The organism is Streptomyces sp. NPDC005774 (genome assembly GCF_042871645.1).
GTDB classification, from domain to species: Bacteria; Actinomycetota; Actinomycetes; order Streptomycetales; family Streptomycetaceae; genus Streptomyces; species Streptomyces pratens.
Map to the genome: position 1 here is coordinate 112,649 of NZ_JBIAIV010000016.1, position 47,724 is coordinate 160,372.

General features: G+C 71.8%; 56 protein-coding genes and 3 pseudogenes (1 of these 59 running past the window's edge). 11 read left to right on the forward strand and 48 right to left on the reverse strand.

The window, feature by feature from the left end:
• The 34 genes from ACFYQA_RS17300 to ACFYQA_RS17465 all read right to left on the reverse strand — a co-directional run.
• Positions 1-218, reverse strand: the 5' portion of a protein-coding gene (locus ACFYQA_RS17300) for a hypothetical protein (protein ID WP_388917919.1). The gene continues 112 nt to the left of window position 1, outside the view; the window shows 218 of its 330 coding nt (coding positions 1-218); it begins with the start codon at positions 216-218; its stop codon lies beyond the left edge, outside the window.
• 9 nt (positions 219-227) lie between these two features.
• Positions 228-680 carry a hypothetical protein gene (locus ACFYQA_RS17305; RefSeq protein ID WP_388917922.1) on the reverse strand — a complete coding sequence of 151 codons (453 nt, stop codon included), beginning with the start codon at positions 678-680 and terminating at the stop codon, positions 228-230.
• Positions 681-1,502 carry a hypothetical protein gene (locus ACFYQA_RS17310; RefSeq protein WP_388917925.1) on the reverse strand — a complete coding sequence of 274 codons (822 nt, stop codon included), beginning with the start codon at positions 1,500-1,502 and terminating at the stop codon, positions 681-683.
• 17 nt (positions 1,503-1,519) lie between these two features.
• A complete protein-coding gene (locus ACFYQA_RS17315) occupies positions 1,520-1,990 on the reverse strand; it encodes a hypothetical protein (RefSeq protein WP_388917928.1) in 471 nt (156 codons plus the stop codon).
• On the reverse strand, positions 1,990-2,397 hold the full coding sequence (locus tag ACFYQA_RS17320) for a hypothetical protein (protein WP_388917931.1): 408 nt from the start codon (positions 2,395-2,397) through the stop codon (positions 1,990-1,992). Before ACFYQA_RS17320 ends, ACFYQA_RS17315 begins: the two co-directional genes overlap by 1 nt.
• Before the next feature lie 67 nt (positions 2,398-2,464).
• A complete protein-coding gene (locus tag ACFYQA_RS17325) occupies positions 2,465-3,715 on the reverse strand; it encodes a phage major capsid protein (protein ID WP_388917934.1) in 1,251 nt (416 codons plus the stop codon).
• Between the two features lie 70 nt (positions 3,716-3,785).
• Positions 3,786-4,568 carry an HK97 family phage prohead protease gene (locus tag ACFYQA_RS17330; RefSeq protein ID WP_388917937.1) on the reverse strand — a complete coding sequence of 261 codons (783 nt, stop codon included), beginning with the start codon at positions 4,566-4,568 and terminating at the stop codon, positions 3,786-3,788.
• Entirely contained in the window at positions 4,543-5,943 is a 1,401-nt protein-coding gene (locus tag ACFYQA_RS17335; protein WP_388917940.1) for a phage portal protein, read from the reverse strand. Before ACFYQA_RS17335 ends, ACFYQA_RS17330 begins: the two co-directional genes overlap by 26 nt.
• On the reverse strand, positions 5,940-6,143 hold the full coding sequence (locus ACFYQA_RS17340) for a hypothetical protein (protein ID WP_388917943.1): 204 nt from the start codon (positions 6,141-6,143) through the stop codon (positions 5,940-5,942). The genes ACFYQA_RS17335 and ACFYQA_RS17340 overlap by 4 nt, the downstream gene beginning before the upstream one ends.
• Positions 6,137-7,693 (reverse strand): terminase, encoded by a 1,557-nt coding sequence (locus ACFYQA_RS17345; RefSeq protein ID WP_388917946.1) that lies wholly within the window; start codon positions 7,691-7,693, stop codon positions 6,137-6,139. Before ACFYQA_RS17345 ends, ACFYQA_RS17340 begins: the two co-directional genes overlap by 7 nt.
• Complete coding sequence (locus tag ACFYQA_RS17350) at positions 7,690-7,995, reverse strand: hypothetical protein (RefSeq protein WP_388917949.1); 306 nt, start codon at positions 7,993-7,995, stop codon at positions 7,690-7,692. Before ACFYQA_RS17350 ends, ACFYQA_RS17345 begins: the two co-directional genes overlap by 4 nt.
• Positions 7,996-8,303: 308 nt before the next feature.
• The gene (locus tag ACFYQA_RS17355; RefSeq protein ID WP_388917952.1) at positions 8,304-8,744 is read right to left on the reverse strand and encodes an AAA family ATPase; all 441 of its coding nucleotides are present in this window, start codon (positions 8,742-8,744) and stop codon (positions 8,304-8,306) included.
• A gap of 6 nt (positions 8,745-8,750) precedes the next feature.
• Complete coding sequence (locus ACFYQA_RS17360) at positions 8,751-9,140, reverse strand: hypothetical protein (protein WP_388917955.1); 390 nt, start codon at positions 9,138-9,140, stop codon at positions 8,751-8,753.
• A gap of 2 nt (positions 9,141-9,142) precedes the next feature.
• On the reverse strand, positions 9,143-9,427 hold the full coding sequence (locus ACFYQA_RS17365) for an HNH endonuclease (protein ID WP_388917958.1): 285 nt from the start codon (positions 9,425-9,427) through the stop codon (positions 9,143-9,145).
• A gap of 19 nt (positions 9,428-9,446) precedes the next feature.
• Positions 9,447-9,785 carry a hypothetical protein gene (locus ACFYQA_RS17370; protein ID WP_388917961.1) on the reverse strand — a complete coding sequence of 113 codons (339 nt, stop codon included), beginning with the start codon at positions 9,783-9,785 and terminating at the stop codon, positions 9,447-9,449.
• A gap of 640 nt (positions 9,786-10,425) precedes the next feature.
• Positions 10,426-10,818: a DUF6221 family protein gene (locus ACFYQA_RS17375; protein ID WP_388917964.1), complete on the reverse strand. Its 393-nt coding sequence runs from the start codon at positions 10,816-10,818 to the stop codon at positions 10,426-10,428.
• 5 nt (positions 10,819-10,823) lie between these two features.
• Positions 10,824-11,522, reverse strand: a complete 699-nt coding sequence (locus tag ACFYQA_RS17380; protein WP_388917967.1) for a hypothetical protein — start codon at positions 11,520-11,522, stop codon at positions 10,824-10,826.
• Positions 11,519-11,866, reverse strand: coding sequence for a hypothetical protein (locus tag ACFYQA_RS17385; RefSeq protein ID WP_388917970.1), 348 nt, complete (start codon positions 11,864-11,866; stop codon positions 11,519-11,521). Before ACFYQA_RS17385 ends, ACFYQA_RS17380 begins: the two co-directional genes overlap by 4 nt.
• A complete protein-coding gene (locus ACFYQA_RS17390) occupies positions 11,863-12,387 on the reverse strand; it encodes a hypothetical protein (protein WP_388917973.1) in 525 nt (174 codons plus the stop codon). Before ACFYQA_RS17390 ends, ACFYQA_RS17385 begins: the two co-directional genes overlap by 4 nt.
• A 119-nt stretch (positions 12,388-12,506) precedes the next feature.
• A complete protein-coding gene (locus tag ACFYQA_RS17395; RefSeq protein WP_388917976.1) occupies positions 12,507-12,755 on the reverse strand; it encodes a hypothetical protein in 249 nt (82 codons plus the stop codon).
• Complete coding sequence (locus tag ACFYQA_RS17400; RefSeq protein WP_388917978.1) at positions 12,752-13,246, reverse strand: hypothetical protein; 495 nt, start codon at positions 13,244-13,246, stop codon at positions 12,752-12,754. Before ACFYQA_RS17400 ends, ACFYQA_RS17395 begins: the two co-directional genes overlap by 4 nt.
• A complete protein-coding gene (locus ACFYQA_RS17405; protein WP_388917981.1) occupies positions 13,243-13,833 on the reverse strand; it encodes a hypothetical protein in 591 nt (196 codons plus the stop codon). The genes ACFYQA_RS17400 and ACFYQA_RS17405 overlap by 4 nt, the downstream gene beginning before the upstream one ends.
• A complete protein-coding gene (locus ACFYQA_RS17410) occupies positions 13,830-14,171 on the reverse strand; it encodes a hypothetical protein (RefSeq protein WP_388917984.1) in 342 nt (113 codons plus the stop codon). The genes ACFYQA_RS17405 and ACFYQA_RS17410 overlap by 4 nt, the downstream gene beginning before the upstream one ends.
• A 21-nt stretch (positions 14,172-14,192) precedes the next feature.
• The gene (locus ACFYQA_RS17415; protein ID WP_388917987.1) at positions 14,193-15,398 is read right to left on the reverse strand and encodes a hypothetical protein; all 1,206 of its coding nucleotides are present in this window, start codon (positions 15,396-15,398) and stop codon (positions 14,193-14,195) included.
• Positions 15,399-15,673: 275 nt separating this feature from the next.
• Positions 15,674-16,225: an HTH domain-containing protein gene (locus tag ACFYQA_RS17420; RefSeq protein ID WP_388917990.1), complete on the reverse strand. Its 552-nt coding sequence runs from the start codon at positions 16,223-16,225 to the stop codon at positions 15,674-15,676.
• Entirely contained in the window at positions 16,222-16,830 is a 609-nt protein-coding gene (locus ACFYQA_RS17425) for a hypothetical protein (protein WP_388917993.1), read from the reverse strand. Before ACFYQA_RS17425 ends, ACFYQA_RS17420 begins: the two co-directional genes overlap by 4 nt.
• A gap of 84 nt (positions 16,831-16,914) precedes the next feature.
• Complete coding sequence (locus tag ACFYQA_RS17430; RefSeq protein ID WP_388917996.1) at positions 16,915-17,121, reverse strand: hypothetical protein; 207 nt, start codon at positions 17,119-17,121, stop codon at positions 16,915-16,917.
• The gene (locus tag ACFYQA_RS17435) at positions 17,118-17,336 is read right to left on the reverse strand and encodes a hypothetical protein (protein WP_388917998.1); all 219 of its coding nucleotides are present in this window, start codon (positions 17,334-17,336) and stop codon (positions 17,118-17,120) included. The genes ACFYQA_RS17430 and ACFYQA_RS17435 overlap by 4 nt, the downstream gene beginning before the upstream one ends.
• Positions 17,333-17,809 (reverse strand): response regulator transcription factor, encoded by a 477-nt coding sequence (locus tag ACFYQA_RS17440; protein WP_388918000.1) that lies wholly within the window; start codon positions 17,807-17,809, stop codon positions 17,333-17,335. Before ACFYQA_RS17440 ends, ACFYQA_RS17435 begins: the two co-directional genes overlap by 4 nt.
• Positions 17,806-18,351, reverse strand: coding sequence for a hypothetical protein (locus ACFYQA_RS17445; protein WP_388918002.1), 546 nt, complete (start codon positions 18,349-18,351; stop codon positions 17,806-17,808). The genes ACFYQA_RS17440 and ACFYQA_RS17445 overlap by 4 nt, the downstream gene beginning before the upstream one ends.
• Positions 18,348-18,956, reverse strand: a complete 609-nt coding sequence (locus ACFYQA_RS17450; RefSeq protein ID WP_388918004.1) for a hypothetical protein — start codon at positions 18,954-18,956, stop codon at positions 18,348-18,350. The genes ACFYQA_RS17445 and ACFYQA_RS17450 overlap by 4 nt, the downstream gene beginning before the upstream one ends.
• Positions 18,953-19,933 carry a hypothetical protein gene (locus ACFYQA_RS17455; RefSeq protein ID WP_388918006.1) on the reverse strand — a complete coding sequence of 327 codons (981 nt, stop codon included), beginning with the start codon at positions 19,931-19,933 and terminating at the stop codon, positions 18,953-18,955. The genes ACFYQA_RS17450 and ACFYQA_RS17455 overlap by 4 nt, the downstream gene beginning before the upstream one ends.
• 91 nt (positions 19,934-20,024) lie before the next feature.
• Positions 20,025-20,210 (reverse strand): hypothetical protein, encoded by a 186-nt coding sequence (locus tag ACFYQA_RS17460; RefSeq protein WP_388918009.1) that lies wholly within the window; start codon positions 20,208-20,210, stop codon positions 20,025-20,027.
• Positions 20,207-20,719 (reverse strand): multiprotein-bridging factor 1 family protein, encoded by a 513-nt coding sequence (locus ACFYQA_RS17465; protein WP_388918012.1) that lies wholly within the window; start codon positions 20,717-20,719, stop codon positions 20,207-20,209. Before ACFYQA_RS17465 ends, ACFYQA_RS17460 begins: the two co-directional genes overlap by 4 nt.
• On the opposite strand from ACFYQA_RS17465, the gene ACFYQA_RS17470 reads away from it, so the two are divergent.
• Positions 20,604-21,068 (forward strand): hypothetical protein, encoded by a 465-nt coding sequence (locus ACFYQA_RS17470; protein WP_388918093.1) that lies wholly within the window; start codon positions 20,604-20,606, stop codon positions 21,066-21,068. The two genes, ACFYQA_RS17465 and ACFYQA_RS17470, sit on opposite strands and share 116 nt — an antisense overlap.
• Positions 21,069-21,466: 398 nt before the next feature.
• Here the strand turns inward: ACFYQA_RS17470 and ACFYQA_RS17475 are convergent, their stop codons facing one another.
• Positions 21,467-22,999, reverse strand: coding sequence for a recombinase family protein (locus ACFYQA_RS17475; RefSeq protein WP_388918015.1), 1,533 nt, complete (start codon positions 22,997-22,999; stop codon positions 21,467-21,469).
• Between the two features lie 41 nt (positions 23,000-23,040).
• Here ACFYQA_RS17475 and ACFYQA_RS17480 point away from each other — a divergent pair.
• Positions 23,041-23,553 (forward strand): annotated as a pseudogene (locus tag ACFYQA_RS17480) (phenylacetate--CoA ligase family protein); the annotation flags it as partial.
• Between the two features lie 34 nt (positions 23,554-23,587).
• Here the strand turns inward: ACFYQA_RS17480 and ACFYQA_RS17485 are convergent.
• From ACFYQA_RS17485 to ACFYQA_RS17500, 4 genes are all read right to left on the reverse strand, one after another.
• A complete protein-coding gene (locus ACFYQA_RS17485; RefSeq protein ID WP_388918018.1) occupies positions 23,588-25,084 on the reverse strand; it encodes an acyl-CoA synthetase in 1,497 nt (498 codons plus the stop codon).
• Between the two features lie 340 nt (positions 25,085-25,424).
• The gene (locus ACFYQA_RS17490; protein WP_388918021.1) at positions 25,425-26,987 is read right to left on the reverse strand and encodes a phytoene desaturase family protein; all 1,563 of its coding nucleotides are present in this window, start codon (positions 26,985-26,987) and stop codon (positions 25,425-25,427) included.
• 145 nt (positions 26,988-27,132) lie between these two features.
• On the reverse strand, positions 27,133-29,418 hold the full coding sequence (locus ACFYQA_RS17495; RefSeq protein WP_388918024.1) for a tetratricopeptide repeat protein: 2,286 nt from the start codon (positions 29,416-29,418) through the stop codon (positions 27,133-27,135).
• A gap of 332 nt (positions 29,419-29,750) precedes the next feature.
• A complete protein-coding gene (locus ACFYQA_RS17500) occupies positions 29,751-30,200 on the reverse strand; it encodes a ferredoxin (protein WP_388918027.1) in 450 nt (149 codons plus the stop codon).
• 61 nt (positions 30,201-30,261) lie between these two features.
• On the opposite strand from ACFYQA_RS17500, the gene ACFYQA_RS17505 reads away from it, so the two are divergent.
• The 5 genes from ACFYQA_RS17505 (at position 30,262) to ACFYQA_RS17525 (ending at position 34,741) form a co-directional block, all read left to right on the forward strand.
• Positions 30,262-30,657, forward strand: a complete 396-nt coding sequence (locus ACFYQA_RS17505) for a DUF6479 family protein (protein WP_388918030.1) — start codon at positions 30,262-30,264, stop codon at positions 30,655-30,657.
• Between the two features lie 222 nt (positions 30,658-30,879).
• Complete coding sequence (locus ACFYQA_RS17510) at positions 30,880-31,386, forward strand: SigE family RNA polymerase sigma factor (protein WP_388918033.1); 507 nt, start codon at positions 30,880-30,882, stop codon at positions 31,384-31,386.
• 11 nt (positions 31,387-31,397) lie between these two features.
• Entirely contained in the window at positions 31,398-31,922 is a 525-nt protein-coding gene (locus ACFYQA_RS17515) for a cellulase (protein ID WP_388918036.1), read from the forward strand.
• A gap of 162 nt (positions 31,923-32,084) precedes the next feature.
• On the forward strand, positions 32,085-33,413 hold the full coding sequence (locus ACFYQA_RS17520; RefSeq protein ID WP_388918039.1) for a glycosyltransferase: 1,329 nt from the start codon (positions 32,085-32,087) through the stop codon (positions 33,411-33,413).
• Positions 33,410-34,741 (forward strand): hypothetical protein, encoded by a 1,332-nt coding sequence (locus tag ACFYQA_RS17525; protein ID WP_388918043.1) that lies wholly within the window; start codon positions 33,410-33,412, stop codon positions 34,739-34,741. Before ACFYQA_RS17520 ends, ACFYQA_RS17525 begins: the two co-directional genes overlap by 4 nt.
• Positions 34,742-34,783: 42 nt before the next feature.
• On the opposite strand, the pseudogene ACFYQA_RS17530 reads toward ACFYQA_RS17525, so the two are convergent.
• Positions 34,784-36,031 (reverse strand): annotated as a pseudogene (locus ACFYQA_RS17530) (M20 family metallopeptidase); the annotation flags it as partial.
• Positions 36,032-36,160: 129 nt separating this feature from the next.
• The gene (locus tag ACFYQA_RS17535) at positions 36,161-36,940 is read right to left on the reverse strand and encodes an SDR family NAD(P)-dependent oxidoreductase (protein WP_388918046.1); all 780 of its coding nucleotides are present in this window, start codon (positions 36,938-36,940) and stop codon (positions 36,161-36,163) included.
• Positions 36,941-37,112: 172 nt separating this feature from the next.
• Between ACFYQA_RS17535 and ACFYQA_RS17540 the strand changes: the two genes are divergently transcribed.
• Both ACFYQA_RS17540 and ACFYQA_RS17545 read left to right on the forward strand, forming a co-directional pair.
• Positions 37,113-37,748, forward strand: coding sequence for a TetR/AcrR family transcriptional regulator (locus ACFYQA_RS17540; RefSeq protein WP_388918049.1), 636 nt, complete (start codon positions 37,113-37,115; stop codon positions 37,746-37,748).
• 178 nt (positions 37,749-37,926) lie between these two features.
• Positions 37,927-38,046, forward strand: a pseudogene (locus ACFYQA_RS17545) (transcriptional regulator); the annotation flags it as partial.
• Between the two features lie 48 nt (positions 38,047-38,094).
• Here ACFYQA_RS17545 and arsB read toward each other — a convergent pair.
• Both arsB and ACFYQA_RS17555 read right to left on the reverse strand, forming a co-directional pair.
• Entirely contained in the window at positions 38,095-39,204 is a 1,110-nt protein-coding gene (arsB, locus tag ACFYQA_RS17550; protein ID WP_388918052.1) for an ACR3 family arsenite efflux transporter, read from the reverse strand.
• Positions 39,201-39,509 (reverse strand): ArsR/SmtB family transcription factor, encoded by a 309-nt coding sequence (locus tag ACFYQA_RS17555; protein WP_388918055.1) that lies wholly within the window; start codon positions 39,507-39,509, stop codon positions 39,201-39,203. The genes arsB and ACFYQA_RS17555 overlap by 4 nt, the downstream gene beginning before the upstream one ends.
• 89 nt (positions 39,510-39,598) lie before the next feature.
• Here ACFYQA_RS17555 and ACFYQA_RS17560 point away from each other — a divergent pair, with 89 nt between their 5' ends.
• Positions 39,599-40,012, forward strand: coding sequence for an arsenate reductase ArsC (locus ACFYQA_RS17560; protein ID WP_388918058.1), 414 nt, complete (start codon positions 39,599-39,601; stop codon positions 40,010-40,012).
• 88 nt (positions 40,013-40,100) lie between these two features.
• Here the strand turns inward: ACFYQA_RS17560 and ACFYQA_RS17565 are convergent, their stop codons facing one another.
• Both ACFYQA_RS17565 and ACFYQA_RS17570 read right to left on the reverse strand, forming a co-directional pair.
• Positions 40,101-40,490: an ArsR/SmtB family transcription factor gene (locus ACFYQA_RS17565; protein ID WP_388918061.1), complete on the reverse strand. Its 390-nt coding sequence runs from the start codon at positions 40,488-40,490 to the stop codon at positions 40,101-40,103.
• A gap of 179 nt (positions 40,491-40,669) precedes the next feature.
• Positions 40,670-41,653: a PstS family phosphate ABC transporter substrate-binding protein gene (locus ACFYQA_RS17570; protein WP_388918064.1), complete on the reverse strand. Its 984-nt coding sequence runs from the start codon at positions 41,651-41,653 to the stop codon at positions 40,670-40,672.
• Between the two features lie 282 nt (positions 41,654-41,935).
• Between ACFYQA_RS17570 and ligA the strand changes: the two genes are divergently transcribed.
• Positions 41,936-44,050: an NAD-dependent DNA ligase LigA gene (ligA, locus tag ACFYQA_RS17575; RefSeq protein WP_388918067.1), complete on the forward strand. Its 2,115-nt coding sequence runs from the start codon at positions 41,936-41,938 to the stop codon at positions 44,048-44,050.
• Positions 44,051-44,331: 281 nt separating this feature from the next.
• On the opposite strand, the gene ACFYQA_RS17580 is transcribed toward ligA, so the two are convergent.
• The 3 genes from ACFYQA_RS17580 to ACFYQA_RS17590 form a co-directional block, all read right to left on the reverse strand.
• Positions 44,332-44,550: an EF-hand domain-containing protein gene (locus ACFYQA_RS17580; protein WP_386392021.1), complete on the reverse strand. Its 219-nt coding sequence runs from the start codon at positions 44,548-44,550 to the stop codon at positions 44,332-44,334.
• Positions 44,551-44,833: 283 nt separating this feature from the next.
• On the reverse strand, positions 44,834-45,703 hold the full coding sequence (locus ACFYQA_RS17585) for a universal stress protein (protein WP_388918070.1): 870 nt from the start codon (positions 45,701-45,703) through the stop codon (positions 44,834-44,836).
• A gap of 156 nt (positions 45,704-45,859) precedes the next feature.
• Positions 45,860-46,930 carry a zinc-dependent alcohol dehydrogenase family protein gene (locus tag ACFYQA_RS17590; RefSeq protein ID WP_388918073.1) on the reverse strand — a complete coding sequence of 357 codons (1,071 nt, stop codon included), beginning with the start codon at positions 46,928-46,930 and terminating at the stop codon, positions 45,860-45,862.
• Positions 46,931-47,724: the final 794 nt, after the last annotated feature.

The following is a 47,724-nucleotide window of genomic DNA, read 5'->3' on the forward strand; positions in this document are numbered from 1 at the left end:
ACGGCGCCGGCCGCCACCGGGATCGGCCGGTCGGCGATCGCCAGCCCGTTGACGGTGCCCGGCGTCACCATCGTCACCGTGTGCTCGCTGGCGTCGCCGTTCTTGACGAGCAGCAGCACACCGGCGCCGGTCTGGCAGGTGTCCCCGCCCCCCGCCGCCGCGGTGTATGCGATGGCGCCGCCCGTAAGCGGCATCACCGCGGTGGTCAATGCGGCCATGCTTCCTCCCTAAATGAATCCACGGCCGGCGACGGTCAGCAGCAGCCGAGCCGACGCGCCCTGGTCTGTCTGGTCCTGCACCAGCCGCGTCGCCCCGACGCTGGCCTCGAGCTCGGCCAGGCCCAGGCTCGGGCTGGCGTGCAGCCACGCCACGACGCGGCCGCCGATCTCGTACGCCCGCTTTCGTGCGGCGACGATGTCCGTGTCGCCGCGGTTGGAGATCGCCGCCACGGTGATCTGGAACTGCTCCTCCCGGCGGGTACCGAGGCCGACGTATTCGGCGACGGACTGCGCCGCTTCGAAATCGCCGGTCGGGTCGCCGTCGAATCCGACGACCAGCCAGTCCTCGGCTGCCGTGTCGGACACTTCCGGACCGTCCGCAACGGTCACGTCCACCAACTCGGGGTCCGTCTTGCCGAGCTGGACAAGGGTCTCGATGACCTCGGGAATGCGGGAGTCCATCTATGCCAGTCCTGGTCCTTGGTCGTCCGGGGCGAGCAGCTGCATGGCCCGGTTGGGGATCGCGTAGCCGAGACCGGGGATCGACTCGGTCACGCTGTAGTCGTCACCGCCGCCAGCGAGGGCGCCGCCACGGGACGGCCGCTGGGTGCGCCACAGGTGCTGCAGGATGATGCGTCCGGCGCCCGTGATGTTGTCGGGGATGACCGGCCGCCCTGCGGTGTACGTGGCGCGCAGCGGCCCGCGCAGCAGGCCGCCGTCCTTGCGGGTGACGATGCCGGCCACGCTGTCGACGTTGAGCCGGTCGGGGTCGTAGGTGGTGCCGCCGTCGAGGAGCGGCACCAGGGCGGTCACGGCCAGGACCGGCCGCTGCCGCAGGGCGAGGGACTGCGCCCCGCCCATGTGGTGGTCCTCGGTCACCGGCCGGACGACGACCGGGCCGGTGAAAATTTCGACGGCCCGGGTCGTGACGTTGATCCAGTAGCGGAGTTCGTCGTCCTCGCGCGTGTTCTTGAGGTTGACGTGCTCGCGGCCGTCGGCGAGGGAGAACAGCGCCGGCGACTGCTCGGGCCGCACGTCGAGGACGTCGGTGTAGGCGTGCGCCGGGCCGGTGAACTGCCAGCGGACGGTGTGCCGTCCGGGCTGCTCGGTGACGTAGTCGGCGCGGTAGGTGCCCGGGGTGGTGGTCTCCACCGCGGCCGGGGTGGCGGTGCTGCCGTCGGGCAGTGTCACCGTCACCACGGCGGTGGCCGCGGTGGTGGCCGTGCCGTCCGGGTCCCGGCACTGTGCGGTCATGCGCGCGGTGGCGCCGAGGTCGTACGGCACGGCTCACCCCCCTCCGGTCAGCGGGTCTCGACGACGTCGCCGCGGCCGCCGCCTCGGGAGGCCTCGGCCGCCCGCTCGGTGGCCTGGTCGTTGGCCTGGGCGCGTTCGAGGATCGAACCGCGCTGGCCGACGATGCCCTTACGCGGCTCCTCGGCGTTCTCTTCCAGCTGCAGCACGCGCATGGCCTCCTCCTCGCCCACGCCGTCGAGGTACGCGACGACGTCCTTGACGTTGTGGTCGGCGGGGTTGAACAGGTCGGGGTCGTCGTCCCCGTCGCCGGGGTCGTCGGGGTCGGCCGGCGGCGGGTCGTCGTCAGCCGGTGTCGGGGGGGCAGGGGTGACCGGGGTGGGCGGCGCCTGGTCGGCGAACTCGGCCCGGATGCCGTCGGCCCACTTGGCGGCCTCCTCGTCGGGCAGGTCGACCAGGTCGCCGGGCGCCCACGAGAAGTCCAGGCCGCCGATGGCCTGCAGTACGCGGATGGTGGCCATCAGCCTCGCTCCACCGGGCCACGGCGCGCGTTGGACAGCACGACGGCCGCCGAGTAAACACCGCCGGTCGTCGCGCCGGACACGGCCACGGCGACGCGCAGGTAGCGCGCGGCACCGGTGTAGCCGATCTCGTAGACGACGTCGTCGGTGCTGGACGTCACCGCGGGCTCGGCGCCCTGCAGGTCGGCATCCGCGGCCGCCGCCCAGCTGCTGCCGTCGGCCGACTCCTGCACGGTGAAGGTGTGCGTTCCGTCGGTGACGACACCGGTGTCGATGACGACCACGGCGTCCTGGTAGCGGGCGCCGCCGGCGGCACGGTCGACGGTCGTGCCGTTCGCCGCCGCGGTGCGCGCGGCCGGTGCGAGCGTCCGCCGCACCAGCGCGTTGTCGTACGGGTTCAGAGGCATGTCTGTCCCTTCTGGGGGTGAGCCGCCCGGGGCCACGGCGTGCGCGGCCCCGGGTGGGGAGGCGGGGTCAGGACGCGGCGTGCTGGTACGCGGCGATCGCGGAGGCGTCGTCGACCATGCCGTCGAGCTCGGCGTAGCCGAAGAAGCCACTCTGCAGGTAGTCGGCGTAGCGCTCGTTGAGGCGGATCGTGGTGACGTTCTGCACCTGGCGGACGATGTAGCCGGCCTGGAAGTCACCGAACACGATGCTCTTGGCGCCCGCGGCCGGGACCGGCATCTTGTTGTCGACCGTGTACCCGTAGCCGTTGAGCGTGGCGGTGAAGCCAGGGGCCGGGACCGGAACCCACAGGGGCCGCTGGTCGCCGTCCTTGAGCTTGCGCAGCACCTTGAGCGTGGCGTCGTTCATGAGCCACTGGCACTGGGGCCCGCGGTAGGCGGGGTCGATGGTGTGCTCGAGGTCGACCAGGTCGTCGAAGATGACCGAGGTGGTCTGACCGGCGGCGCCGGTCTTCCCGGTGCGGACCTGCGTGATCAGGCCTTCGGGCTGCTTCACGCCGGACCCGGTGATCAGGTAGCCCGCGGCCGAGCGGCCGATGCGCTCGCCGAGCTTCCGCGGCAGCCACGACTCGACGTCGAACGCGCTGTCGCGCATCAGCTTCCAGGACATCTTGACCAGCTTCGACGTGAACATGTAGGCGTCGAGCTCGCGCCTGCCCACGGTGATGTCCGTCTCGGGAACCGGCTGGTTCTCGGCGAGTAGGGCGCCTTCGTTGTTCGTGTCGTCGTTGGTCGGCCACCACAGGCCGCCGCCGTCCGCGGTGCTGATCACCTGGCAGATGTTGAGCAGACCGCCGTAGGCCTTCATCGTCTCGGTCATCGTGGCGCGGAAGGTGTCCGGCACCAGGTAGCCGCCCATGGTGTCCGGGGTGGTGCCCATGGCGCGCTGGCTCAGCTGGTTGAACCCACCCTGCAGCAGCTGCCGCTGCTCGGTCTGCAGGCCCTCCATGCCCCACCGCAGGTACAGGCCGAACGCCTCGGCGTACCGGGCGGCGTCGGCCTCCTCGTCGTCGCCGCGGTCCGTGGTCGTGACGATCTGGTTGCGGTCGACGCTGCCGAGCTGGGCCATCCGCTCGAGGCGCTCGAGGTCGTTGGACACCTCGGTCAGCCGCGTCTCGGCCTGGTCCCAGTTGGTCCGCTCCTCGGCGGACAGGTCGCGGCCTGCCTCCTCGGCACCGTTCATGATCTCCTGCATGCGGTGCCACAGGGTGTTCTGCTCGTCGACCAGGCGCTGGCGCTGGGTCAGGGTCTCAGTGGGCATGGGTTGTGCTCCCCTCTCAGGGCATGACGAACCTCCGGCGCACGGGCCAGGGTTCGCGGGTTCGGGTGGGTCAGCGGGCCAGCCGGAAGCGTGCGGCCAGGGCCTGCATCCTGCGGTCGACCGAGGTACGTGACAGCCGAGTGGCATCCGCCGGCTCGGTGTCGGTGTCGGTGCCGCGAGTGGACTCACCCGGCTCGCGGTCGATCGTCTGCAGCAGCTCGAGCAGCTCGGGCCGGTACTGCGCCCGCTGCTCGATCGCGGCGCTGTCGCCGCGGCGTACGAGGGCCGTGGCCACGGCCCGCAGGCCTGCCTCGGTGTCGTCGTACGCGGGGAACGTGACGGCGGAAACCTCGAACAGGCGGACCTCGCGCAGGATCCGCAGCTCGGCCTGCACCTTGTCGCCGTCCTTGGTCTCGACGTCGATCAGCTGCCAGTCGTCCTTGACGACCTGGAAGCCGAAACTCATGCCGGTGATGTTCCTGTTCCGGACGTTGGCCTTGAGGTCGTTGACGTACGACAGGCCGGTGTCGAGGGCCGAGTCGACGGCCAGGCCCTTGGTGTCCTCGGCCAGCTCGAGGCTGCCGGCCGACACCCGGGACACGACGTAGTAGGTGTCGTGGTCGATCAGCATCCGAGGGTCGCCCTCGCTGACCGTCTTGGCGAACGCGCCCGGGGCGACCTCCTCGTAGAAGCCCCAGCGCAACGGGTTGCCGATGCTGGTACGGGAGTTGAACACGCTGGCGTAGCCGTTGAACCGCTCGCCGCCGTCGTCGCCGTCCGCACGGATACTCAGGCCCGCCGTGGACAGCGGCAGACGGCGGCGCTCCTCAGTCGTCGTCCTCGTCAGGGTCATCAGGGCCTTCCTCCGGCTCGGTGGGATCGGTCGGGTCGGGCTCCTCGCCCACGGTGAGCAGCCGCTGCGCCTCGGCGAGCAGCTCAGCCGCACGCACAGCCGCCGGCAGCCGGCCATCGGCCGACAGCAGGCGGATCGTCTCCCGGGCGCGCGCCGCGGCCGGCTCCTCCCGGGCGAGGGGGTTGACGCCGAGCGGCGCCATGTAGGTGGGCTGCAGGTGGACGTCGCCACCCTTGCCCGCGGGCAGCGGCGGCAGCTCCTCGTACCCGCGGATGTCGTCCGCGGAGAAGGCGCCGACGTCGCGCATCGCCCGGTAGAACGTGGCCCTGGCGCTCGAGTCGCCGCGCAGCAGGCCTTGCACGCTGTACTTGGCGTACTGGCTGCCGAGGAGTAGTTCCTTGGTGATGCGCTGCTCGGTCGGCGCCAGCCACGTGGGGCCGAGGTCGAACACGACCCAGGCGCCGGCCTGCTGCTCGAGGCCTGTCCCCCACGACGTGCTCTTGGCGGTCTCCATCAGCAGGAACAGCGGCACCCCGAACATGCGCGCGATCTCGGTGTTCTGGAACTCGCGGCTCTCGAGGAACTGCGCATCCTTGTACGGCATGGTGACCGTCTGGAAGGACAGGCCGGAGTCGAGGACGGCGACTTCCTGGCTGTTGCGCCAGCCGCCCATCTTGGCCGCCCACCGCTTCTTGACCGCGTCGGCCTGGTCCGGCTGCAGCCGCTGCTCGGTCTGCAGGACGCCCGCCATGATGTTGCCCTTGCCGAACAGCCGGGCCGCGGTCTTCTCGGCGGACTGCGCCAGGCCGATACCCTCGGCCGCCAGCCGCACCGGCGAGCAGCCGGTCATCCCGTCGTAGCCGAGGCCCGGGATGTGCAGGACCTCGCGCGGCGTCATGGCGTGCGTGGTGCCCCAGTCGTCGGTGACCTCGAAGACTTTCCCGGACGGCAGCAGGTCGTCGGGCTTCACCTTCCCGACCCGGACCCGGTCCGGCATGAGCGGCCACAGCTCGACGACGACCCCGGCCCGGTTCCGCACCTTCTGCAGGTACCCGTTGCCCCACAGGACGCGGTGCACGTACTGCAGACGCCACAGCTCGAGCGGCGTCATCTCCGGGTGGGGGTCGGCCAGTAGCGGCGCCTTGGTCCGGTCCCTGGTGCCCGGCACGTAGGTGTGCAGCGGCAGATGCGCGGACACCCCGGCGATCAGGGCGACCGACCGCCACACCGCCGGCATGTGCAGCGACGACCGTTCGGTCACCGACGTCCCCGACTCGTTCGGCACCGCGCCGAGGTACTCGGCGACCGCCTCCGATGTCAGAGGCTGCGCCGGGTTCTCGAGGCTGCGCTGCTCGAACAGACCGAACAGACTCATCCCTCAGCCCCCTTCCTGTGCCGCTGTACGGGCGCCTGGCGGGTCATCTCCCGCTCGGTGGCCACAGCCCCCAGCACCCCGCCCACCATCAGCGCAGCGGGCACATGGAGCATCCCGACCCCCGCCAGGAACAGGACGACGAACGCCACCTCGAGCGCCAACAGCACCTGGTGCCGTGACCAGCTCGTGATCTTCACCATACGTTCGGCGCCTCCTCCGGCTCGACGTCGTGGTACATCTCCCAGCCCCACACCGCGTAGGTGCCGGACACCAGCGGGCTCACGTCCACGCCGTCGCTCCTGCGCGCCCACAGCCACGCGTCGCCCACCTCGCGCTTCTTGGCGCCGGCGAGCGCGGCAGCCAGGGGCGCCTGCCCGAGGTGCCGCAGCCTGCCCTCGTGGACCCGGTCGTAGAACTGCGCCGCCGCCTGCGTGAGCTGCCGCACCTTCGGAGAGACCACCCGCTCGGACCGGTCCTCGCGGTTCGGGTCGTCCTCGTAGGTCAGGGCCTTACGGATGGCCGGCGCCAGTGACCCGGCCGGGCCGCCCTCGTCGATGACCCACGCGCACGGGTTCCACCGCTGGTCACGCTCCGTGACCCAGTCGACGACCCAGTCCGTACCGGGCTGGTGCGCGACGACCTCGACGTGCACCTCGCCGTCGGCGGACTCGCTGGCCACGGAGATGGCCGTCCATGTCCGCTCGGGCGTGGTCTCGATGGAGAACGCCACCGGGTCCATCGGCCGCGACCCGCGGTCCTCGAGGGCCTCCCACGCAGCCTTCGCGATGACCTGCCACGTCTCGTCCGTGACCTCGGGGTAGTCACCCACCCCGAGCCGCTCACGGTCGAACAGGTCCGCCCGCATGCCGCGCATCTCGCGCAGCACGTACGACGTCCGGATCCGGATGCCGAGGGCCGGGTTCGCCCTGGCGAACGACGGCTCGACGTCACGGTCGTCGTGCTGGTCGCAGACCAGGCGGCCCTCGTAATCCCTCGGGCACTCCTTGATGTGGCCGTCGATGGAGTACTCGAGGTACGTCAGCGACGGGTCCGGGTCGCCCTCCTGCAGGGCCCGGGCGCGCAGCAGCGCCAGCTGCTCGCTCTCCTCGCCGAGGCCGGCGCTGCCGGTGAACAGCAGCTGGGGGTTGTGGCGGGCGGACAGCACCGGCATGAGCGCGCCGATGGGCGCGGCCCGTAGCTTCATGGCCTCGTCCATGATGACCAGGTCGCCGGAGAACCCGCGGCCGGAGTCGCCGCCGCGGGCCAGGAAGCGGATGCGGGCCCCGTTGAAGAACGTGAACCCCTCCTCGCCGTGGCTGCGGCGCACGTTCTTGACGCGGCGGCTCAGCGAGTAGGAGCCCTCGATCAGCTGGTCCAGGCGCAGGAACGACTCCTGCGCGGTGTTGAACTGGTGCGCGGTGTGGATGATCAGCCGGTCACCGAACAGGATCACGCCGCCGAGCTGCCGGGCCTCGAGGAATCCGCCCTTGCCGTTCTGCCTGGCCACGTTGAGGACGACGTCGAGAGACGTCCACAGACCCTCGCTGTCCTCCTCGAGCGAGTGGTGCAGGGCGAGCTGTTGCCACGGATCGAGGTGCAGGCCGGCGTCCTCGGCGAGCTCGATGCACTCCTGCCCGGCGGGCGAACGGAAGTCGAGCGCATCCCGGTCCTCGATGCCGTCCCACCGGCCGGTGCCGACGCGCCGGCGCCAGGGCACGGACAGGATCCGGGGGGTCTGGCAGCCGATCATTGGGCGCCTCTGGCGGCGACTCGGGCGCGTTTCTCATCACGCCGCTTGGCGACCTCGTCGTGCTTGTCGCCCCGTTCCTGCGGGGGAGCGGCCGCGACGACGACGGCCATGGCCTGCCGCAGCTCGCGGGCGGCGGTGGCGGCTGCTCGAGGGTCGTTGGCCGAGTCGATCTCGGCGGCCAGGCGCAGCGCGGCCGCGGCCAGGGCGTGGCCGGTCGGGTCGATGCCGAGGTCGTCGAGCTGGGCGGTGGTCGCCGCGGCGACGGCGCCGCGGCGCAGCCGTCGCTTCGGAGCGTCACCCATCGGACATCACCCCCCGTAACCGGACAGCCAGTCACAGACCGTGACGAGGGATTGGTAACAGAATGTAACCGCACAAGCAGTTACAGAGCGTCACTAATACACTCGAACTCGGTTCGGGGGCATTAGGAGCAACGGCGCGGGGAGAGAACCGGGCGACAAGGGCGTTTGGGTCGCCCGCTTGATCGCTGAACTTTGGACCCACTCCCCACCCCCAGCATGATCATCGGGCGCGCGAAGCCTCATTCGATGATCGTTTGGCGGCGCTTCGGCGTCGCCGGCGCGGGCACGCCGCGGGCGGTGGCGCAGGGTCACCAGGACCGTGACGCCTGGGTGGTGACGGGGCGTGACCCGCCCTTGCGGTAGTCCCGGTACCAGCGGGTGACCACGCGGTCCATGCCGTTCGAGCGCATCGCTCGCACGCGCTCGCGCACCACGTCTTCGCCTGGGTCGACGACCACGATCTCGGCACCGAGCTGCTGGTAGCGGGCGCGCACCTTGGGGCTGGGCATGGTGTGGATCAGGTAGACGTCCACCTCGTCGAGGTGCTTGACCGCCTCGTCGATGGCCGCGTACCGCGCGCGCAGCGCGACCTTGCTGGCGATCGGGTCATGGTTCCACTGGGGCGCGCCCGGGCCGGTGAGCGCCAGGGTGATGCGGTCGAGGTCGATGACGATGTCCCGCGCGGTGGCGTGCGCGGTGATCCACGTGCTCTTGCCGCTGGCCGGCGGGCCGGTGATGACGTACAGCACGCTGCGTCACCCTCGGTGGAAGCGGCCGACGATGTTCGGGTTGGCGAGGGTGTCGGTGAGGCTGGCCCGGTCGTCGTCCGTGCCGCGGACCTCGAGCACGTTCGTGACGGGCAGCTCGCCATCGGCCAGGCCGCGGGCCACGCGAGCCCACATCTCGGCGAGGCGCAGGGACTCGGTGGACCGTACGCCGTGGAACTGGGCCAGGCGGCGCTCCTCGGCCATGCGATCGCGCTGCCATGCGCTGTCGTGCTGCTGGCGGGCGCGGGCGTCGTCCTCGTGCTGGATCGCCTGACCGTACTCGGCGCTGGCGCGTTCGGCCCAGCCGAAGGCCTGAGCCTGGGCACGGCGGTGCTGCTCGACGCGCCACGCTCCGTAGCCCTGTTCGGTGTCGCTCATGGTCACCATCTCCTCGATGCTCGGGCCTGAGGCTGGGTGATGCGGTTGCCTCGGGCTGAGTTGCAGCGGCGGTGTGCGCTGCGGGCGTTGGTGGGGTCGAGGAGGTCGCCGCCCTTGGTGAGGGGTTGGGCGTGGTCGAGGGTGAAGGCCCAGGCGCTGCGTTGGGCGGCGTAGCTGGTGAGGCTGTAGTCGATGTCGTGGCCGCAGATCCAGCAGGGCAGGTGGAGGGCGCGTTGCTGGATGGTGAGTCGGCGGTAGGGGCGCCCGTTGCGGGGGTTGCCGGCCACGGGCGCCACCTCCCGGGGGTTAGGGCTGGGCGTTCTCGGAGGCCTCGTCGATGAGGTCCTGCAGGGCATCGCGGTTGGCCTGGTTGCGCTGCTGCAGGGCGTCCATGTACATCTCGGCGCTCTGGCCGGGCACCTGCTCGCAGACGTCCGGCTCGTCCTCGGCGCTGGCTTGCTCGTCGCCCTGCAGGAGTTCGGCCCAGGCGTCGACGCAGGCCTGCCGGGCGGCAGCAGTGTCGACGGTCTGGGTGGCGGTGACGGTGGGCTCGCTGGGCTTGTCGTTGCTGCTGTCGCTGCTGCAGCCGGCGGTGAGCGCGGCGAGGGCGAGCAGGACGGCGGTGGCGGCGGTACGGGTGCGCATGGTCCCCCCAAGGACACGGCGGTATGTGGGGCGCATCATGCCGTGGCGTGGGGGTGGCGTGGGGTGGTGTGGCTGTTTCGTGACGTGTGTCCCGCTGCCCGGTCCCTTCCCTGCCCGTGGCGTTGGGGCGCCGGCGGGCGGGGGCTGCCCGCCGGGCAGCGGGTGCTTATGGGGTGGGGATGTCGACGAGGCGCAGGGCGCGGGCGCGGGTGGCGCGTTCGGCGCGGGCGAGGTCGGTGAGGGTGTAGAGGGGGTGGCCGCGGTGGTCGATGCCTGCGCGGGGGAGGTGACCGCGGGATGCCCATTGGCGGATGGCCCCGGGGGTGACGGCCGCGGCGCCGGCGGAGACGAGGCGGCGCCAGACGGTGGCGCGCTGGGCGGCCTGGCCGGTGGTGAGGAGGTCGATGGGGCACCTCCCGGAGCATGCGTCAGCCCCGGGCGTGGGGGCTCCGGGGCCGGGGTGGCTGTGGGCACAGGTGTGCTACTGGCAAGAGTGTGACGCTGCGTGGCGATCTTGTCCAGCGGGGACGCGCGCGGCCCGCCCTGGCCCCGTGTTCGGGCGGGGTCAGGACGGGCCGTGTGAAGCGTCGACCGGGACTGTCGAGTGCTGCAGGGGCAGTGTGGCACAGGGCAGTGACAGCTACGGTCGCCACTCCTCGCGGTACGCCGGGTGGTCGGCGTACGGCAGGGCGAGGAGCTTGAGGACGTCCAGGCCCCATGGCCGGCCCTCGCCCGGGATGAACTGGCGCTCGGTGTCGTGAAGACCGGTGGTCTCGACGAGGGGCGGTTCGCACAGCGCGATGGTGCGCCGCTTGGCTTCGACCTCTCGCAGCACCCGCGCCGGATCATGAACGTGCATGAACGCGCCGTAGTGAGGCAGCACTCCCGTCGCGAGCGTGTTCCCGTTTCCGAAGTCCCGGATCTCCTTGACGCAGCCGTCGTACTCCCAGTTCAGGAACAGGGGATGCGTCTGCCGCGCGGTCCGCTCGTCCTCGTCCAGCCGGTCGCGTAGGAACTGCACCAGATCGTCCATGGCGTTCATCCTGCCGCAACCGTCTGCAGGATGTGGGCGGCGTGGGCGTCGTACGCGTTCGGTTCGAGGTGGTGGCCGCAGGCGTCGCAGGTGATGCCCCATCGGCCGTCGACGGTGATGAGGGCGAACGCCTCGCAGTCGGGGCAGGGGGCGGCGCGGGGGGTTATGCGGGGGCTGGTGTGGGTGAGGGCGCGCAGGCGGTGGACGAGGTGGTCCAGGGCGCGGTGGTAGTCGGCGGCCGCGGCCAGGGTGAGGGTGAACGGGAGGTAGGCGCGGTGCCAGGCGCACCAGCCGGTGATGCTCTCGCCGTGGCGGGGCCGGGCCTGGGCGCAGGGCTGGATGCGGGCGGTGCCGTGGCGGTCGCGGGTGGCGGCGGGGTAGTGGTAGGCGATGTGGCCGGCCCAGGCGCCGAGGAGGACTGCGATGGGGATGGTGCCGTCGTCGTCGAGGCTGGTGGGGTCGGCGTGGCCGGGTCCGAGGAGGGTGAGGACGCGGAGGTCGACGGGGGCGGGTGCGTGGGCGCGGCCGGTGCCGCCGAGGCGGCCCTGGGCCGGTCCGCCGCCGGGGGCGACGAACTCTTCCTCGAGGAGGCGGGCCTGGGCGGGGATCTCGGCGAGCCAGCCGCGGAGCTCGTCGGCGTGACGGGGGCAGATGCGGCTGCCGTCGGCTGCGTCGCGCGGGCACAGGGTGCAGGCGGTGGTCACTGGTCCGGCCCTCCTCGTGGGCGGGTCAGGCCGAGCCGTTTCTTGATCGCGTAGACGCTGCTGCGCCCGGCCAGTCCCACGCGGGCGGCGATCTCCGTCTCAGTGGCGCGGGCCCAGTACAGGCGGGAGACCGCGGCTTCCCGCTCGGCGACGGTGAGGCGGCGGCCCGGGGGCTGTCCGGCGACGACTCGGCCGACGACGGCCTCCTCGATGGCCTGGCCGGGTGTGACGTTGGGGTCTCCGGTGATCTGCCACCGCTGGTAGTGGAGGCGGCAGTAGCCCTGAGCGTCGCGCGGCTGATGGCATCCGGTGACCGTGCAGTCCGGGGGTGTACGCGCGGTCATCGCTGGGCCTTCCGCAGCAGGGCGAACAGGTTTTCGATTTCGTCGGGGGTGAGGCGGTCCCACTCGCCGAGGGCGTAGCGGAGCCGTACGTCGATCTGTGCGGCGACGGCTGCCTCGGTCCAGTGCTGGGCCATCTGCCGGGCTTCGTCGGGGCTGAGCTGGCCGGCCTGTGAGCCGCGGCTGATGTGGACGTAGGGCTGGCGGGTCTTGTAGCCGGCGACGGCATGGACGCGCAGGGCGGCCGGGGTGGGCGGCAGGGGGCGGCGGGCTCGGATGTCCTTGACTATGTGGCCGGCGGTCTGCTCGTCAGCGCGGAGGTCCTCGCAGACCCAGCCGAGGACGGCGATGTCGGTCTCGGCGTGGGCGGCGGCCGCGACCAGGTCGCGGGCGGTGGCCAGGGTCGCGGCGGGGGTGAGGAGCGCCTGCACGGTGGGTCCCCACACGAGGAGGCAGGCTGCGGCGCCGTTGTCGGCGGTGGCCGACCGGATCGTGCAGACGTTCGGGTCGATGGGCTCGGGCATGGGGTGGGTCTCCCGTCGGTGGCAGGCGGTCACTTGTACTGGCGGGTAGGGGTGAGGGCTCGCGCGCCTGCGATCGCGCGCGCGTGATCGCAGGCGCGTACCCGCGCGCGAGGCGTGGGTCAGTGTTCGGCGGGGGGCAGGGCGTTGATGGCCTGGCAGACGTCGAGGTCGCTGGGGGGCGGCTCGGGGGTGGTGTCTGCCTGTTGGGCGCGGGTGTGGGCTCGGCGGGTGCGCCAGGCGTCGTAGTGGTCGATGAGGGTGGAGACGATGGTGTAGAGGCCGAGGGCGAGGGCGATGACGGCGATGAGGCCGAGGAGGGCGGCGAGGCCTCCGAGGATGCCGAGGGTGGTGGCCTGGTTGGGGGTCATGTGCGGTCCTGGCGGTGCTCGTTGAGTTCGTCGGCGGTTTCCCGGGCCATGAGGATGGCGGCGAGGCCGCCGGCGACGGCCCAGAACCAGTCGTCGCGGATGGTGGCGATGATGCCGCCGGCGGTGCAGGCGAGGGCGAGCACCGTGGTGAAGGCGATGCTGGCGATGCTGGGCGTGCGGGTGGGCGGGGCGGGGGCGTCGGTCCACCAGGTGGCGCCGGTGGCGTCTTTGTGGACGGGGCCGTTGTGCCCGTCGCGCAGGGTGCAGGGGCCGAGGGTGCTGTATGGGGTGGTGTGGGAGGCCTCGCAGGCGGGTGGGGGCATGGGCGTCGTCCCGGTGTCGGGGGCTATGGAGCCGGAGTTGATGAGGTGGGTCTCGACGGTCTGGGCGACCTCCATGAAGTCGAAGTCGGCGAGGGGGTCGGTGGTGATCCACCAGTGTTCGAGGGCGGCCGCGATGACGGCCTGGTGTGTGCTGGGCTGGCTGGTCATCGCTGCTGCTGTCTCCTGAACTGTTGGCGGATGGTGCGGTCGGTCTGGTGGGCGCCGGCGATGCAGGCGGGTTGGTCGCAGGTGGGTCTGCGCCGGACGCTGCCGTCGGGGTCGCGGCCGTAGTGCTTGCGGAAGGCGATGTGCCGGGCGTTGTAGTTGCGGCCGGAGGCGATCAGTAGGAGGCCTCGGCCGTTGCGGGGGCCGGTCCACAGGACGTGGCCGCCGTCGGCCGGGACGGTGTGTCGGGCGTAGGCCTGGGCGAGGGTGAGGCGGGTGTTGGCCCCGCGGTCGCGTTCGGGTAGGGGAATCTTCAGCTCGCGGCGCAGGCGGACGATGTGGTTGGGGCTGATGCGGGTCGTGTCGTAGATCTCTTGGGCGGTGGCTCCGGTCAGGAGCATGGCGATGACGGTTACTTCGAGGGCGTCGAGTTCGGCGCGGGTGCGTTTGGCCCGTCCGGGCCGTGTGGGGATGCGGCGGTCGTCGCGGACGCGGCGGGCGGTGCCGTAGCGGACGTGTAGCTGCTGCTGGACTTCCTGATAGGTGGCGCCGGCCTCGAGCAGGGCGGCGATCTGGTCGTCGCGGGTCATCGCTGCCACCTGACGGGGCGTACGCCGGTGCGGGCGCGGCCGGGGGTGCGCCGTCGGGCGGCGGCCGCGCGGGCCTGGGCGGTGGGGCAGGAGGCGAAGTGGGGGCGGCGCAGGACCTCGCGCTGCTCGACGGCGGGGCGGGCCTTGGACAGTTGGCGTGTCCAGTAGGTGCCTTCGGTGTCGACGCGGACGGCCTGGTTGCCGGTGGTGTCCTCGGCGGGGTCGACGGCGAGCGGCTTGCGGTTGGCGTCGGTGAGGCACCACAGGACGCGGGCCAGGCAGTGGGGGCAGGTGCCGGGGCCGTTGGAGGCGGGCGGGCTCGGTGTCGGGTACGGCATCGCAGGGTGGTTCCTCTCGGGTCAGGCGGGTCTGCAGGTGGTGTTGGTGTGGGGATGCGGTGGGTGGGCGCCGCGGCGGCGGTCGGCCTCGAGCTCGGCGCAGGCCTTGCAGGGGGCTCCGGTGTAGCGCTGGAAGCCAAGGACGCAGTCGGTGGTGCCGCAGCGTCCGGGGCGTACGGGCAGGGCTGCACCGAGGATCCAGCGGCCGGGGTCGCGGATGTCTTCGGTGGGTGTCCAGGCTCGGAGGCGCTGTAGCTGGTCGTGGATGTCTTCGGCGGGCACGCCGGCCTCGAGCTGGCGGCCGATCTCGCGGCCGATGCGGCGGGCCAGGTACGGGCTCACGTCGGGCAGGAGGTCGAGCACCGGGCCGAGGACCGCCCACAGCCGGGGGCTGAGGGTGAGCTGCGGTCCGTTGTACGGGGTCCGCGGGGCGGGCAGGAACGTCGCGGGCGGCCGGTTACCGGGAGTATCCACAGGGGCGGGCACCCACTTACGGTCATCTCGCCTACGGCGGAAAGCCCCACCCACCTCCGTGATGCTCTCGTCAGTCAGTCCAGCGTCTTCCTTAGTCGCGAGGGATCCGCCGTTCGTGTCCGCACCCGATCCGCCATTTGTGTCCGGTCGCGCGGGGTTGGCGGTCACGGGGCGCAGGGGGTGGTCGTGGACCTCGTAGGTGTGGCGGCCGTGGGCGCCGGCGCGGCGGTGGACGGTGACCCAGCCGAGGGCCTCGAGTTCGTCGGTCATGCGGCGTGCCGAGCGCTCGGTGACGCCCAGGAGGTCGGCGAGCTCGGCGGCCGTCACCGGGGTGGTGGTCGCCGTGGCGTAGGTGAGCGCGCAGTACAGGATGAACAGGGGGTAGCGCAGCGTCTTGGCCGCGCCGACGGGGACGTAGGCGAAGTGCTCGCCGCGGCCGGCCGGGCGGGTCCACCGCTCGGCCGTCTCGCCGTCGCCGCCGGCGTCGGTGTGGCGGACCGTGGTCAGCTCCGGCATACCGTCCGGGCCCGGGGCCGACAGCTCGGCCAGGTACCGCTCGGCGGTGCGTTTGGCGTCGCCCATGTAGCGGGCGAGGGTGAGCACTCCGGCGCGGCACCGCTCGGACCGCTGCGCCAGGGCGGCGATCTGGGTCCAGTACGCGGCCGCGCCCGGCGAGTAGGCGCCGCTCCCCCATACGCGCTTGGGGACCTTGACCTTCTGCCGGTGCCAGGGCGGCAGTGGCTGCTCTGCCATGGCAGCACCACCGGCCCCGCCACACAGGTGGCGGGGCTCAGCGGCGGCGGGCAGAGCGGTCATGGTGTCCTATGTCGTGTGCGGAAGCGTCGGGTCCTGGCGGCCGGACCGGTGCCAGGGGCTGTGTCGGTCGCAGTGCCAGCCGGACGGGTACAGCCGGGCCCGGGTCAGGGAGTGCCAGCCGGTCAGGGCCTGGCACTCCGGCGGCCGCCGAAGCGGGCCGTAGGGGAGGGCCGGCCGCCCCGGCTGGGGGGAGTGCGGGGCGGCCGGCCCGGTCATGAAGCCGGCCGGTCGGCCAGCTGGGCGGCGGGCCGCAGCGTCATGCCGGTGATGAGGACCGGCCGCCCCGCCTCGAGCTCGCCGAGGGCCAGGGCCTGCTTGTAGGCGTACGCGAAGGCGGTGACCGCCTGGTGCACCAGCGCCTCGGCCTGCTGGTCGGTCTGCGCCAGGATCGCGAGGTCCCGGCGCAGTGCGCGCCACTGGCTCACGTCGATCCCGGCCAGCGGCTCAGCCACCCGGCGCGGCAGTGGCGCAGGCTGCGCCACCCCGGGAGCCGGGTCCTCGTCCGGTGGCGCAGCCTCGGCCGTCTCTGGCGTGCTGACCTGCGGCGCAGTCTGCGCCATCATGTCCGCACCCGATGCGCCGGCCCGGCCGGGAGACGGCGCAGACTGCGCCGCCCCCTCCTCGATGGCCTCCAAGTCGCGGCGCACCGTGTCCTTGGAGATCCCCAGCTTCTGCGCCATGTCGCGGTGGCTCAGCTCCGGCTCGGCCTGGCGCAGTTGCGCCACCCGGGCGCGGCGCAGATCCCGCGCCGTCGCCGGCGTCACCGTGCGCCACCGATGTGGACGGGGCGGCCGTCGCGGACGAGGGTGAGCCGGTGCGGTCCGGCCTCGAACCAGAGTTCCATCAGCGGGTCCGGGTCGTCCTCGACGGCGTAGCAGCCGACCATGCCGTGACGGTCCTCGCCGTCCGGCAGGGTGTCGCACAGCAGCTGCATGGACAGGAAGCCGTCGGCTGCGGCCGCGATGAGGTAGGTCTCGCCGAAGGCGGGGCACTGGCCGGCCTGCTCGTAGTGGACGTGGACCAGGTCGCCCGGGCGGGCCGGGTACCAGGGCGCGGACGTCAGGTCGGTATGCCCCTGCTGCAGGGCGGCGATCTCGGCGCCCAGATCCCGGGCCCGCTTGGCGTCCTCGGCCTGGGCGAGGGGGCTCTGCTGCTCGCCGGTGTCGGGGCGGCCGTAGAGGGCGGTGAAGACGTGGCGGGCGAGCATGTCAACCTGCATCGACCAGGGCGCCGGCGCCTCCCCCACGTTCACGGCGGGGTCGAACCGGCTGACGTGCTGGCCGGTGATCAGGTCGGCGGGCGCCACCTCGGGCAGCGGCTTGCGCAGGGTCTCGGTAATGATCTGCAGGCGCGGGTCAGTGCGTCGCACGATGGGTCGCACGGGTACTCCAAAAGGTGTGGATGGTCCGGGTGGGCGGGACGGTTGTCAGGGCACGTCCCGCCCACCCGGGGATCAGGTGGTGCGCGGCGGCCTGCCACGACGGGGGGCCGCGACGACGGTGACCGGGACGGTGATGCGGAAGCCGTCGCGGACGAGTTCCTCGACCTGGCGGCGGGTGATGCGGCGGGCCTCGGCCATGTCCAGGCCGGGGATGGCGCTGCTCAGGCGGGTGGCCAGGACCTCGATGGCGGCCTCGGCCACGTAGCCGGTGCGCGTCATGGCTCCTCGGTCTCCTGCTTCTGCTGGGCGCGCCCCCTGGCGCGGGCCTGGCGGGCCCTGGCGTAGTCCTGGCGGACGTAGGCGGGGAACCGGCCGGGGATGTGCACCGCCCACCGCTCGGGCACGTGCACGCGACGCTCGAGGCGGGCGTCGACGACGGCGGCCACGATCCACCAGGCGGCGACGGCGATCGCGTAGATGAGCAGCCAGATCATGAGGTGCCTCCGTGGTCCTGCTCAGTGGGAATCCAGCCGGATGCAACGGCCAGGGCTACCGCGTGGAGCATGCTGCGGGCGTCGATCCGGTCGGAGGCTCGCTTCCGCTGCGACTTCACGGTGTCGACCGTGATGTGCATGCGGCGGGCGGTGGCCTCGATGGTCTCCCCGGATGCGGCTGCAGCCAGGACCTCGAGCTGCCCCGCGGTCAGCGGGCAGTCCTTGATGCGGGAGATCGCCGCGACCCGGGACCGCTCACGCAGAGTGCGCTCGGACGGGGACTGTGCGCGCAGGCGTCCGATCTCCTCGAGGAGGAACTGGCGGATGCGGTCCAGCCGGCGGGCCTCGGACAGCAGGTGCTCCTCGGCCCCGGTGATCGGCCGCCACTCCTGCCCCGGCAGCACGCGGGGCAGCCGCAGGCCCGCGGTACGGAGCCGGGCCACGACGTCCCAGGGCATCGTTGCGGCCGTCACCGCACCTCACCCCCCCGGTCCTCGTAGTACGCCAGGGCGATGTCGAGGTAGACCGCCTCGGACCAGCGGGCGACGACACCGGCCGGGGGCTCCCAGGCTCCGGGCAGACGGTGGCGCGCCATGAAGCGGGCGGCGAACGCGAGGACCTCCGGCGACGCCAGCGGGTCGATGCCGAGCAGCACGGCCTCGTCGTGCCCGTGGCGCACGGTCCAGCCGGTGACGTGCGACCAGACCAGGGTCAGGCCGGCGTGACGGACGGAGTCGCCGAGAGCCGGGCTACCGGCGGGCCACACCAGGCGCATGAACAGTACGGAGACGATGCCCGGCTTGGAGCCGTAGGGCCGGCTCTCCTCCTGCCGCACCCCGACCTCGAGGACCATGGGTGGCAGGCCCACGGCCTTGAGCTCGGTGTGTACGGCGTCCGCGTACGGCAGGTGAGGCAGCGTCAGCGTCCGGGTGGCGTCGCCCACGGACAGCGGCAGGCCGCCGTCCTGGGTGCTCTTCCCGACCGGGGCGGTGCCGGTCTCCTCGATGGCGGTCACTGCACCCCGCCCGTCTGCTCGTCGAGCTGGGCAGCGATCCACTTGGCGGCGGCCGCGACCGTACGGACGGGGGTCTCGGTCGTGCGGCCCCAGTTGAAGCGGTGGTACTTCCCGGGGGTGGGCAGGGCGCCGGCGTTCCAGGCGACCGCGCCGCGCTTGCCGCGGCCCTGGGTGATGACGCCGACGACGTCGGCCTCGGCGGGACGGGTCACGCCCTTGCGGGTGACGACGTAGTCGTACGGCTCGTCACTGCTGAGGCGGCCGAAGGTCAGCCAGGGCTCGCCCGGCCACAGCAGCAGCCCGGCCATCGTGCGGGGCTGCTGGCCGTACCCGTGGGTGACGTGCGCGCCCTCGGAGATCGCTGCCTCTTCACCGCGGATGACCATGGCTGCCTGGCAGGAGCCGCACACGATCCGCACCGTGGTGCGCTCGTACCGGCTGCCGTGGCCGCAGTCCTCGTTGGGGCAGGCGTGCGCCTCGCCGCCGTGCCCGGCGCGCAGCTCGAGGTGGTCGGTGCGGATGTCCACCGACCAGGCGGGCCGCTTGCAGCCGGCCAGGTGCTGGGGCTCTTCCCACCCCAGGTACGTCTCCAGGACCGAGGTCACAGGGCACCGCCGTCGCCGCGCTCGTCGTCGAACGCGGCCTCGGTCGCCTCGGCAACCTGCAGGGCGTACTCGTCGCTGGCGCCGGGCCCGTAGTAGGCGTCGGGGTACTCGGCCTGGTCGACAGCGACGAGGTCGTCGGCCATCTGGTCGATGACGGCCAGCTCGGCGCCGGCACGGGCGAGCGCGTTGGACACGCAGGCCGGGGTGCAGTACCAGCGGGGGCCGCCCTCGATGCCGACGACCTCGAGCCGGGCCCAGCCGAACAGCTCGGAGTCGAAGGCGGCGTCGAGCTCCTCGCCCGTACCGCACTGCGCGGAGTGCGGGCACGGCGCGTTGGTGTCGACGACCATCTCGGTGTCGAGTAGGGAGGCCAGCGCCATGCGGTCGTCGCCGTCGACGATCAGGTCGGCGCGGCCGCCGTACGACGAGGTGCACTTGATGATGGCCCGCTTCACCGGGTCGGTGGCCTCGGGGATGTCCGCGCCGCGCTCCCAGGTGAGCGTCATGGGGAAGCCGTCGAGGGCGGTGGTGCCGCACTCGGCGGCCGTCGCCACGGCGGACACGAGGAGGAGGTCGTCGCTGCGGCGGCCCTCGCACAGGCGCAGGACTGCCTCGCGCTGGCGGTGGACGCCAGCCATCGTCGCCAGTTGCTTGCGCAGCTCGGCGAGTTCGGCCTCGCATTCGGTGCGGGCCTGGTCGCGGGCGGCGGACACTGCGGCGTCGATGCTCGCGCCGTCGAACAGGATGCCCGCGCGCTGCTCAGCGGCGGCGAGCTGCTCGCCGGTGGCTGCGCTGTCCTCGGTCATGGTCGCGTCGAGGATCGCCGCGGCCGCGGCCGCGGTGGACACGCCCTCGCTCTCGGCCTCGGCGGGGGCCGGCTGCTGCGGCACCCTGGCGAATGCGTTGAAGAGGGAGACGGGGCGGGCGGGCTCCTCGGGGGGCAGCGCTCCGGGCTGTATGGGCGATGATGTGGTCACGGTTGTCCACTCCAGTCAGACGGTTTGGGTGTGGTCGTGCCGAGGGGTCGCGTTCCGGGGTCGAGCCGGGCGCGGCCCCGTTCTTGTGTGGTCAGGCGGCGGCCGGCTGCGCCGAGGTGTCCTCGGCGAGGGCCTGGGCGGCGGGGGCGAGGATCGGCCGCAGGGACTCGATCAGCTCGGGCGGGATGCCGACGGTGTTCAGCGCGCGCTGGGCCTGGTTGCGGGCGTCCGCGAGCTCAGCGGCGCTGAGGATCCGCCGGCGTTCCTCCCGGGTCACGCCGCGCTCCCGGGAGTGCCGGGCTCCACCGGCACGTTGCGGTCGAAGTCGTCGACGTCGAGGTCGAGGACGCGGGCGAGGACGCTACGCAGCCTGGGTCGGGGGGTCTGCCGGCCACGTTCGATACGACTCAGCGCCGACTCGCTCACCGGTGCGCCATCAGCGGCGCATTTCTCGGCCAGTTCCTGCAGAGTCATGCCGCGCCGAAGCCGCCCGTGCTTCAGTGGGCTTCTCACTTCACTAGGCATGAGACGCAACTTAGCGCCACAAGCCGTAAGACGCAATAAGTGGCGTGCGTAATTTTGCGTAAGCGCTCGGGGTGATGGCTGACGGCTTGCGCAACCTTGCGTAAGGTTGCGCCTACGTGTACGGCCACGACGCCGCGGAGGATTGATGGAGCCGTTCGAGCGGCTTGATGGGGCAATGAACGAGCAGCGCCTGAGGCTGCGCATGAACTGGCGCCAGGTGTCGGATGCCGCTGGCATCTCGTACACGGCACTGCGGGCCATCCGTCGCGGCACCTATCGCCCCACCGAGCTGACCGCGCGCGGGCTCGATGCAGCCCTGCAGTGGGCACCCGGCAGCACCCTTGCGCTACTCGACGGCATCCGGCTGGCCCCCACGCCGAGCCCTGAGCCTCAGCCGGCCGTAGCCGAGTCGCAGCACGAGGAGCAGCCCGACTTGCCCCAGGATCTGGAGTTGGCGCGGCGCCTCCTCGCGGCGACGGTGCGCGAGATGGACCTCTCACCGAAGGAAGCCGACGAGGTGTGGCGGCGGGTGCGGCTGGAAATTGAGCTTACTCACCAGTCACCCGAGGGTGATACCGCCGGTAACGTCCGAAAGGACCACATCGGATAGTAACGGTACTGTCACGACCTGCTTAAATTTCTACCATAGTCACAGACGTATTACAGACAGTGGTCCCCAGTCGTTGCATATGCCACAGACGTGGACTGGGGGAAACAGGCGTGTCTAATACCAGCCAAATAGTTGCAGCTGTCGCAGGCGGTGCCCTTCTGGGCATCGCGGCGATGCTGGGGGTCAGGCTGCACGTGCTGCACCAGCGGACGGAGCAGCAGCGCAGAATCGATACTGCGGTGCGCGCGGTCCTCGACGGCGTTGACGCCGCACGGCAGCGCGCCCCGTCCAACGCAATGGAAGTGGTGCGGGCCAGGGCTCACCTGCGGATGCTGGTAGCCCGGCCGCGTCCCGACCCCAGCCCTGGGCGGGGCACCGTGCCTAACCGGGCCGACAGCTCACGGCCCAGACGGGCGCGGGCCCGGGACCGGTGACCGCCCATGAGGCCTGAACCCGTGCTCCCCGTAGAACGACAGCGTCACCCGTCCCGGCTCGATGCGCCTGACACCCGGCGCACGCGCCTTGAACAACCGGATCGTCACCACCAGGCGCAGGACCATACGGCGCTGGTGCAGCGTCAGCTCGTCATTCCACGCCGCCTCAACGTCCGGCCGCGGCCGGCTGAGGAGACCGCGCAGCAGCTGCGGCACGTGCGCCTCGTCCGCCTCGGCGCGGGCCTGCTCGATCTGCGGCAGCAGGCCGGCCTCCATGTCCCCGAGCGAGTCGATGGACAGCAGCATCCCCCGCCCATCCGGCCGCAATGTCCTGGCCTTGGCACGCGCATCGTCGAGCGCACTCTGCAGCGTCTTCAACCGCACCCGAGCCTTACGCGCCTTGTCGTCGTCGGGGTTGGGCCGGAACGCGGCGGCCGCCTGCGGCGAGCTGAGCCACTCCAGCACGCCCTCCTCGACGTACGCCTCGAGCGCGTCCGCCTGAATGCTCAGGTCCTTGTCGTCGCAACGGTAGATCGCCCGCCCGCGCGTGGTGGGTTCGTGCTTGATGGTCACGGGTTCGTGCACGCTGCAGTACGGGATGCCGGACAGCAGATGCTTGACCGAGGTGTCGTGGCCCTTGCCCTTCACCCGGCGGTCGAGGAGCGCCTGCACGTTGGCGAACCGCTCCTCGTCGACGATGCCCTCCCACGTCCCGTCCCGGACGGTGCCGAGGTGGACGCGTTGCCCGATGTACGCGCGGTTGCGCAGCATGATGTGCACCGTGCGCGAGTTCCACGTCTTACCCAGGCGCGTGGTCAGGCTGCGCTCGTTGAGCGTGCGCGCGATCGCCGCCAGCGGGGTGCCTTCCTCGGCCCACTGGAACATGTCCCGGACCAGCGTGGCCGTCGTCGGGTCGGCCACCCGCTCGAGCAGCTCCCCGGTGTCCTGGTCGTACACGTGTCGGTACCCCAGCGGCGCCGGACCGTGCGGCCCGCCCTCCCTGGCCACCCGCCGGGTAGTGCGCAGGTTCCGGTCCCGGATGCCCTCGCTCTCGTCCTCGGCGGACACGGCATCCATCGCCGTCGCTTTACGGTCCTCGCGCTTGGACAGGTCGTAGAGCTGGCCGTTGTAGCAGAGCAGGACGTTGTTCTCCATGCACGCCCGGCGCAGCTTCACGTACACCTCGAGATCCCGGTAGTACCGGGAGGCCTCCCACGCGACGACGATGCGGCACTCGCCGGCCGCGATCCCCTCGAGCATGGCGTCGAAGTCACCGCGGCCCCGGCGTGCGTGCCGCGAGGCGGAGACCCCCGGGTCCTTGAACTCCCGCTTGACGGGCCACCCGTACTGGTCGCACAGGCTGCGCCCTTCCCCCAGCTGGTCGCCGACCGAGCGTGTCTTCCGCTTCGGGTCGTGGGAGTTGCGGCCGTACAGGAAGGCGTCGTAGGGCGCGAGGTCGGGCCGCACCAGGTGCAGGTACTCGGGGTCGATCGGCATGGCCGCACCCTATCGCCCACCTACGGGTCAAGTGGTAGTCCTGGGAGGACCATTTCCTCCCGGAGGTCGTCGACCCCCTCACCGGTGAGGTGCTGCCGGAGGGCGAGCGGGGCGAACTGGTCTTCACCTCGCTCACCAAGGAGGCGATGCCGGTCGTCCGGTACCGGACGCGGGACCTGACCCGGCTGCTGCCGGGGACGGCCCGGACGTTCCGGCGGATGGAGAAGATCACCGGCCGCAGCGACGACATGGTGATTCTGCGCGGGGTGAACCTCTTCCCCACCCAGATCGAGGAGATCGTGCTGCGCACACCGGGTGTGGCGCCGCACTTCCAGCTCCGGCTCACCCGGGAGGGCCGTATGGACGCCCTCACGGTGCGCGCCGAGGCCCGGCCGGACGCGGACGTCGCCACCCGCGCGGAGGCGGCCCGGTCCGTCGAGGCGGCCGTGAAGGACGGCATCGGGGTGTCGGTCGGGGTCGAGATCGTCGACCCGGAGACGCTGGAGCGGTCGGTGGGCAAGATCCGCAGGATCGTGGACCTGCGTCCGCGCTGAGCCGCGTCCGCCCCTGCCGGGTCGGGCATCGCGCTCACCCGGTGAAGCGGTCGCGCAGCTCCCGTTTGAGGATCTTCCCGCTGGCGTTGCGCGGCAGCTCGTCCACGAACAACACCCTCTTCGGTGCCTTGAAGGAGGAGAGCCGCTCGCGCGCGTGCGCGATCAGCTCCTCCTCCGTCGCCTCACCGCGCGTGACGACGACCGCCGTGACGGCCTCCACCCAGCGGTCGTCGGGAAGGCCGATCACGGCCGCCTCGGCGATCGCCTCGTGCGTGTACAGCGCGTCCTCGACCTGGCGTGAGGCGACCAGGACGCCGCCGGAGTTGATGACGTCCTTGACCCGGTCGACGATCGTGAAGTAGCCGTGGGCGTCCCGCACCGCGAGGTCCCCGGAGTGGAACCAGCCGTCGCGGAAGGCCTCGGCTGTCTCCTCGGGCTTGTCCCAGTACCCCTCGCACAACTGCGGCGACCGGTAGACGATCTCGCCGGGGGTCCCGTCGGGTACGTCCTTGCCGTCCTCGTCGACCACCCGCGCGTCCACGAACAGCACGGGCCGCCCGCAGGAGTCCATGCGCCCCTTGTGCTCGTCGGGGGCGAGGACGGTCGCCAGCGGGCCGATCTCGCTCTGCCCGAAGCAGTTGTAGACGGCCAGGTCCGGCAGCCGCTGTGTCAGCCGCTCCAGGACCGGCACCGGCATGACCGACGCACCGTAGTACGCCTTGCGCAGTCCGCTCAGGTCCCGGGTCGCGAAGTCGGGGCGGTTGGACAGGCCGATCCAGACCGTGGGCGGAGCGAACAGGCTGTCCGCGCGGCCCGCCTCGATCAGGTCGAGGATCCGGCCGCCGTCGGGCGCGTCGAGGATGACATTGGTCGCGCCGACCGCGAGGTAGGGCAGCAGGAAGACGTGCATCTGCGCCGAGTGGTAGAGCGGCAGCGCGTGCACGGGGAGGTCGCCCGCCTGGAGGTCGAGGGCGGTGATGGCGCTCAGGTACTCGTGCACCAGGGCGCGGTGGGTCATCATCGCGCCCTTGGGCCGGGCGGTGGTGCCCGAGGTGTAGAGCAGCTGCACCAGGTCCTCGGAGCGCGGCTCGGGACCGTCGTGGGCGGGTGCCTCGGCCAGCAGGTCGAGCAGCGAGCCGTCGGCGTCGCGCAGGGGCAGCGTCCGTACGCCGTCCGGGAGCCGCCCGGCGAGGTCGGGGTCGGCGAGGACCAGACCGCTGCCGGACTGGCCGACGAGGTAGGCCAGGTCGTCGCCGGTCAGGTTCTGGTTGACCGGTACGTGCACCAGGCCCGCGCGGGCGCAGGCGAGGAAGCCGATCAGGTAGGCGTCGGAGTTGTGGCCGTAGGCGCCGACCCGGTCGCCGGGCGACAGTCCCGCACCGAGCAGGACGCTCGCCGCGCGGGAGACGGCGGCGTCTAGTGCGTCGTACGTCCAGGCGCGGTCGCCGTACTCGACGGCGACGCGCGCCGGGGTGCGGCGGGCGCTGCGTCGCAGGAGTCCGTCGACCGTGCTGGCGTGTCCGGGCGTCATGGAAGACGATCCTCGGTTCACCGGCCAGGAAGGTCAAGACACCGGACCGGTCGGTACCGGGCCGCGCGAACGGTCCGGCTCGCGCCCCCGACCGGTGAGGACGCCCGCTGTTGCCCTCAACCACCCCTTCCCCCAGTGATGTCGGGAGGCACGATGCGCTTACGTCCGAGACGGTCGGCCGTGTGCGACGCCGCGGGTGAGACCCGCAGGTGTACGTGCATGCGATGAGTGAGGTCGCACGGGCGGCGTCCGGTGGACGCCGCCCACGTCGAGGCGACGGGATGGACCAGGTCCGCCGACTGAACCGGGGCCGGTCCGGCCTCCCTCGGTCCGGCCTCCGTCAGCGCGCCTCCAGTACCGCCATCGCCGCGTTGTGGCCCGGCACCCCGCTCACCCCGCCGCCGCGCACCGCACCCGCACCGCACAGGAGGACGTTGGCGTGCCGGGTCTCCACGCCCCACCGGCCGGTGCCCTCCTGCGCGTGGGGCCAGGACAGTGCGCGGTGGAAGATGTTCCCGCCGGGCAGCCCGAGATCGCGTTCCAGGTCCAGCGGGGACTTCGCCTCCAGGCAGGGGCGCCCGTCCGCGTCGGTCGCCAGGCAGTCGGCGAGCGGTTCGGCCAGATGGGCGTCGAACTGGGCGAGCGTCGCGGTGAGGAGTTCCTCGCGTACGGCGTCGTTGTCGCGGGCGAACAGCCGGGCCGGGGTGTGCAGGCCGAAGAGGGTGAGCGTCTGGTAGCCCCGGGCGGCGAGTTCCGGACCGAGGATCGTCGGGTCGGTGAGCGAGTGGCAGTAGATCTCGGAGGGCGGGGCGGCGGGCAGTTCACCGGCGGCGGCCTGTGCGTGAGCGGCGGCCAGTTGCCCGTATCCCTCGGCGATGTGGAAGGTGCCGGCGAACGCCTCACGCGGGTCGACAGAGCTGTCGCGCAGCCTCGGCAGCCGGGTGAGGAGCATGTTCACCTTGAGCTGGGCGCCCTCGGCCGGGGCGGGGGGCGTGTCGCCGGTGAGGGCCGCCAGTTCCCTCGGGGAGGCGTTCACCAGGACGTGCCGGGCGGCGGCGACGCCCTCGCCGCCGGCCGTACGGTGGGTGACCTCTGCCGTGCGGCCGTCCGTTTCGATGCGTACCGCCTCGTGACCGGTGGCGATGACGGCGCCCGCGTCGCGCGCGGCGGCGGCCAGCGCGTCGGTGAGGGCACCCATGCCGCCGACCGGCACGTCCCAGTCGCCGGTGCCGCCGCCGATGACGTGGTAGAGGAAGCAGCGGTTCTGCTCGAGGGCGGGGTCGTGGGCGTCGGCGAACGTGCCGATGAGGGCGTCGGTGAGGACCACTCCCCGTACGAGGTCGTCGGTGAAGTTCTCCTCGACGGCGACACCGATCGGTTCCTCGAACAGGGCCCGCCAGGCCTCCTCGTCGTCGACGGTGCGGCGCAGTTCCTCACGGGTGGGCAGCGGCCCGGTGAGGGTGGGGAAGACGCGCTCGGCGACGCGGCCGGTCATGCCGTAGAAGCGCTGCCAGGCCCGGTACTCGTTCTCGGAGCCGGTGAGCCGGGCGAACGCCTCGCGGGTGCGCTGCTCACCGCCGCCGACGAGCAGCCCGGTGGGCCGTCCGTCCCGTTCGGCGGGGGTGTACGAGGAGACGGTGCGGGTGCGCACCCGGAAGTCGAGCTCCAGTTCCCTCACGATCTTCCGGGGCAGCAGGCTGACCAGGTACGAGTACCGGGACAGCCGTGCGTCGACGCCGGGGAACGGCCGGGTGGACACCGCCGCCCCTCCGGTGTGGTCCAGCCGTTCCAGCACCAGTACGGAGCGTCCGGCCCGGGCCAGGTAGGCGGCGGCGACGAGACCGTTGTGGCCTCCGCCGACGATGACGGCGTCGTACGTCCGGGTTCCCTCGTGTGCGGTCACGGTTCTTCGTAGCACGTGAGGATCCGGGTCTGCCAGGCGGCGGGCGATGCCCGGCAGGAACACCACCGGGCGCACCGGTCGCAGCGGCGCACCCGTCATACGTCGTACCTGATGCCTGTCACCGCGCCCCTCGTGCCCGTCGCGCTCAGCCCGCCGCCCGCCGCTGCTTCAGTGCCGCCACCTCGCGGTACAGCCCGGCGGCCATGTCCCCGTGTCCGAGTCGCTCCAGGCAGTGGGCCTCGTCGTTGCGGGCGGCGAGGGTGTCGCGGTGGTCCGCGCCGAGGAGGCGCTCACGGGCGTCGGCCACCCGGCGGTACTCGTTGAGCGCGTCCGCCCAGCGGCCCAGCCAGCCCAGGCCGACGGCGACCTCGCGGCGGCTGACCAGGGTGTCCGGATGGTCGGCGCCGAGGGCGCTCTCGCGCAGCGAGCACACGGCGCGGGACTCGGCAAGGGCCTCGACCCAGCGGCCGAGCCGGCCGAGGTTGACGCCCAGGCCGTGCCGGGCGCGCAGGGTCTCGGGGTGGGTGGGGCCCTGGACCCGGGTACGGTCCTCGACCAGGCCCCGGTAGAGGTCGAGGGCCTGCGCGGTGCGGCCGAGCCGGCCGAGTCCGATGCCGATCTCGTAGCGGGCGGCGAGCGTGTCGGCGTGGTCCGGACCGAGTGCCTGCGCGCGGGCCTCGGCAACCTCGCGGTAGGTCTCCAGGGCTTCTACCCATCTCCCCAACTGCCCTAGGGTGTAAGCGACTTCGTAACGGGTGACCAGGGTGTCCGGGTGCTCGGGGCCGAGCACCCGGGCACGGGCGGCAGCCACCTCGCACGCCGCGCTGTACGAGTCCTCGAGGCGGCCGAGTCTGCTGAGGTTGAAGGCGAGGTTGTGCCGGCAGCGCAGGGTCTCGGGATGCTCGGCCCCCATGGTGCGCTCGCGGGCCGAGAGTACCGACAGATACACCTGGTGGGCGTCGAAGGGCCGGCCCGACTGAGCGAGGACATAGGCCATTTCCTGACGGGCGGCGAGGGTGTCGGGGTGCTCGGGGCCGAGCGTGCGGATACGGACCTCGGTCACGTGCTTGTACTCGCGCAGGGCGTCGGCGGCACGGCCGGTGCGGCTGAGGGTGAAGGCGACCTCGTAACGGCTGGCGAGGGTGTCGGGGTGGTGCGGGCCGAGGAGGTGCTCACGCTCCGCGGCGACCGCGCGGTGCACCTCTCCCGCCTCCGTCCAACGGCCCAGGCGGCCGAGGCTCAGGCCCGCGTTGTGCCGTCCGGCCAGGGCGGACAGGGCCTCCGGGGACGGGACGGGCCGTTCCTGTGCCGGGGGCGGCTCGCCCCGGCCGGCCGCGGGGCGGGCGATCCATTCACCGGACAGGCCGGCTGCCGGGTCCGGGGGCGCGGTGCCCGGTCCGGCTACGAACGCCTTGCGGCCGGTGGTCATGCCATGCGTCCAGGACGGCAGCCGGGGCGCGCGCCCCACCGGCTCGGGCCGATCAGCCGGAGGTGACGGGAGCGCAGGGGCGCTCGCGCCGGGCGTCCCCGCGGGGTGCAGCCGGGCCGTCACCGCGGCCGGCACCGGCAGTGGCGCCGGCCCGGCCCGCAGTTCACTGATCCGGCGGGCCAGTTCACGTGCGCTGTCGGGGCGCCCGCCGGGTTCCTTGGCCAGCAGGTCGAGGATGATCCGTTCCAGGCGCTCGGGCAGTTCGGCGCGGTGGCCGCGCGGCGGCCGGGGCGGGGTGTCACGGTGCCCGACGAGGATGGCCCACGCGTCGTCGAGGTCGAACGGCGGTACTCCGGTGGCGATCTCGTAGAGCACGCAGCCGAAGGAGTACAGGTCGCTGCGCCGGTCGACCTCGGTGCCACTGATCTGCTCGGGCGACATGTAGTGCGGGGTGCCCATCGCGACGCCGGTGCCGGTCAGCCGGGAGGTGAACCCGATGTCGTGGCCGAGGCGGGCGATGCCGAAGTCGCAGATCTTCACCGTGCCGTCGGCGAGCCGCACGATGTTGGCGGGCTTCAGGTCCCGGTGCACGATGCCCTGGTCATGGGTGTAGGCGAGGGCGGCGGCGACCTGCTCGGCGATCTCCACCACCTCGTCGACCGGCAGCGGGTGCTGCTTGTTTTCCTCCAGGAGCCGGCTGAGGTCACGGCCCTGGAGCAGTTCCATCACCAGATACAGCACACCGTCGTACTCGCCGAAGTCGTGCACGACGGTGATCCCGCGATGCTGCAGGGACGCCGCCACCCGGGCCTCCCGCCGGAACCGCTCGCGCAGCACCCGGCTGAACGCGTGGTCGTGCTGTGCGCCCACCGGCTTGAGGCACTTCACCGCGACCTCTCTGCCGAGCGACTCGTCACGTGCCCGCCACACCTCCCCCATACCGCCCCGCCCGATCGGATCGACCAGCCGGTACCGGCCGTGGATCAGCCTGCTGTCCCCCATCTTCCGCCCCCGTCAGTGGTCAACGCGCCCTCCCCTGGCCCGTCCAGTATGGCGATGTGTCACCCGATTTTGTACGGGGCCCGCCCTCTCCGCGCGTCCTCGGGCCGACGGGCAGGTGCCCTGCCGGCGCACCCGGGAGGTCCCCGGCCGGTCCACGGGACCGTCTCGTGCCGGATCCCGTTGTTGTCGCCGCCGAAGGTGCGGACGGCCTCGGAGCGGTGGCCGCGTTCCGGTTCGCCGCACGGACCGCGCCCGCCGTACTCCTTCGGTCCCCCCTCGCCGAGCCGGCCGTCGACGCCGCGCCACCGGCCGGTTCGGCGTGCCGCGGACGGTCAGTGCGTCGAGGGGGTCAGTGCGTCGAGGAAGTCCGTACAGGCCCGCGCGCAGGTCCGGCACATCTCGGCCGTGCGCTCCGCGCCGGGGTGTCCGTCGAAGGCGTGCGCGCTCTCGAGGCACACCTGCCGGCACCATTCCACCTGGGCCCGGACGGTCTCCTCGTCCGTCTGGTCGTCCTCGGACAGCGCACGGCTGGTCGCGTCGCACACTTCGGCGCAGATGACACCCTTGCGCCGTACGAGTTCCTGTGGTGTGCCGCCGCCGGGATTCACCAGACTCGCCCGCACCGCGCAGGCCCGCGAGCACTCCGCGCACGCCTGCGCGCAGGCGAACCGGTCCTCGAGATACCGGTACAGCTCCTGCTGGGACACCTGGGGTACCTGGGATGTCGTCGTCACACCGGGCGGGTAGCCCTGGCCGCCGGCACTCAAACCACGGATGGCCATATCACGGACGGTCATGCCTCTCCGATTCGATACATCGGAGGGTCGGGGGTAATCGCACACCATGTCGAACTCTGTAATGAACGCCCTGCCGAACGTCTCGCCGAACGCCCCGGCGGACTCCTCCTGGACCGGAGCGGCCGATCTCGCCGTCGGCCGCGGCGCCGTCGGTATCGGGCTCGCTGTGGCGGCCCTGCTGGTCGTGGGCCTGTTGATCGGCCTGTTCGCGTCGGGCAGCCGCCGGGTTCGGCGCGGCGAATCCCCCAGGCCGCGCCCCGACGAGCAGCCGCGGATGCCCGAGGGCGGCCCGGTCCGTGAGGTCCGCGAACATCGGGAGCCCGACGAGATGCCCCGCGAGGGTGACCGTCTGGGGCCGCACGACCTGCACGGCGGCAGCTCCGGCAGCCGGACCGGCACCTCGCAGGACCGTCCGCGCTGGGACGGGAGCGGCCGCGCCTAGGGCCGGATGACGAAGCCCTCGCCCGCACCGCCTGACGGCGGCACGGCGGGCAGCACCCCGGGGCGGGTCATGAGTTCATCGGTCGGATCACACGGCCGCAGGACCGTGACCCGCCCCTTCGCCTGCGCGAAGTGAGGCGGATCACAGGGTCCGGGTGCATCGTGGGGCGGGGTCCAGCGTCTTTGTCCGGGTGTAGGGGATTGAACGGACGGGACGGTGAGGATGGAGCGGTTTCGGGCAGACGGCTTCGACGAGTTCGTGGCTGCCCGCTGGGGGGCGCTGCTCCATGTCGCGCGTCTGCTCACCGGCGGCGACCGGCAGCGTGCCGAGGACCTGGTGCAGGAGGCCCTGGTGAAGTTGTGGTTCGCCTGGCCGAAGGTCGCCGAGCAGGCGCCGGACGCGTACGTCCGTCAAGTGCTTGTGCGGATGGCGGCCCGTTCCGCCCGGCGGCGCTGGTGGGGCGAGCGTCCGGTGGAGCAGCTGCCGGACCGGCCCGAGCCGGGTGATGTGTCGTCGGTCGTGGCGGAGCGCTCGCGGCTGGAGGCCGCGCTGGCGCTGCTGCCGCCCCGGCAGCGGGCCGCGGTGGTGCTGCGCTACTGCGAGGACCTGCCCGAGGCCCAGGTGGCACAGGTTCTCGGCTGCCCGGTGGGCACCGCCCGGTCCCATGCGTCGCGGGGCGTGGCGCGACTGCGGCAGATCCTGTCCGACGCCGTCAGGCCCGTGGGATGAAGGGAGAACCGATGGACGACTTCGAGCGGGAGCTGACGCACATGATGCGCGACCCCCGACAGCAGACCCCCTTCGATTCCGAGCGGCAGAAGCGGCTGTACCAGGGCATCCGGGCCCGTCACCGGTCCCGGACACTGTGGCGGGCGGGCGGCTCGGCCCTGGCGGTGGCCGGGCTCAGCGCCGGACTCGCCCTGCTGCCCGGTCTCGGCTCCGGCTCCCAGCCTCCCGCCGATCACCGTCCGCTGCCCGCGACCAGTCCGACGCCGCCCCCGGTGCTCCCGACGCCCACTCCGCCGGCGACGAGCTCCGCTCCCAGCACCTCCCGCCCGCCCATCACCACGAGCCCCGCCACCGACGCCCCGGAGAGCGGCACGCCGACCGCGACGTCACCGACCGCCACGACGAGCGGGAGCGAGCGGACGTCGGCGCCCCCCTCGCCACCCGTGACCACGGCGCCGGCCTCGCCCCCGCCCACCTCCGAGCCCTCGCACTCGCCCTCCTTCTCGGCCGGCCTCGAATCGGCCGGAAGCGGGTAGCCGCAGCTCCGCACAGCGCGGCACCGCACTACGCCGCACTCCCCGCCCGGGGCGCCGTTCGGCCCCCGGGGCCTTCCCTCCGACCACCCTCACGAACGCATTGGCATGCCCACCTCATAAAAAGGGTCGTGCCGTACGCCGGAAAGTGACCGTGAACCCGTCATGAGAACCGCCAGGCGGCCGACGCCGGCCGACCGTCGCACACCCGCCGCGCCCGCCCCGCCCGTGCTCCTGCCGCGCCGTACGCCGCCGGCGGACGACAGTGCCAGTGCCGGCGACAGCGACGACGGCCACCCGGACCCCGTCCTCGACGTGGTCGTTCCCGTGCACAACGAGGAGAAGGATCTGGAGCGGTGCGTCCGGCGTCTCCACGCCTACCTCGTGGAGACGTTCCCGTACTCCTTCCGGATCACCATCGCCGACAACGCCAGCGTCGACACCACCCCGCGGATCGCCGCGCGGCTGGCCCGGGACCTGCCCGGTACGTACTGGATCCGGCTGGCCGAGAAGGGACGCGGCCGCGCCCTGCACACCGCCTGGTCCGGATCCCGCTCCCCGGTCCTCGCCTATCTGGACGTCGACCTGTCCACCGATCTCGCAGCCCTGCTGCCGCTCGTCGCCCCGCTGATCTCCGGGCATTCGGACCTCGCGATCGGCACCCGGCTGGCGCGCGGCTCCCATGTGGTGCGCGGCCCGAAGCGGGAGATCGTCTCCCGCTGCTACAACGGCCTGCTGCGCGGCACCCTCGCCGTGGGGTTCTCCGACGCGCAGTGCGGCTTCAAGGCCGTACGCCGCGACGTCGCCGAGCGGCTGCTGCCGCTGGTGGAGGACCGGGGGTGGTTCTTCGACACCGAACTGCTGGTGATCGCCGAGCGGGCCGGGCTGCGTATCCACGAGGTGCCGGTCGACTGGGTGGACGATCCCGACAGCCGGGTCCACATCGTGTCCACGGCGCTGGCGGACCTGCGCGGCATGGCCCGGCTGGGGCGTGCCCTGGCCGGTGGCCGGCTGCCGCTGACCGCGCTGCGCCGAAACGGCGGTCCCGAGCGGGTCGCGGAACTGCCGCCGGGCCTGGCCGGTCAGCTGCTGCGCTTCGCCGCGGTCGGTGCCGCCAGCACGCTGTGCCACCTGCTGCTCTACACGGCGCTCCGGTCCTTCACCGGCGCCCAGGCGGCCAATGCGCTCGCCCTGCTGGCCAGCGCGGTCGCCAACACCGCCGCGAACCGGCGGCTGACCTTCGGTGTGCGCGGCCGGCACGGGGTGCTCGGGCACCAGCTCAAGGGGCTGGCCGCCTTCCTGGTCGGCCTCGCACTCACCAGCGGTTCGCTGGCCGTTCTGCACCGCGCCGCGCCCGAGGCCGGGCCGGGACCGGAACTGCTGACCCTGGTCCTCGCCAACCTCGCCGCGACCCTGCTGCGCTTCCTCCTCCTGCGGGCCTGGGTGTTCCCCGGCCGCAGCACCCGCCGCACGAGAGGGCCCTCCGCCTCATGAGCAGCACCATCCGGACCGGCCACCCGGCCGGCCGGTCGGACCCCGCGGACCGCACAGACCGGGTGGACCGCACAGACCGGGCGCCGGGTCCGACGCCGTGGCCCGACGTCTCCCCGCCGGTGGACGCCGGCCCGAACCTCCGGGAGCGGCTGCGGCGCGCCGTCGCACGCCACGGGCCCGTCCTCGCGACGTACGGCGTGCTGAAGCTCATCGGCTTCGCCTTCTTCATGTACCTGCTCGACTCGGCCGGCGACTTCCGCGAGAAGCACCCCCGCTTCGGCGGCGGCGCCCACCCCTGGGACGTGCTGGGCAGCTGGGACGGCTGGTGGTATCAGCAGATCGCCCTGCACGGGTACGACCCGGCCCTGGAGCCCGTCCCCGGCGCGACCGGCATGATCACCCTCGAGGGTAATTCGGCGGCGTTCTTTCCCCTCTACCCGACGCTGATGCGGCTGGTCCAGGAGGTCACCGGGCTCGGCCCGTACGGCGCCGGGGTGACCGTCTCCATCGTCTCCTCGTTCATCGCGGCGCTCGGCATCCACGCGGTCACGTCCCGGCTGGGCGGCCGCCGGGCCGGTCTGGTCGCCGTCGGTCTGTGGGCGGTGTGGCCGGGTTCCGGAGCCGAGTGGGCGGTGTACTCCGAGTCGCTGTACACGGCCCTGGCCGCATGGGCCTGCCACGCCGTCATGACCCGTTGCTGGCTCACCGCCGGGCTGCTCACGTTCTTCGCCGGGCTCGCCCGGCCGACCGCCGTCACCCTGGTCGCGGCCCTCGCCGTCGCCGGGCTGATCGCGGTGTGCCGACGGCAGGAGAGCATCCGCCGTCCGCTGCTCGCGGTGGCCGTCGCCCCGCTGGGCACGCTCGGCTACCTCGGCTGGGTCGGCCATCGCATGGGCGACTGGGGCGGATACAGCAAGCTCCAGGACGGCGCGTGGGGCCACACGTTCGACTACGGCCGGCACAGCTTCGACGTCCTGACCTCGGTCCCCGTGGGCCATTTCGACTATCTGTTCGCGATGCCCTTCGAGGACGTCATCGGTGTCGGGGTGGTCCTGCTCGTGCCGGTCCTCACCGTGCTGCTGGTCCGGCTGCGCCCACCGGCCGTGCTCGTCATGTACACGGTGCTGTCGTATCTGATGGTGATGGGCACCCAGCAGTACTTCGGCAATGTCTCGCGCTATCTCCTCCCCCTGTTCCCGCTCCTGGTCCCGCTCGCCCTGGCCATGCGCCGGCTCCGGCTGCCCTCCCTGGCCACCGTGCTCGGGACGGCGGCGCTGGCCTCCGGGTCGTACGCGGGATACGTCCTGTTCGAACTGGGGGTGCCGTAGGGCCTGTGCGGCTGATCGTGACCGGGAGGCGGGCCGGGCGGCGAGCCAGGCGAGGGCGGCCACGGTCAGCGCGCGCACGCCGGTGTCCAGGGTGGGCTGGACCACCGGGGCGAAGAAGGGGCTGTGGTTGACCGGGACGTCCTCGGCGACGGTGCCGCCGCGTACGGCCTCGGCATGGCGGACGGGGTCGGTGCCGCCGATGCCCCAGTAGGTGAACGGCACCTCGAACGCCACGGGGATCTCGCTCATGTCCTCGCTGGCGGTCTGCAACTCGATGGTGTGCGCGTCGTCGCGGAAGTACGCGGCGAACGCCTCGGCGACGCGCCGGGTCGGCTCCTTGTCGTTGACGGTGGGCGGGAAGGAGGCGATCCGCTCGATCTCGGGTGCCTTCGGCGAGCGGGACGCCTCGCACTCGGCTTTGACGATCCGCTCGATCGCGTCCAGGACGTGGGTGCGGGTGGCGTCGTCGTAGGTGCGCACGTTGAGTTCGATGACGGCCCGGTCGGGGATGACGTTGGGGCCGGAGCCGGCGTGGATGCTGCCGACCGTGACCACGGCGGGGGTCGTGGCGGCCAGTTCCCGGGAGACGATGGTCTGCAGGCGCACGACGATCATCGCGGCCATCACCACCGGGTCGACCGCCGCCTGGGGCATGGAGCCGTGCGCCCCGCGTCCGTGCACGGTGATGCGCAGGCTGTCCGCCGCCGACAGGAACGAGCCGGCGCGGGTGCCGACGAAGCCGGCCGGATAGGGCAGTACGTGCTGAGCGAGCACCACGTCGGGCCGGGGCGACCTGGAGGTGAGACCGTCGGCGATCATGGCCTCGGCGCCCTCGCCGTTCTCCTCCGAGGGCTGGAGGAGAACCACGAAGGTACCCCGCCAGGCGTCCCGGTTCTCGGCCAGCAGCCGCGCGCAGCCGAGCAGGCAGGTCACGTGCACGTCGTGTCCGCAGGCGTGCATGACAGGCTGCTCGGTGCCGTCCTCGTCGGTCACGGTCGCGGTGGAGGCGTAGGGCAGACCGGTCCGTTCACGCACGGGGAGGGCGTCCATGTCGGCGCGCGCCATGACGGTGGGACCGTCGCCGTTGGCCAGCACGCCGATCACGCCCGTGCCGCCGATCCCGTCGGTGACCTCGTAGCCGAACGACCGCAGGGCCTCGGCACCCTTCCCCGCCGTGCGGTGCTCCCGCAGGCCGAGTTCGGGGTGCCGGTGCAGGTCCTCGTAGACGGCCTCGAGGTACGGTCGGATGCCGTCGAGGCCGGCGAGCACGGTGGGAGCACGGTCGTTCATGGGTAACGCTCCTTGCGCGGAGGGGGCTGCTCTTCACCGGTGTCCCATGATCTCGTCCTGCCCGCCTTTGACGATCCGGCGCCGGTGCTCACGCCCGTTCCGCGCCGACCGCCTCGGGTCCGGGCGGAGTCAGACCGCCGACCAGCCGTTGTCCACCGGCAGGACGACGCCGTTGATGCTGCTCGCCGCGTCGGAGGCAAGGAAGACGATGGCGGCGGCCTGCTCCTCCGGTTCACTGATGCGCCCCATGTTGACCATGTACCGGCCGACGACGGCGGGCCCGTGGGCCTCCCGGTCGACGTCGAGGCCGGTCGCGATACCGGTCATCGTGCCGCCCGGCACGATGGCGTTGGCACGGATGCCCTGGTCCCGGTACATCACGGCGAGGGAGCGGGTGAGGCCGAGGAGGCCGTGCTTGGAGACGGTGTACGCGGTGCCCGCCGCGCTTCCGCGCAGCGCCGCCTCGGAGGCGGTGTTGACGACGGCTCCGCCGCCCGCGGAGAGCATGTGCGGCAGAACGGCCCGCGTCAGCAGGAACGGCGCCGTGAGATTGATGCGCAGGACACGGTCCCACTCCGCGTCGGTGACATCCACCGGCGCGGACATGCTGTCCATCACGCCCGCGTTGTTGACCAGGACGTCGATCCCGCCGAAGGCGTCGACCGCGGCGGTGACGACCTCGTCGACCACCGCACCGTCGCTCAGGTCTCCCGCGACGGCGATCGCCGTGCCGCCCACCGACCGGATCTCGTCGACGACGCTCCCGGCTCCGTCGGCGTTCAGGTCGGCGACGACGACCTTGGCCCCCTCGGAGGCGAACCGCCGCGCGGCCGCGCGGCCGATGCCGGAGGCGGCCCCGGTGACGACGACGCTCTTGCCGGACAGACCCGTACCGGATGTGGCACCCATGAGAGCTCCTCTGCTCGACGTATGGATATGTCGATGTGCCGGCGACCTGTCGGCGTTCGTCGGCGTTCGTCAGCCTACTGGTTATTGTCGCAACGCGACACAAAGGCATGACGTGTCATTACGGCATCGCACGCCATAAAATAGGGTGTTCGCAGCGAGTGAGGGGGCCTGCATGACCGGACGAGCCGGTGGCGCCACGGGGCGACCGCCACTGACGGAGCGGCGGCGCGCCGAGACGCGCAGGGAGATCGCCGAGGAAGCGGTACGACTGTTCGTCGCGCAGGGCGTGGCGGCGACCACCGCGGAGGACATCGCCTCCGCCGTGGGGATCTCCACCCGCACCCTGTGGCGGTACTTCCGCTCGAAGGAGGAGTGCGTCCGCCCGCTGCTCACCACGGGACTGGAAGCCCTGGCCCGGGAGTTGCGGGACCGGAACGGCACCGCCCCCCTCGCCGAGTCCGTCATGCACGCCCACCGCGGCGAGGGCGCGGAGCAGGATCCACGGGCCCTGCGCGACCTGGTACGGCTGTGCCGGGACGAACCGGGGCTGCGTGCCGTATGGCTGGAGGCGCACTACGACGCCGAGACCGAGTTCGCCTCGATGATCGCCGACCGCACCGGCCGCCCCGGCGACGACCTCACGGTCCGCATGGAGGCGGGCGTACTGAACACCGCGCTGCGCATCGCGGTGGAGGACTGGGCCCTACGGCCCGACCCCACGGCGGGACCCCCCTTGGAGGACACCGTCACGGCTGCCTTGCGGCTGATCACTCACGTCTCCGCGCCGGAAACCCCTCGGCCCGCCTGACGGCCGTCCGCCCGCCCGGTCCGCTCCCGGGCCGCGCGTGCGGCCGTCGCCGTGGTGGCGGCCGGGATGCTCAGCCGCGCGAGGGCTCGGCCACGTCGACCGCTTCGGCCACGTCGACCACTTCGGAGCCCTCGCGACGCAGCCGCTCGGCGCCCCGGGCGCCGAGCGGCCCGAGCGCCTGAAGAAGCTGCGCGAGGCCGGCCTGCTGACCTCCGAACGACACGGCACCTGGGTCTCCTACCAGGTCGCACCCTCCGTGGTGACGACCCTCTCCGCCCTGCTCGGCCTGCGCGACTGACCGACCGCCTCCACCGAGGGCCCGCCCGCTGGTGAAGGCGGTACGCCGTCAGCGGCCCCCTTCGACGGTGGCCGTCACGGGGGCGGTGAACTTCTTGCGCCAGGCCAGCGACACGTAGACCAGGCCGACCAGCACCGGCACTTCGATCAGCGGGCCCACGACACCGGACAGGGCCTGGCCGGAGGTGACGCCGAAGGTGGCGATGGCGACCGCGATGGCCAGCTCGAAGTTGTTGCCCGCCGCGGTGAAGGCGAGGGTGGTGGTCCGGTCGTAGGCGAGGCCGATCGCCTTGCCCAGGGCGAACGTGCCCAGCCACATCACCGTGAAGTACACCAGCAGCGGCAGCGCGATGCGGGCGACGTCGAGCGGCTGCGAGGTGATGGTCCTGCCCTGCAGGGCGAAGAGGATGACGATCGTGAAGAGCAGGCCGTACAGCCCCCAGGGGCCGATCTTCGGCAGGAAGCCGTTCTCGTACCGCTCGCGGCCCATCTTCTTCTCGCCGATGCGGCGGGTGAGGAACCCGGCCAGCAGCGGCACGCCGAGGAAGACGACGACGTTCAGGGCGATCTGCCACATGGAGATGTCGAGGTGCTCGCCGTCGCCCAGGCCCAGCCAACCGGGCAGCAGGTCGAGGTAGAACCAGCCCAGCAGGCCGAAGGCCAGGACCTGGAAGACGCTGTTGAGAGCCACCAGCACGGCGGCGGCCTCGCGGTCGCCGCAGGCCAGGTCGTTCCAGATGATGACCATGGCGATGCAGCGGGCCAGCCCGACGATGATCAGGCCGGTGCGGTACTCCGGCAGGTCCGGCAGGAAGATCCAGGCCAGCGCGAACATCACCGCCGGGCCGACGAGCCAGTTGACGACCAGCGAGGAGACCATCAGCTTGCGGTCGCCGGTGACCGCGTCGAGCCGGTCGTAGCGGACCTTGGCCAGGACCGGGTACATCATGACCAGCAGGCCGACGGCGATGGGCAGCGAGATGCCACCGATCTCCACCTTCGCCAGGGCGTCGTTCAGTCCCGGAACGGCGCGGCCGAGGCCGAGGCCGACGGCCATGGCGAGCAGGATCCATACCGCGAGGAAGCGGTCGAGGGTCGACATCTTCGCCGCGATCGACGCTTCCACGCCGGTGGTCGCGGGTGCTTCGGTGCGGGTCACGGACAGGCCCTCTTGTTCCCGGCGGCGGTGCGGGCGGACTCGGCCAGGTCGGCGAACCGGCCGGCGAGCGAGGCGATGACGTCGGGGCGCAGCCTGTAGTACGTGAACCGGCCGCACGGCTCCGTCTCCACCACCCCGGCCTCGCGCAACACCCTCAGATGGTTGGAGAGGTTGGTCTGCCGGGCGCCGGTCTCCTCCACCAGATGGGTGGTGCACAGCGTCTCTCGGGCGAGCAGGGTCACGATTCGAAGCCTGAGCGGGTCGGCCAGCACCCGGAGCAGGTCAGTGTCGACTGACGTCATCATGGGCTGATACTTTCACATCAGTGGCGACTGACACCATCGGGTGCCGATATCACGCGCACCTGATCCCGTGCGACAAGAGAGATTCCCTGATGTCCGACAAGCCCTCCGTGCTCTTCGTCTGCGTCCACAACGCGGGCCGCTCCCAGATGGCCGCCGCATGGCTGACCCACCTGGCCGGGGACCGCGTCGAGGTCCGCTCCGCCGGTTCCGCGCCCGCCGACCGGGTCAACCCGGCCGCCGTCGAGGCCATGCGCGAGGTCGGCATCGACATCTCCGCCGAAACCCCGAAAGTACTGACCGTGGACTCGGTCCAGGCGTCCGACTACGTCATCACCATGGGCTGCGGCGACACCTGCCCGGTCTTCCCCGGCAAGCGCTACCTGGACTGGACCCTGGACGACCCGGCCGGTCAGGGCGTCGAGGCGGTCCGTCCGATCCGCGACGAGATCAGGAAGCACATCGAGGACCTGATCGCGGAGGTCGCACCGGGACCGACGGCCTGAAAGGGCGGCCTGAAAGGGCGGCCTGAAAGGGCGGCCCGAGTGGTCGGCCCGAGAAACCGGCCCGATCGGATCCCGACAGGACAGGGGGTCAGACCGCCGCCGGCTCCTGCGGACTCACGGGCTCCAGGACCTCGCGCACCCGGCGCAGCCCGGCGGGGTCGACGGAGTACCAGACCCAGGTGCCGCGCCGCTCGCGGTTCAGCAGCCCGGACTCGGTCATGACCTTGAGATGATGACTGACGGTGGGCTGCCGCAGGCCGAGGCAGTCCGTGAGGTCACAGACGCACGCTTCCCCCCGGGGAGCCCGCTCGATGAGGCGCAGCAACTGCAGCCGCGTCGGGTCGGCGATGGCCTTCAGTACGGCGGCGAGCCGTTCGGCCTCACCACGGTCGATCAACAGGCAGCCCAGGCCCGTCGTGCACGCTTCCGGGCCGTCCGACACCGTCTCCGCCCGCACACCGTACGAAGAGATAACCATCCGTTCAGCATAGGTGCGGGCCAGGGGTTCCTCCGGTGCGGGAAGCCAGTCCTTCCCGCTTGTTCACCAGGGATTCGCCTGCGCCGCAGACCCTTTGGCCGCCCGGCACGCACCGGGCCATCGACCACCGGACACCGGTCGATGAGCGATGAGCGATGAGCGATGAGCGATGTTCCTGCTCAGGACTCCTGCTTCGCCTTGAGAGCGGCGAGGTCCTCACGCAGCTCGGCATCCTGCTCCGCGCTGAGCGGTACGAAGTTGGCCTTCTCGGCGATGCGCTTGTTGTTCTCGACGTAGTACTCGATGAACGCCGCGACCTCCGGCTTCTCCAGCGAAGACGCCTTCGGGTAGATGAACAGCGGGCGCGCCAGCGGCTTGTAGCTGCCGTTCTGAACAGCCTGCACGGTCGGGGCGACGCAGCCGTCACCGCTGTCGATCGCCAGGGCCTTCAGTTTGTCCTTGTTCTCCTCGTAGTAGGAGTGGCCGAAGTAGCCCATGCCGCCCACGGATCCCGAGACACCCCTCACGATGAGGTCGTCGTCCTCGTTCGCCGTGTAGTCGGTGCGCGAGGCGCCCTCCTCACCGTTGACTGCATCGGTAAAATAGTCGAAGGTGCCCGAGTTCGTGCCGGGACCGAACAGTTCCAGTTCCTGGTCGGGGAACGACGCGTCGACCTGGTTCCAGTTGTCGATCTCCGAACCGGGCTGCCAGATCATCCTCAACTGGTCCACCGTGAGGCACTCGACGAAGTCGTTGCCCTTGCTCACCACGACGGACAGGCCGTCACCGGCGACCTGGAGCTCCTGGTACTCGACCCCCTTCAGCTTGCAGGCCGACACTTCGATGTCCTCGATCGCGCGCGAAGCGTTGGAGATGTCGCTCTCGCCGTGGCAGAACTTCTCGAAACCGCCGCCGGTTCCGGACGTGCCGACGGCGACCTCGACGTCGACGTTCTCCGCCCGGAAGAGCTCGGCCGCCATCGTCGACAGCGGAGCCACCGTGCTGGAACCGTCCACCTGAACCGTGCCCGACAGCTTCTCCCCCTCACCGCCGCTGCCGTCCGACCCCGCCTCGGCACTGCCGCACGCGCTCACGGCCAGCAGTACAGCTGCTGTCAGAACCACAGGGTTCTTGGCCCTGCGCAACGAGGTGGGGATGTTCACGTGTCTCTCGATCCTGTGACCGCCGGGGGAGCCCGGCCATGCCGATGAGGGGCGCGATGCGCCCCGTTGGGACACTTGGATCGAATCCCGCCTATACGAACCGAAGGCATACAAGCGACCACTGGGACATGAACCATAGGTATCCGCCTATATGGACGCGTCCGGTGGACGGTGACGCAGGCAACGACTCGGCATCGGCATCGGCATCACAGCAGGTCGATGCAGGTCGGTGCAGGTCGGCATCCGGTCCCGTTGTCAGTGGTGGGCGGCATGATGCCGGTCATGACTACCCCCGCAGCAGTGATCGTGGATGCCGCCGCCTACGCCCAGGCGGTCGAGAACGCCGTGAGCGCGGCGGCCGCCTACTACGAGGGCGGCACCTCACCGTTGGACGACGACACCTACGACCGACTGGCCCGCGGGATCGCTGCCTGGGAGGCGGCGCACCCGGACGAGGTCCTGCCCGACTCCCCCACCGGCAAGGTCGCCGGCGGTGCGGTGGAGGGCGACATACCGCACACCGTGCCGATGCTCAGCCTCGACAACGTCTTCTCGGCCGAGGAGTTCACGGCGTGGACGGCGTCCCTGACCCGACGCATCGGCCGTGAGGTCACCCGCTTCAGTGTGGGCCCGAAGCTGGACGGACTCGCGATCGTCGCCCGCTACAGCGGCGGTCGCCTCACCCGGCTGGTCACTCGTGGGGACGGGACCGCCGGGGAGGACGTCTCACACGCGATCGGCACCGTCGTGGGGCTGCCCGAGCGGCTGGCCGAGCCGGTCACCGTGGAGGTGCGCGGCGAAGTCCTGATGACGGCGGCCCAGTTCGAGTACGCGAACGAGGCCCGCACGAGCCACGGCGGTCAGCCGTTCGCCAATCCGCGCAACGCGGCCGCAGGCACCCTGCGGGCGAAGGAGCGGCTCTACACCGTGCCGATGACGTTCTTCGGCTACGGACTGCTGCCGTTGCCCGGCACCGACGGTCCCTTTGCCGAGCGGCTGGCGGAGCTCCCCCACAGCGATCTGATGTCCCTGGCCACCGAGCTCGGCGTGCACACCAGCGCCGCGACCATGGTCCCGGACTCCGTCGCCGAGTCGCCGGAGCAGGTCCTGTCCCGGGTGAAGGAAATCGCCGCGGTGCGGGCCGGGTTGCCGTTCGGCATCGACGGGATCGTCATCAAGGCCGACCTCGCCACAGACCAGCGGGACGCCGGCTCCGGGTCCCGTGCGCCCCGGTGGGCGATCGCGTACAAGCTGCCGGCCGTGGAGAAGATCACCCGGCTGCTGGAGGTGGAGTGGAACGTCGGACGGACCGGCATCATCGCCCCGCGCGGCGTCCTCGAACCAGTGGTCGTCGACGGCTCCACCATCACCTACGCCACCCTGCACAACCCGGCCGACATCACTCGTCGCGACCTGCGGCTCGGCGACCATGTCATGGTCCACCGCGCCGGCGACGTCATCCCCCGCATCGAGGCCCCCGTCGCCCACCTGCGCACCGGCGAGGAGCAGCCCGTCGTCTTCCCCGAGCAGTGCCCGCGCTGCGGATCGGACATCGACACCAGCGGGGAACGCTGGCGGTGCGCGCAGGGCCGCAACTGCCACCTGGTCGCCTCGCTCGCCTACGCCGCGGGACGCGACCAGCTCGACATCGAGGGCCTGGGAGCCACCCGCGTCGTCCAGCTCGTCGACGCGGGCCTCGTCGCCGATCTCGCCGACGTGTTCGCCCTGCGGCGCGACCAGTTGCTCGGCCTGGAACGGATGGGTGAGACCAGCACCGACAATCTGCTCGCCGCGATCGCCGCGGCCAAGGACCAGCCGCTGTCGCGGGTGCTCTGCGCGCTCGGCGTCCGCGGCACCGGCCGGTCCATGTCCCGCCGCATCGCCCGGTACTTCGCCACCATGGACAACATCCGCTCCGCGGACGCCGAAACGATGCAGCGGGTGGACGGTATCGGATCGGAGAAGGCACCCTCGATCGTCGCGGAACTCGCCGAACTCGCCCCGCTCATCGACAAGCTCGTCGCGGCGGGCGTCAATATGACGGAACCCGGCGCCACTCCGCCTCCGGCCGCCGACTCCGACTCCGACTCCGACTCCGACTCCGACTCCGAGGACCGGCATAAGGCCGGGACGCCGGGGGCGGGCAGCCCGCTGGCCGACATGACGGTGGTGGTCACCGGTGCGATGACCGGAAACCTGGAGAAGCTCTCCCGCAACGAGATGAACGAACTCATCGAACGGGCCGGTGGCCGCTCCTCCTCCAGCGTTTCCAGGAGGACCACCATCGTCGTCGCCGGAGAAGGCGCCGGCTCCAAGCGCGCCAAGGCCGAACAGCTCGGCATCCGCCTCGCCACCCCGGACGAGTTCGCCACGCTGGTCGCGGGCCTTCTGGAGTGACCGTCGCAACGACCGTGGGAGGGCAAGGGGCGTGCCCGGTGACGACCGCCTGGGTTCGGGGCGCGCAGTACACCCTGGTCACCCGGAGTCCGAGACCTTCCGCCGTCCCGGCCCGGCAGCCGTCGGCGGTGGCCGGCCAGGGCTGGGGCCGACCGTTTCCCGCACCCCGGTCCGGCGGTGCGTGCCGGACCGGGCGCCGGCACCGCACCCATGCGAGGACGCAAGGTCGGCTGAAGGCGGCACGGACGAGCCCGGCACTCTCGCGTGCCGGGCCACCGGGGTCAACGGTTCATGGCCGCCCAGAACTCCTCGAAGGACATCTGGCCGTCGCCGTCGGCGTCGAGTGAATCGATCAGTCCCCGGGCCTCCGACTCGGTGATCTCGGAACCCTCCAGCTCCGCCACGACCTTCCGGTACTCGTCTGCGGTGACCAGGCCGTCCCCGTCCAGGTCGTAGCGCTCGAAGACCTTCCGCGCCGCTGTCTCCACGATGTCCGCCATGTGCTCCGTCTTTCCGCGATCTTCGCTGACGGGCCCACACTATCCGTCCGCCCGGGAGAAGCAGGCCGGCAGGATTCGCCTTCCGCCGCTTCCGTCCGTGGCGGTCCGGGAGGGTCGTCTTCACCCATGACTCCGGCCTGACCACCCGCCGAGTGGGGCGGGTCGCCGTCACGGGGCGGTGAGGTACCAGTGGCCGGCGGGGGTGCCGGCAAGGTACCGGGCCCGGCAGCATGACATGAATTCTCCCGTCCGGTTCCGGTTCACTCGCCGGTCCGCCACCGGCTCAGCCGTGCGGGGACTCGGGCACGGTGATCACCGGGCACTCCGCCCGGTGCAAGAGGCCGTGCACCACCGATCCCAGCCTCATGCCGGAGTATCCCCCGCGCCCGTGTCTGCCGACGACGACCACCAGGGCGCCGAGCGAAGCGAGGGCCAGTTCCTCCACCGGGTGGCCGCGCAGGACCTCATGGGTGATCTCCACGTCCGGGTACTTCTCTCCCCACCCCGCTACGGTCTCGGACAGGATCCGGCGCCGCTCGTCAAGCCCCGCCGCTTCGTCGCCGAAGGACACGACGGGCCGCCGCCACACCCACACGGCGTGCAGGGCGGCGCCATGCAGCGCCGCCTCTTCCACGGCGAACTCCACGGCGGCTCTCGAGGATCCGCTGCCGTCGACACCCACGACGAGACGGGGATGCCGTTGCCCCGCGCGCTCCGGTTCCCTGACCACGACGACCGGGCAGTCGGCCTGAGCACTCACCGGAACGGCCACTGAGCCCGCGCTGAGGAGCTCCTCCGGTCGGCTGAGCCGACGGGAACCGACGACGACCATCCGGGCCTGCACCGCCTTCCGGCAGAGCACCACCGACGGCGTCCCGTCGAGCAGTTCCGTCGTCAGGGGCACTTCCGCGTACAGCGCCCGCACCGTGGCAGCCGCCTCGGCGAGCGCGCCCTCGCCCTGGACCCGGAGCATGGTGCGACTCCAGGGCGCGTCGACGTGCTGTCCTCCGGGCAGGAGCGGCACCGCCACCACGAGCCGGAGGGGCAACCGCCTGCGGACGGCCTCGTCGGCCGCCCAGGTGAGCGCCGGAACGGGCTGCTCGCGCGGGTCGATCCCAACGATCACCTCATTGCGTGCAGCGGTGTTCTTCATGGCTCCTCCTGCCGCCTCGTGTCGTTATGGGGGAACGGACTGCGACGAGTGGGCCCGGCACCGCCGTAAGCGCCCTCGGCCATGCCCCACCAGTGACGCTTGGACGGGACGCTCCGTTCACGCTGTCGCACCGGGCCCCGGGCCTCCGCTTCCTTTTCAGGGCACCCGGACCGCCAGGGCATCGTGCTGCTGCCCGCCGAGAACGACCTTGAGCGCACCGGTGTCGGCGGCCCGTGAGAAGACGTCGTACGCCTCTTCCATGTGGTCCAGCGGGAAAGTGTGGGTGACCATGGACGCCGCAGGCAGACGGCCGGCGGCCATCATGCGCAGCAGCGTGGGAGTGGAGTGCGTGTCGACCAGGCCGGTGGTGATCGTCACGTTCTTGATCCACAGGTCTTCGAGGTGCAGTGTCGCCGGCTTGCCGTGCACGCCGACATTGGCCACACGCCCGCCCGGCCGCACCATGCGCGTGCACGTCTCGAAGCTCTCCGGCACCCCGACCGCTTCGATGACCACGTCGGCGCCGAGCCCTTCGGTGAGGTCGGCGACCAGTTGCTCGGCTTCTTCACCCGCGGCGGCCACGGCATCGGCGCCAAGGCGCTTGGCGGCCTCCAACCGGGACGGGGCGAGATCCACGGCGATGATCTTCTCGGGCGTGTACAGCCGGGCGGTGGCTATCGCCGCGAGCCCGATGGGCCCCGCTCCGACCACGGCGACGGTGTCCCCGGGCCGTACGCGCCCGTTCAGGACACCCACCTCGTAGGCGGTGGGGAGGATGTCGGCCAGCAGGACGGCATCCTTGCTGTCCACCCCGCCGGGTAGCGGGTGCACGGACAGATCCGCGTACGGCACGCGGACGTACTCGGCCTGGGTGCCGTTGATCCGATGGCCGAGGATCCAGCCTCCGCCGCCGCGGCACTGTCCGTATGCCCCCTCCCGGCAGAAACGGCAGCGGCCGCACGCCGTGATGCACGAGACCAGGACGCGCTCGCCGGGGCGGACACCGCGTACGTCGCTGCCCACCTCGACGACCTCGCCGACGGCTTCATGCCCGAGCACCGTGCCGGGGCGTACCTCCGGCACATCGCCCTTGAGGATGTGCAGGTCGGTCCCGCAGATGGTGGTGGCGTCGACCCGGATGATCGCGTCGGTGGCCTCCTGCAGGGCGGGGTCCGCGATCTGCTCCCAGGCGGACTTGCCGGAGCCGTGGAACACGAGTGCTTTCACAACGATCCCTTCCGGGCGCCGGTCGTGGGCAACACCAGCGACCGGGGCCCTGTGCGCGGCCACCCGCAGCCCCTGGAACCGTCGGCGCCGAGAATGACGGGACACCATTGGTGGGACATTCGAACGGAGTGGCCTCTTCTTCCCAGCCTGCCCGTGACGGCTGCCGTCCGCATGGGCAGGCCGATCCCGTTGCCGGGCCGCCGGACCCGGTATGCCGGCCCCAGCTACCGCTTGCGCACCAGGGCCGAACCGCTCGAAGCCGGACGTGAGGGGTGCGCGAACGGTCCCACGATGCCGCCCGGGTGGGCCGAGCGTGACAGGCGGCCCTTCTTGGCGCCGTCGAGCCGTCTCCGCGCAGCTCTGCCCCGAACCGGCGGCTGCCGCAGGCCCGACGGGCCCCGGACGATCCCATACTGCCCTCGCGGCGTCGGGCGGAAGCAGCCAGGCTGGGTATGAGCCGCTCGGCGGCTCCTGTGCCGGGGAAGGAGTTGGTCACCATGACGAGCCTGGTGGGATTCGTTGAAAAGCGTGAGCAGTCAGCAGACAACTGTCACTTGAGCGCTCAAATGGGTGAAATGGGTGCAGTTGCTGCCGAAGTGCTCACGCTTTTCAGGCCATTCACACCACCGGCCGGGGGCCCACCGTGGTGCATCGCGAGCCGATCAGCCTCCCGGCGTCGACGCCACAGGCACATGGTCCCAGGGCCCCGGCAAAGTCGTCGGTCATGCGGTCAGGAGAAGGTTGACGGGGCGGTCAGTGTCGCGGGCGTGGTGTCGTAGGGCGGCGGCGATGTT

Bases quoted from the DNA above. Each gene is read 5' to 3' on its own strand.
- ACFYQA_RS17560 (WP_388918058.1), top strand. From the start codon at position 39,599: ATGTCCGACAAGCCCTCCGTGCTCTTCGTCTGCGTCCACAACGCGGGC.
- ACFYQA_RS17330 (WP_388917937.1), bottom strand. From the start codon at position 4,568: ATGACCCTGACGAGGACGACGACTGAGGAGCGCCGCCGTCTGCCGCTG.
- ligA (WP_388918067.1), top strand. From the start codon at position 41,936: ATGACTACCCCCGCAGCAGTGATCGTGGATGCCGCCGCCTACGCCCAG.
- ACFYQA_RS17485 (WP_388918018.1), bottom strand. From the start codon at position 25,084: ATGACGCCCGGACACGCCAGCACGGTCGACGGACTCCTGCGACGCAGC.
- ACFYQA_RS17540 (WP_388918049.1), top strand. From the start codon at position 37,113: ATGACCGGACGAGCCGGTGGCGCCACGGGGCGACCGCCACTGACGGAG.
- ACFYQA_RS17395 (WP_388917976.1), bottom strand. From the start codon at position 12,755: ATGACCCCCAACCAGGCCACCACCCTCGGCATCCTCGGAGGCCTCGCC.
- ACFYQA_RS17555 (WP_388918055.1), bottom strand. From the start codon at position 39,509: ATGATGACGTCAGTCGACACTGACCTGCTCCGGGTGCTGGCCGACCCG.
- ACFYQA_RS17400 (WP_388917978.1), bottom strand. From the start codon at position 13,246: ATGACCAGCCAGCCCAGCACACACCAGGCCGTCATCGCGGCCGCCCTC.
- ACFYQA_RS17340 (WP_388917943.1), bottom strand. From the start codon at position 6,143: ATGGTGAAGATCACGAGCTGGTCACGGCACCAGGTGCTGTTGGCGCTC.
- ACFYQA_RS17470 (WP_388918093.1), top strand. From the start codon at position 20,604: ATGGAGCCGTTCGAGCGGCTTGATGGGGCAATGAACGAGCAGCGCCTG.
- ACFYQA_RS17335 (WP_388917940.1), bottom strand. From the start codon at position 5,943: ATGAGTCTGTTCGGTCTGTTCGAGCAGCGCAGCCTCGAGAACCCGGCG.
- ACFYQA_RS17505 (WP_388918030.1), top strand. From the start codon at position 30,262: ATGTCGAACTCTGTAATGAACGCCCTGCCGAACGTCTCGCCGAACGCC.
- ACFYQA_RS17375 (WP_388917964.1), bottom strand. From the start codon at position 10,818: ATGGACGATCTGGTGCAGTTCCTACGCGACCGGCTGGACGAGGACGAG.
- ACFYQA_RS17390 (WP_388917973.1), bottom strand. From the start codon at position 12,387: ATGCCCGAGCCCATCGACCCGAACGTCTGCACGATCCGGTCGGCCACC.
- ACFYQA_RS17515 (WP_388918036.1), top strand. From the start codon at position 31,398: ATGGACGACTTCGAGCGGGAGCTGACGCACATGATGCGCGACCCCCGA.
- ACFYQA_RS17475 (WP_388918015.1), bottom strand. From the start codon at position 22,999: ATGCCGATCGACCCCGAGTACCTGCACCTGGTGCGGCCCGACCTCGCG.
- ACFYQA_RS17495 (WP_388918024.1), bottom strand. From the start codon at position 29,418: ATGGGGGACAGCAGGCTGATCCACGGCCGGTACCGGCTGGTCGATCCG.
- ACFYQA_RS17585 (WP_388918070.1), bottom strand. From the start codon at position 45,703: ATGAAGAACACCGCTGCACGCAATGAGGTGATCGTTGGGATCGACCCG.
- ACFYQA_RS17385 (WP_388917970.1), bottom strand. From the start codon at position 11,866: ATGACCGCGCGTACACCCCCGGACTGCACGGTCACCGGATGCCATCAG.
- ACFYQA_RS17370 (WP_388917961.1), bottom strand. From the start codon at position 9,785: ATGCGCACCCGTACCGCCGCCACCGCCGTCCTGCTCGCCCTCGCCGCG.
- ACFYQA_RS17430 (WP_388917996.1), bottom strand. From the start codon at position 17,121: ATGACGCGCACCGGCTACGTGGCCGAGGCCGCCATCGAGGTCCTGGCC.
- ACFYQA_RS17525 (WP_388918043.1), top strand. From the start codon at position 33,410: ATGAGCAGCACCATCCGGACCGGCCACCCGGCCGGCCGGTCGGACCCC.
- ACFYQA_RS17500 (WP_388918027.1), bottom strand. From the start codon at position 30,200: ATGGCCATCCGTGGTTTGAGTGCCGGCGGCCAGGGCTACCCGCCCGGT.
- ACFYQA_RS17345 (WP_388917946.1), bottom strand. From the start codon at position 7,693: ATGATCGGCTGCCAGACCCCCCGGATCCTGTCCGTGCCCTGGCGCCGG.
- ACFYQA_RS17320 (WP_388917931.1), bottom strand. From the start codon at position 2,397: ATGCCTCTGAACCCGTACGACAACGCGCTGGTGCGGCGGACGCTCGCA.
- ACFYQA_RS17410 (WP_388917984.1), bottom strand. From the start codon at position 14,171: ATGCCGTACCCGACACCGAGCCCGCCCGCCTCCAACGGCCCCGGCACC.
- ACFYQA_RS17435 (WP_388917998.1), bottom strand. From the start codon at position 17,336: ATGATCTGGCTGCTCATCTACGCGATCGCCGTCGCCGCCTGGTGGATC.
- ACFYQA_RS17510 (WP_388918033.1), top strand. From the start codon at position 30,880: ATGGAGCGGTTTCGGGCAGACGGCTTCGACGAGTTCGTGGCTGCCCGC.
- ACFYQA_RS17535 (WP_388918046.1), bottom strand. From the start codon at position 36,940: ATGGGTGCCACATCCGGTACGGGTCTGTCCGGCAAGAGCGTCGTCGTC.
- ACFYQA_RS17415 (WP_388917987.1), bottom strand. From the start codon at position 15,398: ATGGCAGAGCAGCCACTGCCGCCCTGGCACCGGCAGAAGGTCAAGGTC.
- ACFYQA_RS17580 (WP_386392021.1), bottom strand. From the start codon at position 44,550: ATGGCGGACATCGTGGAGACAGCGGCGCGGAAGGTCTTCGAGCGCTAC.
- ACFYQA_RS17360 (WP_388917955.1), bottom strand. From the start codon at position 9,140: ATGAGCGACACCGAACAGGGCTACGGAGCGTGGCGCGTCGAGCAGCAC.
- ACFYQA_RS17405 (WP_388917981.1), bottom strand. From the start codon at position 13,833: ATGACCCGCGACGACCAGATCGCCGCCCTGCTCGAGGCCGGCGCCACC.
- ACFYQA_RS17350 (WP_388917949.1), bottom strand. From the start codon at position 7,995: ATGGGTGACGCTCCGAAGCGACGGCTGCGCCGCGGCGCCGTCGCCGCG.
- ACFYQA_RS17325 (WP_388917934.1), bottom strand. From the start codon at position 3,715: ATGCCCACTGAGACCCTGACCCAGCGCCAGCGCCTGGTCGACGAGCAG.
- ACFYQA_RS17520 (WP_388918039.1), top strand. From the start codon at position 32,085: ATGAGAACCGCCAGGCGGCCGACGCCGGCCGACCGTCGCACACCCGCC.
- ACFYQA_RS17565 (WP_388918061.1), bottom strand. From the start codon at position 40,490: ATGGTTATCTCTTCGTACGGTGTGCGGGCGGAGACGGTGTCGGACGGC.
- ACFYQA_RS17465 (WP_388918012.1), bottom strand. From the start codon at position 20,719: ATGGCCCGCAGTGCCGTGTACGAGATGCCAGCGGCATCCGACACCTGG.
- ACFYQA_RS17315 (WP_388917928.1), bottom strand. From the start codon at position 1,990: ATGGCCACCATCCGCGTACTGCAGGCCATCGGCGGCCTGGACTTCTCG.
- ACFYQA_RS17305 (WP_388917922.1), bottom strand. From the start codon at position 680: ATGGACTCCCGCATTCCCGAGGTCATCGAGACCCTTGTCCAGCTCGGC.